Origin of the sequence: Isoptericola aurantiacus (genome assembly GCF_044769875.1) — a bacterium.
Lineage (GTDB): Bacteria > Actinomycetota > Actinomycetes > Actinomycetales > Cellulomonadaceae > Isoptericola > Isoptericola aurantiacus.
The window spans coordinates 226395-282959 of sequence record NZ_JBJBAE010000004.1; the positions used below are offsets into that span (position 1 = coordinate 226395).

Sequence of the window (56565 nt, forward strand, 5' to 3'; positions counted from 1 at the left end):
GGGGCTGCGCCGGTCTGCACGGCCGGCGTCGGTTCGAACCGGACCCACCCGAGCCCCTCGAAGTACAGCTCCGGCCAGGCGTGCGAGTCCTGACCCGTGACACGCCAGATCGGCGAACCGTCGGAGGCCTCGACGGTGTCACCCGGCAGGAATCCGACGCCCAGGCGCGACGGGATCCCCAGCGTGCGCGCCATGACCGCCATCGTCGTCGCGAACTGGACGCAGTACCCGGTGCGGTGCTGCAGGAAGTCCCACACCGGGTCCCCGGTCCCGCCGCGTGGCAGCTGGGTGGAGTAGGTGAAGGTCGACGGATCGCGCAGCCAGTCCTGCAGGGCCACGGCCTGGTCGTAGGCGGTCGGGGCGTCCGCGGCGACCTCCGCGGCGAGCGCGGCGACGTCGTCCGCGTGATCGGTGCCCGGCACGTCCAGGTAGGCGTCGACGGCGGTGCCCGGCCCCGCGGCCCGCAGCACCTCGACGTCGAGGGAGCGTTCGCGGACGCCGACGACGTACCGGTCGCCCTCGTCGGTGCGGTCGCCGACGACCTCGTCGCGCACGGCGTCGTACCCCCAGGTCCCCTCGACCTGCACCCGGCGCGGCTCGACGGGGACGGGAAGCTGGTCGTCCCGCAGCGAGCCGATGGTGAAGCTCACGTCCTGGCGGTCGCCGAGCGAGGTCCGGCCGGTGTCGTCCGGCCAGAGCAGGTCCTCCTCGGAGAAGGGCTCGCCCGAGCGTTCGTCGCCGCGCTGCCAGCGCCGTCCGTCGAACGCCGACGCCGTGTAGGTGCGCAGGGGGCCGACGTCCTCCTCGGGCCCGACGTAGGTCAGGACCACCTCGTCCGACCGTTCCGTGAGGCTGTTCAGCACGTCGAGGTCCTCGGCGAGCTGGATCGAGTCCCCGGACGTCGTGAACGCCTGGTACCAGGCTCCGGCGTAGCCGGGCAGCGCGCCGGACGCGGAGGCGACGAGCCCGGCGCCCAGGGCGACCACGACGGCGATCGACGTCGTGGCGAGCGTGCGGACCTGCTCGGCGCGGCGCACCGTCGGCGGGGGGCGTTCCGCCCCGGGTGCCCGGGGGGCGTCGGGCATCGTCAGCAGCAGCAGCAGTGCGGCGACCACGACCACGAACACGCCACGCGGCACCTCACCGACGAGCACCAGGGGCGGGGCCCACAGGGCGAGCAGCGGCAGGCCGACGGTCGCCGGCCAGCGCAGTCCGCCCGCCAGGGCGTCCGCGAGGAGCAGGACCGCCAGGGTCCCGCCGACGGCCAGGAGCGTGATGGGCAGCGTGCCGGGCACCGGTGCGACCTCGGACCGGATGATCTCCCCGGCGTCGCCCAGCCGTTCGACGACGCGTGCGACGTGGGCCGGCCCGACGAGCAGGGTGGGCTCGGAGGTCGGTGCGCCGTACCGGGAGAGCACGAACCAGGCCGCCGCCAGGCCGCCGGCGACCGTCGGCAGCGCGGAGCCACCGGTCGCGCCGTCGCCCCGCCGACGTCGGCGGGACTCGACGAGCCCGCGGGTCACGGCGGTCGCGACGGTCACCAGGGCGATCCCGGCCAGCCCGGTCCGCACCCAGGGTCCGGGGAGGACCAGCGCCGTCAGGGCGAGCATGGAGGCCCCGACGGCCACGGCGACGAGCGTGCTCGTGGCGACGAGCCGGGCGGTGGGACCGGCGTGCAGGGGGATCATGCGGCCCGCTCCGTCGCGGCCGACCAGGCGCGGTCGGGCGAGGTGCCCGGGAAGCAGGAGGCGACTCGCCAGCCGGCGGCCCGCAGGTCGTCGGCCGTCGAGTTCAGGCCGGGGCGCCTGCTCTCCTGGCGGGGGATCACGAGCAGCGCCGAGCAGTGCCCCTCGGTGCCGAGCGCGGCCACGGTCTCGCGGCTGGTCGGGCCCAGGGGGCCGAGCACCGCGATGGTGATCTCCGAGCGGTAGCGCACCGCCCGCAGCGTCCGCACGGTGGTGCTCAGCGCGGCGTCGGCCTCGGCCCCGCGCACACCGGTCAGGTCCACCGTGGCGTCCAGGACGGCCTCGCGCCGGGTGCGTGATCCCACGACCTGGTAGGTGCGCCCCGGGTCGGCGTCGGTGGCCACGAGCCGGGTCGGGTGCCCCGCGTCGAGGAACGAGGTCGCGACCGACGCCGCGAGCTCGACCGCCCACTCGCCGTCGTCGATCTCCCGCGCCGTCGGCTGCCGAGCGCCGAGGCGGTCCTCCGGACGGGGGGCGAGCAGGGAGCGGTCGAGCAGGACGGTGACCGGCCGCAGCCCGGCGCTCTCGTCGGCCCGCACCATGATGCGGTCCTGGCGTGCGGACCGGGGCCAGTGCACGCGGCGGGGGTCGTCGCCGGGGACGTACTCGCGCAGCACCGAGTCGTCCGGCGAGGACAGCCGGGCACCGGTGGCGGCGCGGTCGACGTCGCCGAGCACGGCGGCGCGGGCGTCGACGGCCGTCGTGCGAGGCCAGACCGCGACCCGGGTGGCCTCGCCGAGCGGCTGGGTGGTGCGCACCAACCCGAACACGTCGGTCCGCGTCGTGAGCACGGGGCCCAGCGGCCACCGGCCACGGCGGACGGGGGTGATCGAGTACCGCACCGCGATGTGGTCCGGGTGGGCGCGCACCCGCGCCCGGATCCCCGTCGATCCGGCGAGCTCGTGCGCGGCCTGCTCGGACAGCCGCAGGCGCCCGAGCCGTTCGTAGGCGGCCCCGGTGCGTGCTCGCGCGCGCACCTCGAGCCGGGTGGTGGCGGCCCGGCCGGCCACCACCGGGTTGGGGTCGATCCGGCGCACCACGTCGAGCGCGCCCCGACCGGAGTCGAGGCGCTGGACGCCGAGAAGGACCCAGGCGGCGGCCACGGCGAGCAGTGCGGCGGCACCGAGCCCGACGACGTCGGGCAGGTCGAGGACGACGCCGACGGCGGCCAGCGCCGCACCCGCGCCGACGAGTGCGCCGCCGCGGGTCGTCACCCGGACCCGGAGGAGCCGCTGCAGCGCGGCAGGGAGTCGCAGGCGGGCCATCCGGTTCAGCTGCCCTCCGCCGGCCGGGCCTCGACCCCGCGGCGTCGGACGCCGGCGGGCACCGTGGCCGCGGCCGGGACGGGGACCTGGCCGAGGATCTCCTCGACGACCTGCTCGCCACCGACGCCGGCGAGGCGGGACTCGGTGGACAGGATCAGCCGGTGGGCCAGCACGGGCACGGCCAGCGCCTGGACGTCGTCCGGGAGCACGTGCTGGCGGCCGGCCATGGCGGCGTGGCTCTTGGCGACCCGCAGCAGCTGGAGCGACGCGCGCGGGGAGGCCCCCAGGCGCAGACCGGTGTGGCCGCGGGTGCGGCCCACGAGGTCCAGCACGTACTGCTTGACGGCGGGGGCCGCGTGCACGGCTCGGGCCCACGCGGCGAACCGGACCATCTCCGCGCCGGTGGTGACGGGCACGAGGTGGGCCAGCGGGTCGGGCGACTCCTGGGCGTCGAGCATCCGCATCTCCGCGGCGTTGTCCGGGTAGCCGACCGAGAGACGGGCCGTGAACCGGTCCCGCTGGGCCTCCGGCAGGGGATACGTGCCCTCCATCTCCACGGGGTTCTGCGTGGCGACGACGAGGAACGGCTGCGGCAGGAGGTGCGTCGCGCCGTCCACGGTGACCTGTCCCTCCTCCATGCACTCCAGGAGGGCCGACTGCGTCTTCGGCGAGGCGCGGTTGATCTCGTCGCCGATGACGACGTTGTTGAAGACCGGCCCGGGGCGGAACTCGAACTCCCCGGTCGCCGACCGGTAGATGTTGACCCCGGTCAGGTCGCTCGGCAGCAGGTCGGGGGTGAACTGCACCCGGCCCGCCCGGCAGTCGATGGTCCGCGCGAGCGCCTTGGCGAGCGTGGTCTTGCCCACCCCGGGGACGTCCTCGACCAGCAGGTGGCCACCGGCCAGGAGGACCGCGACCGTGAGCCGGGCGATGTCGGGGCGTCCGGTGACCACCGACTCGAGGTTCTCCCGCACCCGGCGGGTGGCGGCCACCAGCTCCGCCAGCCCGGCCCGCAACGCCTCGCGGCCGCCGTCGTCCGTGCCGCTCACGGCCGCGCCGGCGTCGTTCATCGTGCTGGTGGCGTGGTCGGTCACGAAGGCCTCCGGGTCGCAGGACGGTACGCGCAGCAGCCTAGTCGTTCCGCCGCCTCCGAGTGACCGGGATCACGCGACTTCGCCCGGCCCCGGTCGGCAGCGAGGCGACGCCGGGGACGGGCGGTGTTCGAGGGCATGGATGGCCGGCGCGCGGCTCCGACGCGCTGCGCTCCACCGCGCTCCACCCGCAGCGCGGCGCCATGAACTGCGGTGACGCTGCTGACACCGGGCGAAGTGGAGCGCTCGGGGCGGTTTTCCCGCGCCCGGTGGAGGAAAGTGGAGTAGCGTGGAGGAAGCGGGAGCCCGAGGGGAGGTGCGGACCGTGGCAGGAGCTCTGGGGGACCAGTTCCCGGGTACCGGACTGCTGCTGGGCACGTACACCCCTCGGCTCGACGAGAAGGGCCGGCTGATCCTCCCGGCGAAGTTCCGCGCCCGGCTCGCCGCAGGGCTCGTCATGACCAGGGGGCAGGAGCGTTGTCTCTTCCTGCTGCCGATGGACGAGTTCTCCCGCATGTACGAGCAGGTCCGGCAGGCGCCGGTCACCAGCCGGCAGGCACGCGACTACCTGCGCGTGTTCCTGTCGGGTGCGTCCGACGAGGTGCCGGACAAGCAGGGTCGCGTGGTCATCCCGGCGGCGCTGCGCGAGTACGCCGGCCTCGACCGGGACGTCGCGGTGATCGGCGCGGGCACCCGCGTGGAGATCTGGGACGCCCGGGCGTGGGAGACCTACCTGGCCGAGCAGGAGTCCTCGTACTCCGACGTGGCCGAGGAGATCTTCCCCGACCTGCAGTTCTGAGGCACCACCACAACAGCATCGACGATCAGCACCACCTCGGGCCCCGTACGGCGAGGCCTCCTCCCGCGAGGTTCTGACGCACTTCCCCGGCGCCAGAACGAGCGGTGGGAGACCTGACCGGACGGGGCTCACCAGCCGCACCAGACCGCACGCACCGCACCCGGAAGGAGGAGCCATGAGCACCGACGACGACGCCGCCCGCCCCGCCGGCGACCGGCACGTGCCCGTGCTCCTGCAGCGGTGCGTCGACCTCCTGGCCCCGGCGCTGTCCGCACCGGGCTCGGTGCTGGTGGACTGCACGCTCGGGATGGGCGGGCACACCGAGGCGGTGCTCGAGCAGGTCCCGACGGCGCGGGTGCTCGGCATCGACCGCGACACCCAGGCGCTGGAGCTCGCCGGCCGGCGGCTGGCCCGCTTCGGCGACCGTTTCACCCCCGTGCACGCGGTCTACGACGAGATCGCCGACGTCGTCGACGAGCACGCCGGCGGTGCGGTCCAGGGCGTCCTCATGGACCTCGGGGTGTCCTCGCTCCAGCTGGACGAGGCCGAGCGCGGCTTCGCCTACGCCCAGGACGCGCCGCTCGACATGCGCATGGACCAGTCCCAGGGCATCACGGCGGCGGACGTGCTCAACACGTACGACGTGGGGGACCTGATCCGCATCCTGCGGGAGTACGGCGAGGAGCGGTTCGCGCCCCGGGTGGCGCGGGCGCTGGTGCGACGCCGGGAGGAACGCCCGTGGGAGCGCACGGGGGAGCTCGCGGAGCTCGTCCGCGCCTCGATCCCGGCGGCGACCCGCCGCACCGGCGGCAACCCGGCCAAGCGCACGTTCCAGGCGCTGCGGATCGAGGTCAACGGCGAGCTCGAGGTGCTCGAGCGGGCCGTCCCGGCGGCGATCGAGGTGCTCGCCGTGGACGGGCGCATCGTCGTGGAGTCCTACCACTCCCTGGAGGACCGGCTCGTCAAGCGGGCGATCGCCCGCGGCACGACGTCGAGCGCCCCGCCCGGCCTGCCGGTCGAGCCCGAGACCCACCGTCCCTACCTGGAGGCCCTGACGAGGGGGGCCGAGGACGCCGACGCCGCCGAGCTGGAGCGCAACCCGCGGTCGGCCTCGGTCCGTCTCCGCGCGGCCCGCCGGCTGCGGCCCACCCCCGACCACCTGGCCACCACCACGTCCCGCAAGGAGTCACGATGAGCGCGCTGCGAGCACCCGCCGCCGTCCCCCGTCGGGGTGCGCCCACGCCACGCCGGGCACCGCTGCGTGCCCTCGACGGTGGCGCGGGGCGCCGGTTCGACTCCGTCCGGGCACCGCTGCAGGCCACCTCGGGCGTCCCCTTCCTGATGCTGTGCGGGCTGTTGCTGGTCGGCGCGCTGCTGGCGGCGCTGCTCCTCAACACCTCGATGGCTCGCGGCTCCTACGAGATGGCCCGGCTGCAGCGGGAGGCGGGTCTGGTCGCGCAGGACGTCCAGGAGGTGCAGGCGAACCTGCGGTCCGCCGAGGCGACGCTGCCCGACCGTGCGGAGGACCTCGGGATGGTGCCCGCGCAGGAGATCACCCTGCTGTCCGTCGCCGACGGCGCCGTCGTGACGGGGCCCACGGACAGCCCGTGAGCACGACACGCCCGGGCCGGGAGCGCCGTCCGGGCGCCACCAGGGCGCAGGATCGCAGGGTGAGCAAGCAGCCCGGGTCCGCGCGGCGCCGCGGGCCGGCCCGTCCGTCCACGTCACGTGCGGTGACCCGTGGACGGGTGGCGCCGCCGGCCAAGCCCCCGAAGCAGGTCCGACGGCGCGAGCCGGGCGATCCCGTGCGCCGTCAGCGCTGGCTGATCGTGCTGGCCACCCTGCTGGTGGCGGTGTTCGTCGGCCGGCTGGTGTGGGTGCAGGTGATCCAGGGGCCCGCACTGGCCTCGACGGCCCAGCAGGCCCGGCTGGCCACCCAGGTCACGGTCGCGCACCGGGGCGACGTCCTGGACGCGTCCGGGACGGTGCTGGCCACGTCGGTGGACCGGTACACCGTGGTCGCCGACCAGCTCTCGATCCAGAACTTCCGGGGCAACTCGCGCAGCGACGCCGACGGCGAGCCGGTGCAGGACGGCGCCCTGGGCATCGCGCAGCTCCTGGCGCCCGTGCTGGGGGAGACGAAGGCCACGCTGGCCGCCCGCCTCAACGGCGAGGACCGTTACGTGCCGCTCGCCCGCGACGTCGTGCCGGAGGTCCAGCGTGCCGTGACGGCGCTCGGGCTGCAGGCCTACGTGCGCACCGACCTCACCTCCGAACGCACCTACCCGGCCGGCACCGTGGCCGGCCCGCTGCTCGGGTACGTGAACTCCGAGCAGGAGGGCATGGGCGGCATCGAGGCCGCGTACGACGACCTGCTGTCCGGCACGGACGGCACCCACACCTTCGAACGCGGCCGCGACGGGGTGCAGATCCCGGACTCGGAGGTCGAGTCCGTCCCGGCGGTGCCGGGCGAGGACATCCTGCTGACGGTGGACGCCGACGTGCAGTGGAAGGCCGAGGAGCTCCTGGACGACGCGGTGTCCGGCACCGGGGCCGCCTACGCGATGGCGATCGTCCAGGACGTGCGCACCGGGCAGGTCGTGGCCATGGCCGACTCCGGCGACGTCGACCCGAACGACCGCTCGACGGCCGCCGTCGCCGACGGCTCGCGGGCGGTCAGCGTGGTCTTCGAGCCGGGGTCGACGGGCAAGGTGATCTCGATGGCTGCCGCCCTCGAGGGCGGCTACTGGGAGCCCACCGACCAGTTCGAGGTCCCCGACACCTTCACCGTCGACGGCGAGACGTTCTCCGACTCGCACCCGCACCCGGTCGAGCGATGGACGCTGGCCGGCATCCTCGCCCAGTCGTCCAACACCGGCACGGTGATGATGGGCCAGGAGATCCCCTTCGCGGTGCGGTACGACTACCTGCGCAAGTTCGGGTTCGGCCAGCGCACGGGGCTCGGGTTCCCCGGCGAGAGCGCGGGTCTGCTGCCGGACGAGCACATCGACGAGGTCGAGAACCGGACGCCGAACACGATCCTGTTCGGCCAGGGCGTCGCCGTCAGCGCGATGCAGGCCACCCAGGTGTTCTCCACGGTGGCCAACGGTGGCGTGCGGATGCCGCCCACGCTCCTGGCCGGCACCCGCGGGGCCGACGGCGTGACGCACCCCACGGAGCCCGCGGAGGGCACGCGCGTGGTCTCGGACGAGACGGCGGACGCCCTGCTCTCCATGATGGAGTCGGCCGCGAGCGAGGAGGGCACGGGGTCGGCGTCGGCCGTGCCGGGCTACCGCGTGGCGGGCAAGACCGGGACGGCGCAGATGTTCGAGAACGGCGGGACCACGTACGTGGCGTCGTTCATCGGCGTGGCACCGGCCGACGACCCGCGCTACACGGTGTCCGTCTTCCTCAAGAGCCCGCGGTCGTCGATCTACGGCGGCGTCGTGGCCGCGCCGGTGTTCAGCGAGCTCATGGGATACACCCTGCGCAAGGAGGGTGTGGCGCCGTCCTCGGAGCCCGCCGACCCCTTCCCGCTGACCTGGTGACCGGACCGCACCAGGTAGGTTCTACCCGTGACATCCCCGAGCGAACGCATCCGTCCCGCGCGGCCCGCGCCACGGCGGCTGACCGACCTCGCCGCCGCCCTCGGGCTGGCCCCGACGGCCCCGCTGCCGGCCGACGCGACGGTGTCCGGCGTCGCCGGCGACAACCGGGCCGTGGCCGACGGCGACCTCTTCGTGGCGCTTCCGGGCGCCCGCCGCCACGGGGCGGACTTCGCGGCCGACGCCGTCGCCCGGGGCGCGCGCGCCGTGCTCACGGACGCCGACGGCGCGGCCCGGCTGACCGCGCTGGACGTGCCGTTGCTCACGGCGGACGACCCGCGCCGCGTGCTGGGCCCGGTCGCGGCGTGGGTCCACGGGTCCCCGGCCGAGGGGCTGCGGACCTTCGCGGTGACCGGCACCAACGGCAAGACCACCACGACCTACCAGGTGGACCACCTGCTGCGGGCTCTGGGCCACCGCGGCGGCCTCGTCGGGACCGTGGAGACCCGCGCGGGGGACCGGGTGCTGCCGAGCCGCCTGACCACGCCGGAGGCCGACGACCTGCAGGCGCTGCTCGCCATCATGCGCGAGGAGGGCGTGGACGCGCTGAGCATGGAGGTGTCCTCGCACGCGATCGCGATGCGGCGCGTGGACGGGGTGGTGTACGACGTGGCCGGGTTCACCAACCTCAGCCAGGACCACCTGGACTTCCACGGTGACCTGCCGACCTACTTCGCCGCCAAGGCCGAGCTGTTCACCCCGCAGCGTGCGCGCCGCGGGGTGGTCGTGGTGGACGACGCCTGGGGCGAGCAGCTCGCCCGGACCGCGGGCGTGCCGGTCGAGACGGTCCGCACGGCGCCGGGCACGTCCCCGGCGGGGGCGGCCGACTGGACGGTCACGGACGTGGCGGCCCACGGCACGGGCTCGGCCTTCACCCTGCGCCACACCGACGGTCGCTCGCTGCGGACCTCGACCTCCCTGCCCGGGGCGTTCAACGTCGCCAACGCGGCGCTCGCCCTCGTCATGGTGCTCGCCTCGGGCGTGCCCCTGGACGACGTCGTCCAGGCCCTGGAGCGCTGCGACGGGCTGTCGGCGCGGGTGCCCGGACGCATGGAGGTCGTCGACGCCGGGGGAGCGGACCACCCGCGGGTCGTCGTCGACTTCGCGCACAACACCGACGCGCTCGAGCTCGCCCTGGCGGCGCTGCGCCCGACGACGCCGGGTCGGCTCGTCGTGGTGTTCGGTGCCACCGGGGACCGCGACCCGGGCAAGCGCCCGGCGATGGGTGCCGCGGCCGTCGCGGGCGCCGACGTCGTGGTGCTGACCGACGACGACCCGCACGACGAGGACCCCGCGACGGTCCGTGCCGAGGTCCGCGCCGGGGTCGAGGCGGCCCGCGCCACGGCACGCGCCGAGGGACGCGACGTCGAGGTCGCCGAGGTCGCCCCGCGCGGGGACGCGGTCCGCCGCGCCGTGCTAGGCGCCGCTCCGGCCGACACCGTGCTGATCGCCGGGCGGGGACACGAGACCATCCAGGAGGTCCGTGGGGCGGACCTGGAGCTGGACGACCGCGTGGAGGCGCGCGCCGCGCTGCGCGCCCGCGCAGAGAGGACCGAGACCGCATGATCGAGCTCACCGCCGCCGAGGTCGCCGAGGCGACCGGCGGGACGTTGCAGGGTGTGGCGCCGGGGACGGCCGTGACCGGCGCCGTCGTCGTCGACTCCCGGCAGGTCGTGCCGGGCGCCCTCTTCGTGGCGCTGGCCGGAGAGCACGCCGACGGCCACGACTTCGCGGCGGGCGCGGTGCGGGACGGGGCCGCGCTCGTGCTGGCGGCCCGCCCGCTCGACGGCGTCCCGTGCGTCGTGGTGGACGACGTCCAGACGGCGCTGGGCGAGCTGGCCCGCGCCGTGCTGGCGCGCCTGCGCTCCCGTGCCGAGGTGCGGGTCGTCGCGGTGACCGGCTCGGTCGGCAAGACCACGACCAAGGATCTGCTCGGCCGGCTCCTGGCGCCCACCGTGGGCGAGGACGCCGTCGTGGTGCCCACGGGCTCGTTCAACAACGAGGTCGGGCTGCCGCTGACCGTGCTGCGCGCCACGGACGCCACCCGCCTGCTGGTGCTGGAGATGGGTGCGGACTCACCGGGGAACATCGCCGACCTGACACGCATCGCCCCGCCCGACGTCGGCATCGTGCTCGCCGTCGGCACCGCCCATCTGGGTGTCTTCGGGGACGTGGAGACCATCGCGCGCACCAAGGCCGAGATGGTCGCGGGCGTGCGGCCCGGCGGCGTCGTGGTGCTCAACGCCGACGACTCGCGGGTCGCCGCGATGGCGTCCGGCGCGGCGGCCGGCACCGAGGTGGTGACGTTCGGCACGATCTCCTCGGCCACGGTCCGCGCCGTGCAGGTCGCCGTCGACGGCGGCCGCGCCCGATTCACGCTCACCGCGGGCGGGGGCACGGCCGAGGTCGCGCTGCGTCTGGTCGGCGCCCACCACGTCACCAACGCCCTGGCGGCCGCGACGGCCGCGCTGCGTCTGGGCGTGCCGTTCGACGCCGTGGTGGAGCGGCTCAGCGCCGCCACGGCCTCGAGCCCGCACCGGATGGCGGTCACGGAGCGATCCGACGGCGTGACGGTCCTGGACGACTCCTACAACGCCAACCCCGACTCGATGCGGGCCGCGCTGCGGACCCTGGCGGTCATGGCGGGCCGCACCCGGCGGTCGGTCGCCGTCCTCGGGGAGATGCGCGAGCTCGGCGACGTCGCCCGGACCGAGCACGACGCCATCGGCCGGCTGGCCGTGCGGCTCAACGTCAAGCGGCTCGTCGTCGTCGGCGAGGGCGCCTACCACATCCACGAGGGCGCCCAGCAGGAAGGGTCCTGGGGCGACGAGTCGGTGTTCGTGCCGGACCTGGACACCGCCCGCGAGGTGCTCGCGGGCGAGCTGACCGACGGTGACGTCGTGCTGGTCAAGGCGTCCAACGGCTCGGGGCTGTGGCGCCTGGCCGACGAGCTGGTGGAGGCTGCCGGATGATCGCCGTCCTCGTCGCCGCCGGCGTCTCCCTGCTGGTGGCTCTGCTCGGCACACCGCTGTTCATCCGCTTCCTGGTGCGCCGCAACTACGGCCAGTTCGTCCGGCAGGACGGGCCGACGGCGCACTTCACCAAGCGCGGTACCCCCACGATGGGCGGGGTGGTCATCATCGGCGCCACCCTGCTGGGGGTCGCCGCCTCGATGGTCCTGGCGGGTCGGCCGCCCAGCGCGTCGGCGCTGCTGGCGCTCTACCTCATGACCGGGCTCGGCCTGGTGGGCTTCCTCGACGACTTCACCAAGATCCGCAAGCAGCGCTCCCTGGGGCTGACGGCGAAGGCCAAGATCGTCGGCCAGGGGTTCGTGGGGATCTCGTTCGCGGTGCTGGCCCTGCAGTTCCCGAACGCCAACTCCCGCACCCCCGCCTCGACGAAGATCTCGTTCCTGCGTGACACCAACCTCGACCTGGCGTTCGCCGGGGCCACGGTCGGCCTGATCCTGTTCGTGGTCTGGGCGAACTTCCTCATCACCGCGTGGTCGAACGCCGTGAACCTCACCGACGGGCTCGACGGCCTGGCCACCGGGTCCTCGCTCATCGTCTTCGGCGCCTACGTGCTGGTCGGCATCTGGCAGCTCAACCAGTCCTGCCAGCGGATCGCCGCCGCCGGCCCGGGCTGCTACGAGGTGCGTGACCCGCAGGACATCGCGATCGTCGCCGCGGCGATCATGGGCGCCTGCGTCGGCTTCCTGTGGTGGAACGCCAGCCCGGCGAAGATCTTCATGGGGGACACGGGCTCGCTCGCGCTCGGCGGAGCGCTGGCGGGTCTGTCCATCCTGTCGCGCACCGAGATCCTGGCCGCCGTGATCGGTGGGCTGTTCGTCATCATCGTGCTGTCGGACATCATCCAGATCGGCTCGTTCAAGCTCACCCGCAGACGGGTGTTCAAGATGGCGCCGCTGCACCACCACTTCGAGCTCTCCGGCTGGGGCGAGGTCACCATCGTCATCCGGTTCTGGCTCATCGCCGGGTTCTTCGCCGCGCTCGGCATGGGCATCTTCTACGCCGAGTGGGTCGTCAGTTGACCGAGCCCGTGCTCGACGGCGCCCGGGTCGTCGTCGCCGGTCTGGGCGTGACCGGCCGTGCTGTCGTGTCGGCGCTCGCGGGCCGGGCGGCCGCCGTCGTCACCGTCGACGCGCGGTCGGCCGATGCCGACGTCACCGGCACGGACGCCGCGGACCCTGCCGTCCTGGACCGGGTGGTGGCCGACGCCGACCTGCTGGTCGCCTCCCCGGGGTGGCCGCCGTCGTCGGCCCTGCTGGTCGCGGCCCGCGCCGCCGGCACCCCCGTGTGGAGCGAGGTCGAGCTCGCGTGGCGGCTGCGTGCCGGTGCGCCGTGGCTGGCGGTGACGGGGACGAACGGCAAGACGACCACGGTGCAGATGCTCGCCTCCATCCTGACGGCCGCCGGGCTGCGTACCGCGGCGGTGGGGAACGTCGGCACACCGGTGCTGGCCGCGGCCCAGGACCCGGACCTCGACGTGCTCGCCGTGGAGCTGTCCAGCTTCCAGCTCCACCACACCCGCACGATGGCCGTCGAGGCCGGTGCCGTGCTCAACGTGGCGGCCGACCACCTCGACTGGCACGGGTCGGCCGACGCCTACGCGCAGGCCAAGGGGCGCATCTACCGCGGGGCGCAGGTCGCGTGCGTCTACAACGTCGCCGACCCGACCACCGAGGCGCTCGTGCGGTCCGCCGACGTGGCCGAGGGCGCGCTCGCCGTCGGCTTCACGCTCGGCGCCCCGGGTCCGGGACAGGTGGGCCTCGTCGCGGACGTGCTGGTCGACCGCGCGTTCCACGCGCCGCCGGACGCCCCGGACCGCCACCGCAGCGCCGCGGAGCTGGCCACCCTGGACGACCTGGCGCACCTGGGTCCGGACGGTGCACCCGGCCACGTGGTCGCCGACGCCCTGGCCGCCGCCGCCCTCGCGCGGGCGCACGGGGTCGAGGCACGGGCGGTGCGGGACGGCCTGCGCGCCTTCCGTGCGGACGCCCACCGTGCCGCCGTCGTGCGCCGGCTCGACGGCGTGGCGTACGTCGACGACTCCAAGGCCACCAACGCCCACGCCGCCGCCGCCTCGCTGGCGTCCTGCGCGCCGGGGACGGCCGTGTGGGTCGCCGGGGGACTGGCCAAGGGGGCGTCGTTCGACGAGCTCGTCGCGAGTCGGGCCGACCGGCTGCGTGCCGCCGTCGTCATCGGGACCGACCCCGCCCCCTGGACCGACGCGCTGGCCCGACACGCGCCCGAGATCCCGGTCGTGGTGGTCGATCCCGGCGACACTGGCACCGTGATGCGCCGGGCGGTGGCGGCCGCGCGGGAGCTCGCCGGGAGCGGCGACACCGTGCTGCTGGCCCCGGCGGGCGCGTCCATGGACCAGTTCACGTCCTACGCGGCCCGGGGCGACGCCTTCGTCGCCGCCGTGGAGGACCTGCGATAGGAGCACCATGGCCGTCTCGACGGGCAGTCGGCGGGCCACCGGGCGAGCCGACCGGTCGGAACGGCCCTGGCTCGGTCAGTGGAACTCGACGGTGACGAGCTACTACCTGCTCGTGGGTGCCACCGGCCTGCTGCTGGTCATCGGGCTCGTCATGGTGCTCTCGAGCAGCACCGTGACGTCCATCGCCGCCGGCGAGTCGCCGTACGCCGAGGGCGTCACGCAGGCGCGGTTCGCCCTGATCGGGCTGCCGGTGATGCTGCTCGCCGCCCGCACCCCGGTGCACTGGTACAAGCGGATGGCCTGGCCCGTGCTGCTGCTCGCGGTCGGCCTGCTCGTCGCGGTGCTCCTGGTCGGCGAGGCGACCAACGGCAACCAGAACTGGCTCCCGCTGGGGCCGGTGCGGTTCCAGCCGTCGGAGCTCGCCAAGCTGGCGCTGGCCGTCTGGCTCGGCGCGGTGCTGGGCCGCAAGCAGCACCTGCTCGGGTCCGTCCCGCACGCGCTGGTGCCTGCCGTCCCCGGTGCGCTGGTGGTGCTGGGGCTGGTGATGGCCGGCAACGACCTCGGGACGGCGCTGATCATCGCCGCCCTCGTCGCGGGCGCCCTCTGGATCGCGGGCGCCCCGACGCGCCTGCTGCTGCCGATGGGGGTGCTCGGCGCCGTGCTCGTGGTCGTCTACGCCGTCCTCGGCAACTCCGACCGGATGGGCCGCATCCTGGCCACCTACGGCGGCTGCGCCGACCAGGCCAGCGAGTGCTACCAGTCGCTGCACGGGCTGTACGGGCTCGGCACGGGCGGGCTGTTCGGCGTCGGGCTCGGGGCGAGCCGCGAGAAGTGGCGCTACCTGCCCGAGGCGCACAACGACTTCATCTTCGCGATCATCGGCGAGGAGCTCGGCCTGCTCGGCACCCTGTGCGTGCTCGCCCTGTTCGCCGTGCTCGGGGTCGCGATGGCGCGGGTCGTGCGGCGGCACCCGGACCCGTTCGTCAAGATCGCCACCGCCGCCGTGGCGTGCTGGATCGTCGGCCAGGCCTTCGTCAACATCGGGGTCGTCGTCGGCCTGCTGCCCGTGATCGGCGTGCCGCTGCCGCTCGTGTCCGCCGGTGGGTCGGCGCTCGTGGCCACGATGGCGGCCCTGGGCATGGTGATCAGCTTCGCGCGGTCCGAACCGGGCGCGAGCGAGGCCCTCGCCACCCGGGGCGGGGTCGTGCGGCGGTCCCTGACCGTCCTCGGCCGGGGGCGTCGCGCGGCCCGGTAGGGTCCGGCGTGTGAACACCACCCCTGTGCACTCCGTCGTGCTCGCCGGCGGCGGGACCGCCGGCCACGTCAACCCCCTGCTGGCCGTCGCCGACGAGCTCCGGTCCCGGGAGCCCGAGGCGTCCTTCCTGGTCCTCGGCACCGCGTCCGGCCTGGAGGCGGACCTCGTGCCCGCACGCGGTTACCGGCTGCGCGAGATCCCTCGCGTCCCGCTGCCGCGTCGGCCCAGCACCGACCTGCTGCGGCTGCCGGGGCGGCTGACCGCCGCCGTGCGCGCCGCGGAGGCCGCGATCGACGAGATCGACGCCCGCGCGGTGGTCGGGTTCGGCGGCTACGTCTCCACACCGGCCTACCTCGCCGCCCGACGCCGGGGCGTGCCCGTGGTCATCCACGAGCAGAACGCCCGGCCCGGCCTGGCCAACCGCCTCGGGTCGCGCTGGGCGGCCGCGGTGGGCACCACCTTCCCCGGGACGTCGCTGCCGGACGCCGTCTGCGTGGGTCTCCCGCTGCGCAGCGAGATCGCCGACCTCGTGGCCGCACGCGCGGCGGACCCCGCGGGCGTGCGCGAGCGTGCGGCCGCGGCCCTCGGTCTGGACCCGCACCTGCCGACGGTGCTTGTCACCGGGGGCTCCTCGGGTGCGCTCAACGTCAACCGCGCCGTGGCCGGTGCCGCCGTCGAGCTGCTGGACGCCGGGCTGCAGGTCCTGCACCTGACCGGGCGTGGCAAGGCCGACGAGGTGCGCGGCGTCGTGGCCGGGCTGGCCGGCACCCACGACGTCGGCCGGTACCAGGTGCTGGAGTACCTGGCCGAGATGCACCAGGCGCTGGCCGCCTGCGACCTCGTGGTGGCCCGGTCGGGCGCCGGGACGGTCTGCGAGCTGGCCGCCCTCGGGCTGCCCGCGGTCTACGTGCCGCTGCCGATCGGCAACGGGGAGCAGCGGCTCAACGCGAGCGGCGTCGTCGAGGCCGGCGGGGGTCTGCTGGTCGACGACGCCGACCTCACCGCGGGCTGGGTGGCCCGCCAGGTGCCCGCCCTCGTCGCCGACGGTCCCCGGCTGGCGCAGATGGGTGCCGCGGCGGCGAGCGTCGGGGTGCGGGACGCGGCGGCCCGGGTCGCCGACCTCGTCGCGGACGCCGTGGGTGCGGCGGGAGCGCCCTCGTGACCGCCCTGGCGCCGGCCGACCTGGGCCGGGTGCACCTCGTCGGCGTCGGCGGTGCCGGGGTCTCCGTGGTCGCGCGGCTGCTCGCCGCCCGGGGCGTCGAGGTGCAGGGTTCGGACGCCGTGGCCTCCGCGGCGCTGCGGGCGTTGCAGGACGACGGCGTGCGGGTCTGGGTGGGCCACGACGCCGCGCACGTCGTGGCCGACGACGGCACCCCGGTCGTCGACACCGTGGTGGTCTCCTCGGCCGTGCGGGAGTCCAACCCGGAGCTGGCCGCCGCCCGGGCTGCGGGGGTGCGCGTGCTGCACCGGTCCGAGGCGCTGGCCGCCCTCATGCTCGGCCGCCGCGCCGTCGCCGTGGCGGGGGCCCACGGCAAGACGACGACGTCCGCGATGGTCGCCTGCGTGCTCGGCGCGGCGGGGACCGACCCGTCCTACGCGATCGGCGGCACGGTCCGGGTGCGCGACGGCGCCGGGGAGCGCAGCCTGCCCGGCGGGCACGCCGGGACCTCCGACGTGCTGGTCGCCGAGGCCGACGAGTCCGACGGGTCGTTCCTCAACTACGCCCCCACGGTGGCCGTCGTGACGAACGTCGAGGCGGACCACCTCGACCACTACGGCTCCCAGGAGGCGTTCGAGCAGGCGTTCGTCGACTTCGCCGGGCAGATCCGACCCGGGGGGTGGCTCGTGGCGTGCGCCGACGACCCCGGCTCGGCCCGGCTGGCCGCGCGGCACCGGGCCGCCGGGGGGCAGGCGGTCACCTACGGCGTCGCCGCGGGGGCGGACGTCGTGGTGAGCGGCGTCGAGGTCGGGGCCGGCACCGTCCGGGGCGTCGTCGCGGGCGCTCCGCTCGGCGCCGGTGAGCACGCGCTGCGGCTGGACGTCCCCGGTGCCCACAACCTGCTCAACGCGACCGCCGCCGTCGTCACCGCGGTGCTGCTCGGCGTCCCGGCCGACGTCGCCGTCGCCGGGGCCGGGACCTTCGTCGGCACCGGACGCCGGTTCGAGCCCCGGGGGGAGGCGGCCGGGGTGCGGGTCTTCGACAGCTACGACCACCACCCGACGGAGGTGGAGGCCCTGCTCCACGCCGCCCGTCCGGTCGCCGGTCCGGGGCGCGTCCTGGTCCTGTTCCAGCCGCACCTGTACTCCCGCACGCGGGCGTTCGCCGACCGGTTCGCGGCCGCGCTGGCGCTCGCGGACGAGGCGGTCGTCACCGGGGTCTACCGTGCCCGTGAGGACCCGGACCCGACGGTGACGGCCGCCACCATCACCGACCTCGCCGGACCGACCGTCTCCGGCGGTGCGGTGCGTGCGGTGGAGGACCGGCTCGAGGCGGCGCACGCGGTGGCGGCGGCCGCCCGGCCCGGGGACGTGGTCATCACCGTCGGCGCGGGCGACGTCACGGAGCTGGCACCCGTCGTCCTGGCCGACCTCACCCGACGGGCCGGCGGTACCGGCGTGGCGAGCGCCGACGAGGGTCGCGGGGACGCGACGATGGGGTGATGCGCCCACCACCTCGTCCCCGTGCCCCGTCCCGGCCGTCCTCGGCGTCGGACGGCGGACGGTCGGCCCGCGGTGGTCGGTCCGCCGGGTCGAGCGCGACGTCGGCCCGGAGCGCGGCCTCGGCCCGCAGTGCGGGGTCGGCGCGTAGTGCGGGGTCGGCGCGTAGTGCGGGGTCCGCCCGGAGTGCCGGGTCGGCCCGCAGTGCGGCGTCGGCGCGCAGCGCCGCCTCACCGGGCGGTGCGGGCCGGGGGGGCGCCGCGACCGCCCGCAACCCGCAGGTCTCGACGGCGATGGCCGACCGGCTGGCCGAACGGTCCGCGATGCGTCGGCACCGGACCTGGCGCACGGCCCTGGTGGTCGTGCTGGTCCTCGCCCTGGCCGGTGGCGCCGGCTGGGTCGTGGGCTGGTCCGACCTGCTGGCGCTGGACGCCGCCGAGGTGTCGGTCTCGGGGGAGGGGACCACCGTGGACGCCGATGAGGTGCGCGAGGTGGTCGTCGCCGGTGCCGGGACACCGCTGGCCCGTGTGGACACCGGGGCGATGGCGGCCCGGATCGGTGCGCTGAACGGCGTCAAGGACGTCCGGGTGGTGCGGTCCTGGCCCCACGGGATCGACGTCGTGCTCACCGCCCGGGTGCCGGTCGCCGCGGTGCCCGACGGGGACGCCTACGTCGTGGTCGACGACGAGGGCGTCGTGGTCGGCTCACGGACGTCGCCGCCGCGCAAGCTGCCCGTGGTCTCCGTCCCGCTGGAGGACTCCTCCGCCGGTCCTCTCCGCGCGGCGCTCGCGGTCGTCGGGGTGCTCCCGCCCGGGCTCTCCCGGCAGGTCGAGACGGTGACGGCCCGGACGCAGGACGACGTCGAGACGGTGCTGCGCGACGGCGTGACCGTCCGGTGGGGCGGCGAGGAACGCCTGGACCTCAAGGTGGATGTCGTCCGGACCCTGCGTTCCGTGGCGGACGGGGCGACGGTGATCGACGTCTCCTCGCCCGAGCTGCCGGTGACCCGGTGACCCGGCGGCAGGGGTGGAGTCGGCCCGATCGCTCGCGACACGCCGGGCCACGTCCGGGCGGCGTCCCCGTGGGCGACCTACCGTCGGTCACAGCAGCAACCTGACATAACGCTAACCCTCAACTATAACCTGAGAGTCTCGGCTCGAAGGTTCGAGGCGTCAGGACCGGATCGACCCGAGAGGCAACGACGTGGCAACTCCGCAGAACTACCTGGCAGTGATCAAGGTGGTCGGCATCGGCGGTGGCGGCGTGAACGCCGTGAACCGCATGATCGAGGTCGGCCTCAAGGGCGTCGAGTTCATCGCCATCAACACCGACGCGCAGGCGCTGCTGATGTCGGACGCCGACGTCAAGCTCGACGTCGGCCGCGAGCTCACCCGCGGCCTGGGCGCCGGCGCCGACCCCGAGGTGGGCCGCAAGGCCGCCGAGGACCACGCCGAGGAGATCGAGGACGTCCTGCGGGGCGCCGACATGGTCTTCGTCACGGCGGGCGAGGGCGGTGGTACCGGGACCGGCGGTGCGCCCGTCGTGGCACGCATGGCCCGGGCGCTCGGTGCGCTGACCGTGGGCGTGGTCACGCGGCCGTTCACCTTCGAGGGGCGGCGCCGCTCGGTGCAGGCCGAGCAGGGGATCGAGGCGCTCCGCGAGGAGGTCGACACCCTCATCGTCATCCCCAACGACCGGCTGCTGTCGATGTCGGACCGCAACGTCTCGGCGATCGCCGCGTTCCACTCGGCGGACCAGGTGCTCCACTCCGGTGTGCAGGGCATCACCGACCTCATCACCACCCCCGGCCTGATCAACCTCGACTTCGCCGACGTCAAGTCCGTCATGCAGGGTGCGGGATCGGCGCTCATGGGGATCGGATCGGCCCGCGGCGAGGACAGGGCGGTGCAGGCGGCCGAGCTGGCGATCTCGTCGCCCCTGCTCGAGGCGTCCATCGACGGGGCGCACGGCGTGCTGCTGTCCATCCAGGGCGGCAGCGACCTCGGCCTGTTCGAGGTCCACGAGGCCGCGCGGCTCGTGCAGGAGGCGGCGCACCCGGAGGCGAACATCATCTTCGGCACGGTCATCGACGACGCGCTCGGCGACGAGGTGCGGGTGACCGTCATCGCGGCCGGGTTCGACGGCGGGCTGCCCAAGCAGCGTGAGGACTCCCGAGCGCTGGGGCAGGTCTCGGGCAAGTCCGTCACGCAGGGCGACGCCGCCCGGTCGTCCGGCGACGGCACCGTCCCGCGGCCGCCGTCGCCGCCGAGCACGGGTGCGCCGGGCGGCTCGCCCGCCACGGCTCCGGTGCCGGCCGCGGAGCCCGCCCACGCCCGCCCGCGGCCCATCCCGGCGGACCCCGACGACGTCCCGGCCAGCCTCGAACCGGTCGGCGCGCGCCAGTCGCGGCCGGCGTTCACGGTCGTGGAGGACGGCGCCGGAGAAGGCGTGACGGTCGAACGGCCCGTGGAGGTGCCGCGCGTGGTGAACCAGGCCCAGCCGCCGGAGGACCTCGACGTCCCCGACTTCCTCAAGTGACGTCGTCGACCCCCTGGGCGCAGGAGGCACTGTTGCCGGACGACCTCGGTGCCGGGCTGCTGCGCGTCGACCTCGGTGCCGGCGTCGTGGCGGGGTTCACCACGCGTCGGGGCGGCGTCTCGCCCGCGCCCTGGTCGTCCCTCGACCTGGCCACGTCGACGGGCGACGACCCGGCGCGCGTGCGGCGCAACCGTGACGTGCTGGCCGGGTGGGTCGGTGCCCCGGTCGCCTTCGCGACCCAGGTGCACGGTGCGACGGTCCTCGAGCTCGGCCCGCCCGAGCTGCAGGAGTGGGCCGGTGACCCGCCGGCCAGCGCGGGCGAGGCCGACGGGCTGGTCAGCACCGTGGACGGGCTCGGGCTCGGCGTGCTGGTGGCCGACTGCGTCCCGGTGCTCCTGGCCGACCCGGTCGCCCGCGTCGTCGGCGTGGCGCACGCCGGTCGCCGGGGCCTGGTCGCCGGGGTCGTCGACCGCGTCGTCGACACGATGCTCGCCCGCGGGGCGCGGGTCGGCGACCTGCGGGCCGCCGTCGGGCCCGCCGTCTGCGGGGCGTGCTACGAGGTCCCCGAGCAGATGCGGGACGAGGTCACCGCCGTCGTGCCGCAGACCTGGGCCACCACCGGTGCGGGCACGCCCGGTCTCGACCTGCCCGCCGGCGTCGTGGCGCGGCTCGCCGCCCGCGACGTGCCGGCCCAGCGGGTCGATCGCTGCACCGTGACCGACCCGGACCTGTACTCCCACCGGGAGGCGACGGCGGCGGGGGACGTGACCGGACGTCAGGCCGGCGTGGTCGTGCTCGCCTGAACGACACCTGCGGAGTGCGGACGACGTCGGCGTGTCGCGTCTCGCCTAGCGTGCGCGGGTCGCTACCGTCAAGTCACTGACGTACCGACGAACGGAGCAGGGCGATGGGCGGAGCGCTTCGCAAGACGATGCTGTACCTGGGACTGGCCGACGACCAGCGCCCGGACGGGGAGTACCTCGACGAGTACGACGAGGAGCTGGAGCCGGTGCGCGACGACGACTACCAGGCCGAGGTCACGCCGCTGCACCGTGACGGTGTGCCGGCCGGCGCGTTCGCCGCGGGCGACCTGCGGCGGATCACCACGATCCACCCGCGGTCCTACAACGACGCCCGCCTCATCGGCGAGGCGTTCCGCGGGGGCACCCCCGTGATCATGAACCTGTCCGACATGGACGACGCCGACGCCAAGCGGCTCGTCGACTTCTCCGCCGGCCTGATCTTCGGGCTGCACGGATCCATCGAGCGCGTCACCAACAAGGTGTTCCTGCTCTCGCCCGAGCACGTCGAGATCACGGGCGAGGAGCAGGTCGAGAAGCGGCCCGACCCGCGTACCGGGGCGTTCTACAACCAGAGCTGAGTCACACCCGACGCCCGGCCCCGGCCTCGCCCCCGGGGCCGGGCGTCGTGCGTCCGGTAAGTTGCAGGCGTGAGTGTGATCTTCAGCCTCGTCGGCTTCCTCCTGCTGCTGTTCCTGATCTGCCTGATCGTGCGTCTCGTCTTCGACTGGGTGCAGTTCTTCGCCCGGGACTGGCGGCCGAGCGGTGTGCTCCTGGTGGTCGCCGAGGCCGTCTACACCGTCACGGACCCCCCGCTACGTGCGCTGCGCCGCATCATCCCGCCGCTGACCCTGGGCAGCGTGCGCCTCGACCTCGCCTTCCTCGTGCTCTTCCTGGGCACCTCGATCCTCATGCAGGTGGTCAACGGCCTCGCGCTGCGGTTCTGACCTCGGCGTCGACCCCGGCGCGTCGTCGTGCGCCTGCGACCGGCCTGTGAAGACGTGGTGTGCGCGCCCGGCCCGGAGGGCTCGTCCGGCACGCGTCCGCTACCGTGGGCATCCACGGACGCTCCGGGTCCGTGCCCAGACCCGCGCTACGGCAACGAGGTGACACGATGGCACTGCTGACGGCAGAGGACATCCTCAGCAAGAAGTTCTCGGCGACGAAGTTCCGCGAGGGCTACGACGTCGAAGAGGTCGACGACTTCCTCGACGAGGTCGTCCGGACGCTGACGTCCGTCCAGGAGGAGAACGAGGATCTGCGGTCCAAGCTCGCCGCCGCCGAGCAGCGGGTGAGCGAGCTCAGCCGCAACGAGGCCGCGCAGCAGTCCGCCCCGGAGCCCGACGTCGCGGCCCAGGTGCAGGCGGCCGTCGCCGCCGCTCCGGCCCCCGCGGCCGGCGAGAAGCCCGCCGAGCCCGAGTCGGCCACCGGCATGCTGCAGCTCGCCCAGAAGCTCCACGACGACTACGTGCGCTCCGGCCAGGAGGAGGGCGACCGCCTGGTCTCCGAGGCGAAGGCGGAGGGCACCCGGATCGTGCGCGAGGCCGAGGAGACCAGCCACCGCACGCTCTCGCAGCTGGAGCAGGAGCGGTCGCTGCTGGAGCGCAAGATCGACGAGCTCCGGCTCTTCGAGCGCGACTACCGCACCCGGCTCAAGAGCTTCCTGCAGAACCTGCTCGGGGACCTGGACGCCCGGGGGTCGGCCCTGCCGCCCCAGCGCCAGAACGCCGGCGCGGGGCGCTCGCAGGACAACGTCTGAGCCGAACCCGGAGCGCCACCGACGCGGACCGGCCCCACCCAGCACGCCCCGTGCGGCGCGTGCTGTTGTGCGGGCCGGTCCGCGCACTTACGCTTCGGTGACTTCGACGAACGGAAGGTCACGATGGCCAAGCTCTCCACCCCTCAGCGCACGACGATCCGCGAGGCGTTCCCGAACCTCGCGCGGGACGTCAAGCAGTTCCCGGTGCGCGACGGCGAGGACCCCTGGACGCTCCAGGAGGTCTCCGAGCTCGCGCTGCTGCTCCTCGAGGACAAGGAGCGGTACTCCAGCGAGCTGGCCGCGGCGGACGCCGAGCTCAGCGACCTGCTGCGGAACTCGGGGGACGGGGCCGGGGACGACCAGGCGGACTACGGGTCGAGCGCGCTGGAGCGCGAGCAGGAGCTCACGCTCGTCAACAACCTGCGCGACCTCCTGGCGCAGACGACGCACGCCCTGGGTCGCATCGCCAAGGGCACCTACGCGACGTGCGAGGTGACGGGCGCGCCCATCGGCAAGGCCCGGCTGCAGGCCTTCCCCCGTGCCACCCTGTCCGTCGAGGCGAAGGCACGCGAGGAGCGCCGGTAGCCCCGTAGAATCGGGCGCGATGTCCACCACGCCCGCCGGGGCCGACCCGGTTCCCGAGACCCCCGACGAGCCCGAGGCCACGACCTCGACGCGCCGCACCGAGACCACCGGCACGCGACCCGCCGGCGGCCCGCCCGCCGACCCGACGTCCTCCGACCCGACGTCCACCGGCGGGGCGACCGCGGCCGCCGGCGAGACGTCCCCGGCCGTGACGGAGCGGCGCGGCCGGCTGGGACCGTGGGCCCTCGTCCTCGCCGCGCTCGTCCTCGCCGTGGACCAGCTGACCAAGTGGTGGGCGCTGTCCGCTCTCACCGAGGGTGAACGGGTCCCGCTGCTCGGCGACCTGCTGGGGCTGAGCCTCGTCTTCAACCCGGGGGCCGCCCTGTCGTTCATGGCCGACGGCTACACCTGGATCCTGACGATCGTCGTCGTGGCGGTGATCGTGGTGATCCTGCGGGCCGTGCGCCGGCTGGGATCGGTCGGCTGGGCCGTCGCGCTGGGCCTCCTGCTCGGCGGTGCGCTGGGCAACCTGGTCGACCGGCTGCTGCGGGAGCCGGGGTTCGCCCGCGGTGAGGTGGTCGACATGATCGCCTATGCCGACTTCTTCGTCGGCAACGTGGCCGACATCGCGATCGTCGTGGCGGCGGGCCTCATCGTCGTGCTCTCCTTCCGGGGCATCCGCATCGACGGCACCCGCGAGTCCGCCGAGGCCGCCTGATGGCCCTGCGTTCGCTGCCCGTCCCGGACGGGCTCGCCGGGGAGCGGGTCGACGTCGCCCTGGCGCGCATGCTCGGGTTCTCCCGGACGCAGGCCGCCGACCTCGCCGCCTCCGGCGCGGTCCGGGTCGACGGCGCACCGGTCGGCAAGTCGGACCGCCTCCTGCCCGAGGCCTGGCTGGAGGTCGAGGTCCCCGACGCGCCGAGCGCCGACGTCGAGGTCGTGGCGGAGCCGGTCGAGGGCATGACCATCGCCTACGAGGACGACGACGTCGTGGTGGTCGACAAGCCGGTCGGCGTCGCCGCCCACCCCTCGCCCGGCTGGACGGGGCCGACGGTCGTCGGCGCGCTGGCGGCGGCGGGCTACCGGATCTCCACGTCCGGGGCCGCCGAGCGGCAGGGGATCGTGCACCGGCTCGACGTCGGCACCTCGGGGCTGATGGCGGTGGCCAAGAGCGAGGCGGCCTACACGGGGCTGAAGCGGGCGTTCAAGGAACGCACGGTCGACAAGGTCTACCACGCGCTCGCGCAGGGCCATCCGGAGCCCACGACGGGCACCATCGACGCCCCCATCGGGCGCCACCCCCGGCACGACCACCGGTTCGCGGTCACGGCCGAGGGCAAGCCGTCGGTCACCCACTACGAGGTCCTCGAGATGCTCCCGGCGGCGTCGTTGCTCGAGGTGCACCTCGAGACCGGACGGACCCACCAGATCCGGGTCCACCTCTCGGCCCTGCGGCACCCGCTGGTCGGGGACCTGACGTACGGGGCCGACCCGGTCCTCGCGTCACGGACCGGGCTGGGGCGGCAGTGGCTGCACGCGATGCGGCTGGGCTTCACGCATCCCGTCACGGGCCGCGAGGTCGTCGTCTCCTCCGAGTACCCGCAGGACCTCTCGGCGGCGCTGGAGATCCTGCGCGACGCCTACTGATCGGGCGGTGAGACTCCCCACGGCGGGGGACGCCGGGAGGGTCGGTGGGTCGGCCTAGACTCGCTGCCATGCCGGACGCCGCTGCCCCCTCCACGAAGGATTCCACCACGAAGGACGACGACTTCGTCCACCTGCACGTCCACACCGAGTACTCGATGCTCGACGGCGCGGCGCGGATGGGGGACCTGTTCGCCGAGGTGCAGCGGCAGGGCCAGAAGGCCATCGCGATCACGGACCACGGCTACCTGTTCGGCGCCTTCGACTTCTGGAGCACGGCGCGCAAGTTCGACATCAAGCCGATCATCGGCGTCGAGGCGTACGTCACGCCGGGCACCAGCCGCCACGACCGCACCAAGGTCCGCTGGGGCGAGGAGCACCAGCGGCGCGACGACGTCTCCGCCGGCGGTGCCTACACCCACATGACCCTGTGGTCCCGGGACAACCGCGGCATGCACAACCTGTTCCGCGCGGCGTCCCTGGCCTCGCTCGACGGGCAGATGGGCAAGTGGCCGCGGATGGACCGTGAGCTCCTCGAGACCTACTCCGACGGGCTCATGGGCACCACGGGGTGCCCGTCCGGGGAGATCCAGACGCGCCTGCGCCTGGGGCAGTGGGACGAGGCCGTGCGCGCGGCGGGCGAGCTGCAGGACATCTTCGGCAAGGAGAACTACTTCGTCGAGCTGATGGACCACGGGATCGAGATCGAGTCCCGCACGTCCAAGGACCTGCTGCGGCTCGCCCAGGCGATCGACGCGCCGCTGGTCGCGACGAACGACCTGCACTACACCCGGCAGGCCGACTCCCACGCTCACGAGGTCCTGCTCGCGGTCAACTCGGGCTCCACGCTGGACGAGCCCACCTACGACCAGGGCGGCAGCCGTTTCGCCTTCTCGAGCGACACGTTCTACGTGCGCTCCGGGGCCGAGATGCGGCGGCTCTTCGCCGAGATGCCCGAGGCGTGCGACAACACGCTGCTCATCGCCGAGCGGTGCGACGTCTCGTTCGACACCGGCGCCAACTACATGCCCAACTTCCCGGTCCCGGCCGGCGAGGACGAGGTCTCCTGGTTCGTCAAAGAGGTCGAGACGGGGCTGCGCCGCCGCTACCCGTCCGGGATCCCCGACGCCGTGCGCAAGCAGGCCGAGCACGAGGTCGAGACCATCATCCAGATGGGCTTCCCCGGGTACTTCCTGGTGGTCGCCGACTTCATCAACTGGGCCAAGGAGCAGGGGATCCGGGTGGGCCCCGGCCGGGGCTCCGCGGCGGGCTCGATGGTCTCCTACGTCATGGGGATCACCGAGCTCGACCCGATCGAGCACGGCCTGATCTTCGAACGCTTCCTCAACCCCGAGCGCGTCACCATGCCGGACGTCGACGTCGACTTCGACGAGCGCCGCCGCTCCGAGGTCATCCGCTACGTCACGGAGAAGTACGGCGACGACCGGGTGGCGATGATCGTCACCTACGGCTCGATCAAGGCCAAGCAGGCGCTCAAGGACGCCTCACGGGTGCTCGGCTTCCCCTTCGCGATGGGCGAGAAGCTCAGCAAGGCCATGCCGCCGCCCGTCATGGGCAAGGACATCCCGCTGTCCGGGATCTTCGACCCGGAGCACGAGCGCTACTCCGAGGCCGCGGAGTTCCGCAGCGTGCACGACACCGACCCGGAGGCCCAGCGCGTCGTCGAGACGGCCCGCGGCATCGAGGGGCTCAAACGGCAGTGGGGCGTGCACGCCGCGGGCGTCATCATGTCGAGCGACCCGATCATCGACGTCATCCCGATCATGCGCCGTCCCCAGGACGGGGCCGTGATCACGCAGTTCGACTACCCGACGGCCGAGGGCCTCGGCCTGATCAAGATGGACTTCCTCGGGCTGCGCAACCTGACCATCCTGGACGACGCGCTCGAGAACATCACGATGAACGGCAAGGACGCTGTCGAGATCGAGCACGTCCCGCTCGACGACGACGCCACGTACGCGCTGCTGGCCCGCGGCGAGACGTTGGGCGTCTTCCAGCTCGACGGCGGCCCCATGCGTTCGCTGCTGCGGCAGATGCGTCCCGACAAGTTCGACGACCTGTCGGCCGTCATCGCGCTGTACCGGCCGGGCCCGATGGGCATGAACTCGCACGTGAACTACGCGCTGCGCAAGAACGGCATGCAGAAGATCGAGCCGATCCATCCCGAGCTCGCCGAGCCCCTCGCGGAGGTCCTCGACGAGACCTACGGACTGATCGTCTACCAGGAGCAGGTGCAGCGCGCCGCGCAGGTGCTCGCCGGCTACTCGTTGGGCCAGGCCGACCTCCTGCGCCGCGCCATGGGCAAGAAGAAGCCCGAGGTGCTGGCCAAGGAGTTCGTGAGCTTCGAGGCCGGGTGCCAGGAGCGGGGCTACTCGGCGGGCGCGATCAAGGCGGTGTGGGACACCCTGGTGCCGTTCGCCGGGTACGCGTTCAACAAGGCGCACTCGGCCGGGTACGGCCTGGTCGCCTACTGGACCGCGTACCTCAAGGCGAAGTACCCCACCGAGTACATGGCGGGCCTGCTGCAGTCGGTGCGGGACGACAAGGACAAGATGGCGCTCTACCTCGGTGAGTGCCGCCGGATGCGCATCACGGTGCTCCCGCCGGACGTCAACGAGTCCGCCGCGAAGTTCACGGCCGTGGGAGACGACATCCGCTTCGGCCTGACGGCGATCCGCAACGTCGGGGCGAACGTCGTCACGGCGATCATCGCGGCGCGCGAGGAGCACGGCGACTTCACCTCGTTCACGGACTTCCTCGACAAGGTCCCGGCGGTGGTGTGCAACAAGCGCACGATCGAGTCGCTGATCAAGGCCGGCGCCTTCGACTCCCTCGGGCACCCGCGCCGCGCGCTCCTGGTCGTGCACGAGCAGGCGGTGGACTCGGTCATCTCGGTCAAGCGCAAGGAGGCCGAGGGTCAGTTCGACCTGTTCGCCGACCTCGGTGGCGGGGACGACGACGTCGTCACCTTCGCCGTCGACGTCCCGGACCTGCCGGACTGGGACAAGAAGCAGCTGCTGGCCTTCGAGCGCGAGATGCTCGGCCTGTACGTCTCGGACCACCCGCTGTCCGGGATGGAGCACGTCCTCGCCCGGGCGGCCGACACCTCGATCGCCACGCTGGTGGCCGACGAGCACCGCGCCGACGGTTCCTCGGTGACGGTGGCCGGCCTGCTGACCTCCGTCCAGCGCAAGATGAGCAAGAACGGCAACCCGTGGGCCGCGGTCACGATCGAGGACCTGGAGGGCTCGGTCGAGGTGATGTTCTTCGGCGAGACCTACCTGGCCTACTCCACGGTGCTCGCCGAGGACCAGGTGGTGACGCTCAAGGGGCGGGTGCGCCGTCGCGACGAGCAGATGCAGCTCCAGGCGCAGGAGGTCTCCCTGCCGGACACCTCCGCCGTCGCCGACTCGCCGGTGCACGTCACCGTGCCGCACACGCGGTGCGTCGAGCCCGTCATGATGCGGCTGCGCGAGGTGCTGACCTCCCATCCCGGACCGGCCGAGGTGCACGTCCACGTCGCCGAGCCGGGGAAGACGACGGTGGTCCGGGCCGCCGACAGGCTGCGGGTGGAGAAGTCACCCGCGCTGTTCGGCGACCTCAAGGCGCTGCTCGGCCCGAGCTGTCTGTCATGAGCGTCCCTGGCCCCGGGCCGGCCGACGGCGGGGGCGGCGTCGAGAGCGGTCCGTCGTCGACCTGGGACGACGGTTCCGCCGACCACCGGTTCCGGGTGGTGCCGGCCGCGTACGTGTTCCTGCGCCGCGAGGGGCAGGTGCTGCTCGGGCTGCGCCGGGGGACCGGGTACCGCGACGGGTACTGGGCCGCGGGCGCCGCCGGCCACGTGGAGCCGGGCGAGTCGGTGCTCGACGCCGCGGTGCGCGAGGCGCGCGAGGAGCTCGGCATCACGATCGACAGGTCGGACCTGGAGCCGCTGACGACGATGCACCGCGGTGAGCCCGGGGGACCGGCCCTGGAGCAGCGGATCGACGTCTTCTTCACGGCGTCACGGTGGTCCGGCACGCCGACGGTCCGGGAGCCGGACAAGTCGGCCGACCTGCGGTGGTTCCCGCTGGTGGCGCTGCCCGACCCGGTGGTGCCGCACGAGCTCCTCGTCCTGCGCGCGCTGCACGACGCCGGCCGGCACGGGGCCGAGGTGCCGACGGTCATGACGGTCGGGTTCTGAGCGCCCGTAGGCTGGCGCCGTGATGCGACTCAACCCCGAGCAGCTCGTGTTCGTCACCGAGCGCCACCTGGCCACTCTGACGACCCTGCGCGCGGACGGGACCCCGCACGTGGTGCCGGTCGCGTTCACCTGGGACGCCGACCGGGGGATCGCCCGGATCACCGCGAGGCGCACGTCGACGAAGGTCCGCAACGCGCGCCGTCGGGGCCCCGACGGCGAACCGTCACGCGCCGCGCTGTGCCAGGTCGACGGCGGTCGGTGGCTGACGCTGGAGGGTGCGATCGAGGTGTCCGAGGACGCCGAGGACGTCGCCGAGGCCGTCCGGCGCTACGCGCGCCGCTACCGGCAGGTCGAGCACGACCCGAACCGCCTGGTGCTGCACCTGCACGTCGACCGCACGATGGCCTCGGCCTACATGTCGTCCTGAGCTATCCGGCGTCGTGGACCACGACGGCGGTCTCGTCGCCCTCGGGCCCGGCGACGGTCACGCGGGCACCGGCGCGCAGCTGGCGTCCCCGCCGGGTCTCGACCTCGCCGTCGACGCGCACGTCGCCGTCGGCCACCAGGTCACGGGCGTGGTTGCCGGACTCGGCGAGGCCGGCCAGCTTGAGGAACTGTCCGAGCCGGATGACGTCGTCGCGGATGGGGACCTCGATCGGGGTGTCCATCGGCCCATTGTCCCCGCGACCAGGGTCCGGGACGAACTGCCGGGCCTCCGCCGTGCCGACCTAGACTGACGGGATGATCCGACGCATCGACCTGCGAGGGCAGGTCCTGTCCCGTACCGAGCTGCTGGGCGTGCTGCCGCGTCCCGAGGTGGGCGTCGAGCAGGCCGTCGACGTCGTCACCCCGGTCATCGCCGCTGTGCGGTCCCGCGGGGCCGCAGCGCTGCGGGACCTGGCCGAACGGTTCGACGGGGTGCGCCCCGAACGGCTCCGTGTCCCGGTCACCGCTCTCGACTCGGCGCTCGCGGACCTCGACCCGCAGGTGCGCGCCGGGCTGGAGGAGTCCATCAGGCGGGTGCGAGCCGTGCACGCCGACCAGGTGCCCGGCGAGCACACCACCGTGCTGGCCGACGGCGCCGAGGTGCGCCAGCGGTGGATCCCGGTGCGGAGGGTGGGCCTCTACGCCCCGGGCGGCCTGGCCGTGTACCCCTCCTCGGTGATCATGAACGTGATCGCCGCCCAGGAGGCGGGTGTGCCGGCGCTCGCCGTGGCCTCGCCGCCGCAGAAGGACGCCGGCGGTCTGCCGCACCCGACGATCCTGGCGGCGTGCGCGCTGCTCGGCGTGGACGAGGTCTACGCCGTCGGCGGCGCCCAGGCGGTGGCGATGTTCGCCTACGGCGCCGCCGGCTCCGAGCCGGTCGACGGCGAGGTCCTGTGCGAGCCGGTCGACGTCGTCACCGGGCCGGGCAACGTCTACGTGGCCGCGGCGAAGCGGCTGGTCCGCGGCGTCGTCGGGATCGACGCGGAGGCGGGCCCGACGGAGATCGCGGTGCTCGCGGACGGCACGGCCGACGCCGACCACGTGGCGCTCGACCTGATCAGCCAGGCCGAGCACGACCCGATGGCCGCGTCCGTACTGGTCACCCCCTCGGTCGAGCTGGCCGGTGCGGTCGAGGCGAAGCTCGCGGACATGGCGGGCGCGACCAAGCACTCGACGCGGGTCACGACGGCGCTCGGCGGCCCGCAGTCCGCCGTGGTCCTGGTGGACGACCTGGACCAAGGGCTGGCCGTCGTGAACGCCTACGGTGCCGAGCACCTGGAGATCCAGACCGCCGGCGCGGCGGCGCTGGCCGAGCGCGTCACCTCGGCGGGGGCGATCTTCGTCGGGGCCCACTCGCCGGTGTCCCTGGGGGACTATCTGGCGGGGTCGAACCACGTGCTGCCCACGGGTGGCACGTCGCGGTTCACCAGCGGTCTGGGTGTGCACGCGTTCCTGCGGTCGGTGCAGGTGATCGAGTACTCGCGCGAGGCGCTCGCCGAGGTCGCCGACCGGATCGTCGCCGTCGCGAACGACGAGGACCTGCCGGCCCACGGCGAGGCGGTGCGCGGTCGGTTCTGAGGTGCGGCTGCCGCTGACGACACCGCGGTGCGTGCTGCGCACGGGCCGCCCCGAGGACGGTCCGGTCCTGCGGGAGTGGTTGCGTCCGCACCACGACTGGCACCGCTGGGACGGGCCCTACTTCGCGCGACCCACCGCGCCGGAGGCGGAGTCGTTCGCGGCCCGCGTGGCGGCGCAGGGAGCCGACGACGGCGCCGGGCTCCCGCCGCACCGGGCGGTCGTCGCCGATCCGGGCACCGACCGGCTGCTCGGCACGGTGAGCTGGTACTGGGAGTCGGAGGCGACGCAGTGGGCGCGCCTCGGCATCGTGCTCTACGACCCGGCCGTCCGTGGCAGGGGAGCAGGACGTGCGGCGCTGTCCGCGTGGACCTCGCTGCTCTTCGCCCGCAGCGACTGGGTACGGCTGGACCTGGCGACTTGGTCCGGCAACGCGCCGATGGTCGCTCTGGCCCGGTCTCTGGGGTTCGTCGAGGAGGCCCGGTTCCGGCGGGCCCGGGTGGTGGACGGGGTGCGCCACGACGCGCTGGTCTACGGCGTCCTGCGCGAGGAGTGGGCGGCCGAGAAGGAATAGTGTGCCAAGCGCGACGCTGTCCGGCGGCGGACGTGTCGGAGCACCGTGGCAGCATGGCCCCATGCCCGCGACGTCCCCGCCACCTCGGCTCGACCCGCTCGTCGTGGGCGGGATCGTCGGGGCGACGACGTTCCGACGTGCGCAGGGCTACCAGCGATCGGGGATGGTCGCCTCCTGGCGGTGGGACGCCGAGGCGCTGGTCCTGACCGCGCGCGTCACGGGGAGCGGCCCGCGGCCGTACGCGTGCCGCATCTGGTTCACGGTCGACGACTCCGGGCGCTTCGCCTTCGAGGACTCGTCCTGCTCGTGCCCGGTGGCGATCGACTGCAAGCACGTCGCGGCCACGCTGCTGCACGTCGGCCCGCACGGTGCGGAGGGTCCGGGGGCGGGCGGCGGGGTCGACTCCGGGTGGCGAGGCCGCCTCGCTGCCGTGACGGGCACGACCGGCCCGACGGCGGCGCCGGCGTCGGGCGGCGTGCTTCCCGTCGCGCTGCGCTTCCGCCTCGACGGGGCGTTCGGCGGCGAGACGCCGGGCCTGTCCGTCCGGCCGGTGGTGCCGGCACGCAACGGGGGCTGGAAGACGGCTCCGGAAGCGAGCTGGGACGCCCTGACGCGCGGTCTGTACGCCTTCGCCGGGGTTCGCGCCACGCCCGCACCGGAGGTGCGGCGCTGGTTCGCCGAGCTCGGTGCGCTCCTGAGCGACGGCCTCGTCCGCACCCGCGACGCGTGGCGCGACCTCTCCGCCGGGGGTCGCGGGCTCTGGCCGCTCCTGGCCGAGGCGTCCGACCTGCAGATCCCGCTCGTCGGGCACGGCGCGCGCGACGAGGTCCACCTGGCGCGCGCCGCCGCGGCGCGCCTCGAGGTCGGGACCGGCGACGGCGGTGTGCGGCTGATGCCGGTCGTCACGTTCGACGACGTCGACGCCGGTACCCAGGACCAGGTCGGTACGGTCGGGGACACGGGGTTGTACGCCGTCGGGTCGGCCGGGGGGCGCACCGTGCTGCGCCTGGGCCCTGCCTCGCGGCGGCTCGGGGACGGTGTGCGCGAGCTCCTCGCGCTCGGGGCCACCGACGTCCCGGACGCCGAGGTCGACGAGCTCTACACCGAGCACCTGCCTGCCCTGCGCCGGATCGCCCGCGTCGTCTCGGACGGGAGCGTCGAGCTGCCTCAGAACCCGCGACCGGTGCTGGTCGGCACCACGCGGTTCGCCTCCCCCGAGCACGCCGAGCTCTCCTGGGAGTGGCGGTACCCGCGCGGTGACGGCGCGTCGCGCACGGTGCCGCTGGACGGCGCCGCCGTCGACCCGTCCCGGGACGTCGAGGTCGAGGCCGAGATCCGGGACAAGGCGGCCGCGGCGATCCGTGGCGTCCCGGGCTTCGAACGCCTCGAGCTCGCGGAACGGCACACGTTCACGGGCCTCGACGCCCTCGACCTGGCTCACGAGGTGCTGCCCGCGCTCGCCGGCACGGAGGTCGTGCTCGCCGGTGACCCCGTCCCGGACTACCACCACCTCGAGGCCCCGGCGCGCGTGGTGGTCGACGGTGCGCCGTCCGGGGACTCCGACTGGCTCGACCTCGGCGTGACGGTCACCGTCGGCGGCAAGGACATCCCGTTCGCCAAGCTCTTCACCGCGCTGGCGAACGGGCGCAAGCGTCTGCTGCTGGTCGACGGCTCCTGGATGCGGTTGAACCAGCCGGTCCTGGGACGCCTGCGCGCGCTCATCGAGGAGGCGGGAGCGCTGGCCGACAAGCCCGGCACGCTTCGGATCAGCCGCTACGACGCCGACCTGTGGAGTGATCTGGAGGACGTCGCGGACGACGTGCAGGTGCCCGATCGGTGGCGCCGCGCCATGGCCGAGCTGCGGAACCTGGCCACGGGGGCGACGACCCCGGAACCGTTGGTGGCCCCGTCGGGCCTGCGGGCCCGGCTGCGGCCGTACCAGCACCAGGCGTTCGAGTGGCTGACCTTCCTGTGGCGGCACGGGCTCGGCGGGATCCTCGCCGACGACATGGGGCTGGGCAAGACGGTCGAGACGCTCGCGTTCGTGGCACACGCGCGCGCCGCGTCGTCGCCGGACGGCGGCCGTCATCCCTTCGTCGTGGTGGCCCCGGCCTCCGTGGTCGGCAACTGGGTGGACGAGGCGGCGCGCTTCACCCCCGACCTGCGCGTGGTCGCGCTGCCCGCCACGACCAGGAAGCTCGGCCGCGAGCTGGCCGAGATCGTCGCCGGCGCCGACGTCGTCGTGGTCTCCTACGCCGTGTTCCGCCTCGACTTCGCGGCGTTCGACGCCCTGGAGTGGACCGGCCTGATCCTCGACGAGGCGCAGTTCGCCAAGAACCCCCGCACCCGGGCCAACCAGACCGCGCGACGGCTCGACGCCCCGTTCAAGCTGGCGATCACCGGGACGCCGATGGAGAACAACCTCACCGAGCTCTGGGCGATGCTGGCGGTCGTGGCACCCGGCCTCTACCCGTCGCTGCACCGCTTCCGTGCCGAGACCGTCCGGCCGGTCGACGCCGCGGCCCACGACGACGACCCGCACGTGGTCGCGGCGGGCAACCGTGCGCTGGCTCGGCTCAAGCGACGCATCCGCACCCTCATGCTGCGCCGCACCAAGGAGCAGGTCGCCCCGGAGCTGCCCGAACGGCAGGAACAGGTGCTGCGCGTCCCGCTCGCCCCGGACCACCGCAAGGTCTACGACACCCACCTGCAGCGGGAGCGGCAGCGGCTGCTCGGGCTGCTGACCGACTTCGAGGCCAACAAGGCCGCCATCTTCCGGTCGCTGACGACGCTGCGGCGCCTCGCCCTGGACGCGTCGCTGGTCGACGACGCCTACGCCGGCGTGACGTCGGCCAAGCTGGACGTCGTGCTCGACCAGCTCACCGAGGTCGCCGCCGAGGGACACCGCACCCTCGTGTTCTCCCAGTTCACCTCGTTCCTGCGCCGGGTCGAGCAGCGGTGCGCCGCCGCGGGCCTGCCCACCGCCTACCTGGACGGCAGCACCCGCGACCGGGCCGGCGTGATCCGCGGCTTCAAGCAGGGTGAGGCCCCGGTCTTCCTCATCAGCCTCAAGGCGGGTGGCGTGGGTCTCAACCTCACCGAGGCCGACTACGTCTACCTGCTCGACCCCTGGTGGAACCCCGCGGCGGAGTCCCAGGCCATCGACCGCACCCACCGGATCGGCCAGACGCGCAACGTCGTGGTCACCCGTCTGGTGGCCGCCGACACCATCGAGGAGAAGGTCATGGCGCTCGCGCGCCGCAAGGCGGCCCTGTTCGACGCGGTGCTGGACGACGACGCCGGGGCCTTCGCGGGCGCGCTCGTCGCCGAGGACGTCCGTGGGCTCCTCGACGGTTAGCGCACCCCGAGCACGAAGGGATGGACGGCGGCCGCGCCGGCCTGGCGCAGCAGCCGGGCGGCGACGGTGAGCGTCCACCCGGACTCGGTCCAGTCGTCCACCAGCAGGACGGTGCGCCCCGGCAGTCCGGCCAGGGCCGCCTCGCCGAGCTCCAGGCGCAGCCGCCGGGCCACCCCCGCGAGCCGCATGGCCGAATTGACGTCGTGGCGGCCGGGCTCGTCGGCTCCGGGCACCGGTCCCACGGCGCCGATCAGCGGCACCCCGAGGTAGGAGGCCAACCCGTTCGCCAGATGGAAGGTGAGCTGCGGGCGGGCCACCGACCGCACGGCGACCACGCCCTCGACGAGCAGGGGCCGTCCCGCGGCGTCCGCCTCGGCGACGTCGACCGCCTCCGCGTCGGTCGCGCCCGGGCCGTGGATCGCGTCCCAGTCGTCGAGCACCCGGGCGGCCGCGCTGCGCAGGGCGGGCGGGGTCTCGCCGTCGGGGGCTCCCGGACCGAACAGCTCGCGCACGGGCCCGGACCAGCCGAGCCCGTCGAAGCGGGCCACGGCTCGGCCCGGCTCGGCCCGCTCGGCCTCGGGGATCTTGCCCTTGACGTCCACCCCGAGGGTGGCGAGCCCCGACGGCCACATCTTGCGCGGCTCGACCTCGACCCCCGGCCGGTCCATCTCCTCGCGTGCCGACGCCACGGTCGCGGCGTCGGGCGGCGGGGGTAGTGCGACGCCGCCGCACCGGTCGCAGCGACCGCACGTCCACCCGTCGGGCAGCGCCGGGTCGTCGAGCTGGGCGCGCAGGTACCGCATGCGGCAGCCGTCGGTGGCGATGTAGTCCAGCATCGCGCGCTGCTCGACGTGGCGGGTCTCGGCGACCCGCTGGTACCGCGCGGCGTCGTAGACCCACTCGGCCCCGGTGGCGACCCAGCCGCCCTTGACCCGGCGGACCGCGCCGTCGACGTCGAGGACCTTGAGCATCGACTCGAGGCGGGACCGCTTCAGGTCGACGTACGTCTCCAGCGCCGCCGTGGACATCGTCTCCCCGGTCTCGGCCAGCGCCGCGAGCGTGGCCCGCACCTGGGGCTCGGCGGGGAAGGCCTGCGAGCCGAACCAGTCCCAGATGGCCCGGTCCTCGTGGCCCGGGAGCAGGACGACCACGGCGTCGTCGACGCCGCGGCCGGCGCGACCGACCTGCTGGTAGTAGGCGATGGGCGACGACGGCGCGCCGAGATGCATGACGAACGCCAGGTCGGGCTTGTCGAACCCCATGCCGAGCGCCGACGTCGCGACCAGGGCCTTGACCCTGTTCTCCTTGAGGTCCTCCTCGAGCTGGGCACGCTGGGTGGGGTCGGTGCGGCCGGTGTAGGCGGCCACGGCGAGCCCGGCACCGCGCAGCTGGGCGGCGACCTCCTCGGCTGCCGAGACCGTCAGGCAGTACACGATCCCGGAGCCGTCGATCTCCTGCAGGGCCTCCACGAGCCAGGCCACGCGCGTGGGCTGGTCCCCGAGCTCCAGCACGGCCAGGTGCAGGGACTCGCGGTCCAGGGCTCCGCGCAGCACGAGCACGCCGTCGGCGGCGAGCACCCGGTCGTCGGTGGTGGCGCCCTCGCCGTGCACGGCCATCTGCTCGGCGACGTCGCCGGTCACGCGTTCGTTGGCCGTCGCGGTCGTCGCCAGCACGGGGATGCCCGGTGGGAGGTCGGCCAGCAGGGTACGGATGCGGCGGTAGTCGGGGCGGAAGTCGTGGCCCCAGTCGGAGATGCAGTGCGCCTCGTCGACGACGACGAGGCCGGCGTCGGCGGCCAGCCGCGGCAGCACCTCGTCGCGGAACGCCGGGTTGTTGAGCCGCTCGGGGGAGCACAGCAGTACGTCCACCTCGCCGGCGGCGATCTGGGCGTGGATCTGCTCCCACTCCGTCACGTTGGACGAGTTGATCGTCACGGCGTGGATCCCGGCGCGGGCGGCCGCCGCGACCTGGTCGCGCATGAGGGCCAGCAACGGCGAGACGATGACGGTGGGTCCGGCGCCGCGGGCGCGCAGGAGGCTCGTCGCGACGAAGTAGACGGCCGACTTGCCCCAGCCGGTGCGCTGCACCACGAGCGCGCGGCGGTGGAACGCCACCAACGCCTCGATGGCGCTCCACTGGTCCTCGCGCAGCTCGGCGTCCTCGCGCCCGACGAGGGCACGCAGCGCCTCGGTGGCCTGCTCGCGCAGGGTGCCACCACCCTCGCCCGCCGTGTCCATCAGCCCGCGCAGCATCGCCAGCTTCGCGCGGCGCGCCGCCTCCGCGCGCTCCGTCCCGCCGGTCCCGCCCGGGCCCGCCGTCGTCGCCGGTGCGGCCGCCGGGCGGGCCTCCGCGGCGTCGTGCGGCGCACCGGCCTCCTCCGGAGGCGGAGGGACGTCGTCGTCCGGAGGGACGTCGTCGTCGGTCCAGGCGGGCACGAGGTCGGCGTACGGGTCGTCCGAGGAGGTCACCCTGCGATCGTAGGGGGAGCGGGGGACACCGCGGGAGGACGGTCCACAGGGCTCAGCGCGCCTGCTCGCGCAGGAGCGCCCAGGTCGAGGCGACGACGGCGACCACCTCCGAGACCGCGGCGACGATCTCGTCCGGGCCGAACATCAGGTGCCCCGACACCTCGAAGAACCCGATCGTCCCGGAGGCGACGAACGCCAGGAGGGTGGCGGCCCCGAAGGCGATCCCGCCCACCAGGGGCAGCCAGTGCCGCCAGGTGACGAGCAGCACGCCCAGCACCGCACCCCCGACGGCGTTGAGCAGGAAGAGCGCGCCGGTCACCTCGAGGTCCCGGTAGCCGTCGGCCCACAGCACCAGGTGCACGACGGCGGAGACCAGCACCCCCAGCGCGGCGACGACGCGCAACGACCAGGACGTGCGGGAGGACGGTCTGCCGCGCGTCGCTGGCACCGATCCGGTGGGGGCGTCCATGATGGACATGCTGCCACCGCCCGTGACCCGCGTCACCCCCGAGGAGCTCTCCGATGAACGCACCCACCGGTCCCGTCACCTGTTCCCGTCGTCAGATTCTGCGCGGTGCGGGACTCGCCACCGGCGTGGTGGTCGGCGGCGGGGTGCTCGTCGCGTGCTCCGACCCGGTCGATCCCTCCGGTGCGGTCGACGACGTGACCACCTCGGGCGCCGGGGAGACCGTCGTCGCGCTCGCGGACGTGCCCGTCGGTGGGGCGGTCAGCGCCGAGGTGGCCGGCACGCCGGTCCTGGTGACCCAGCCCACCGAGGGGGAGGTGCACGTCTTCAGCGCGATCTGCACCCACCAGGGGTGCACGGTCGCACCGGCGGGTGACCTGCTCGAGTGCCCGTGCCACCAGTCGGTGTTCTCCCTGACGGACGCGTCGGTCCAGGCGGGCCCGGCGCCGGAACCCCTGGGCGAGATCGCCGTCGAGGTGGTCGACGGCGACGTCGTCGTCGCCTGAGGCGGTGCCGACGGCCGCCGCACCACCGTCGGGGCGCTCGTAGACTGGTGCGGTGACCACCCCCGACGCTCCGGCGCTGCCGCTGCGCCCCGAGCTCGCCGACGAGGTGCCCTACGGCGCCCCCCAGCTCGACGTGCCCGTGCTGCTCAACGTCAACGAGAACCCGTACGCCCCGTCACCGGACGTCGTCGCGACGATCGCCGAGCGGGTCGCGACCGCCGCGGGCACGCTGAACCGCTACCCCGACCGCGACTTCCCGGCCCTCCGCGCCGACCTGGCCGACTACCTGTCGGTCGAGTCGGGCGTGCGACTGGCCGCCGAGCAGATCTGGGCCGCCAACGGCTCGAACGAGGTCATGCTGCACCTGCTGCAGGCCTTCGGCGGGCCGGGCAGGACGGCGGTCTCGTTCGCGCCGACCTACTCGATGTACCCCGAGTACGCCCGTGACACGCACACGCGGTGGGTGACGGGACGGCGGGCGCAGGACTTCACGGTCGACCCGGAGTCGGCCGTCGCGCTGATCGAGGCCGAACGGCCGTCGGTGATCCTGCTCGCCAGCCCGAACAACCCCACCGGCACGGCCCTGCCGCAGGCCACGATCCGGGCGGTGCTGGACGCCGTGGCCCGGGTGCCCGCCGTCGTCGTCGTCGACGAGGCCTACGCCGAGTTCCGCCGGGCCGGGACGCCGTCGGCGCTCGAGCTGCTCGACCGGTACCCCCTGCTGGCCGTGACCCGCACGATGTCCAAGGCGTTCGCCGCGGCCGGCCTGCGCCTCGGCTATCTCGCGGCATCCACCGCCCTGGTCGACGCGCTGCGCGTCGTGCGCCTGCCGTACCACCTGTCCGCCGTCACCCAGGCGACGGCCCGTGCTGCCCTGGAGCATCGGGACTCGCTGCTCGCCCAGGTGGCGGACCTGCGTGCGGAGCGCGACGGGCTCGTGGCATGGTTGCAGCGGCAGCACGTCTCGGGCCGACCGTTCCAGGTGGCCGAGACCGACGCGAACTTCGTGCTCTTCGGCACGTTCCCGGACCGGCACGCCGTCTGGCGGGGACTGCTGGAGCGCGGGGTCCTGATCCGGGAGACCGGACCCGACGGCTGGCTGCGGGTCTCGGTGGGAACGCCTGAGGAGACCCGCGCGTTCAAGGACGCGTTGCTCGACGTGATCGACCAGGAGGAGCAGTGATGGCGGATCGCACCGCGCGCGTGGAGCGCACGACCAGCGAGTCGAGCGTGGTCGTCGAGGTCGACCTCGACGGCACCGGACGCACCGACGTCTCCACGACCGTGCCGTTCTACGACCACATGCTCACCGCGCTGGGCAAGCACTCCCTGATCGACCTCACGGTGCGCGCCACCGGCGACACCGAGATCGACGCCCACCACACCGTGGAGGACACCGCGATCGTCCTCGGTCAGGCCCTGAAGCAGGCGCTCGGCGACAAGCGGGGCATCTCGCGGTTCGGCGACGCCCTCGTGCCGCTGGACGAGGCGCTCGCCCAGGCGGTCGTCGACGTCTCCGGCCGTCCCTACCTGGTGCACACCGGCGAGCCCGCCGGTCAGGAGTACCACCTCATCGGCGGGCACTTCACCGGCTCCCTGACCCGGCACGTGCTGGAGTCGATCGCGCACCACGCCGACATCTGCCTGCACGTGCGCGTGCTGGCGGGGCGCGATCCCCACCACGTCGTCGAGGCCCAGTTCAAGGCTCTCGCCCGCGCTCTGCGGGCCGCCATCGCCCCCGACCCGCGCGTCGAGGGTGTCCCGTCCACGAAGGGTGCGCTGTAACCGCATGACCGCCGCATCGCCCGAGCAGCCCGAGCAGCACGACCCGACCGTCCGGGACGACGAACCGGGCCTGCCGGAGATCCCCGACGGGTTCGAGATCCCGGACGACCTGTCCGGGCTGGACGGGTCCTCCGACCCCGAGATCGCCGTGCTGATCACCCAGGTCGCCGACGCCGAGCCCCTGGCCGCCGCCTGTGCGCTGGCCGACCTCGACGTCGACGCGGTACCGACCCCCGTGGGGGCGCTCGCCGTGCTGCGGGACCGCAGCGGTGACGCACCCGGCCAGGCAGCAGCCACCGTCTCCCGGCTCGTCCAGGGTGTGCCCCTGATCCTCGTCACACGGCAGGGTGAACAGCTCACCTGCCGCCGGTTCGCCGACGGCGTGGAGGACGGCGAGCTTCCCGCCGGGCTCGTGCTGGGCGGGGCGCCCGACGCGCTGGAGGACCTGCTGACCGGCCACCTGGCGGTCACCGACCTGCCCGGCGTCGTGCCGTCGTCGGGCATCGGCCGACTCAAGGCCGTGCGCATGCTCTCGTCGATCTCCCGTCGGTCGCGGAAGAAGAAGTGATGAGCGAGGTTCCCGAGCTGCTGCCCGAGGGCGGCGCCGCGGCCGAGCTCAACCCCCGTCCCGCTGCTCGCGCCGGCGCCGGAGGGCGGCCGCGGGTCGTGGTGCTCGACTACGGCTTCGGCAACGTCCGCTCGGCGGTGCGTGCGCTGGAGCGGGTGGGTGCCGACGTCGAGCTGACCGCCGACCGGCGCACCGCGGAGCACGCCGACGGCCTGGTGGTCCCCGGCGTGGGGGCCTTCGCCGCCTGCATGGCCGGGCTGCGTGAGGTGCGCGGCGACCAGATCGTGGACCGCCGGCTGGCCGGCGGCCGCCCGGTGCTCGGCATCTGCGTGGGCATGCAGATCATGTTCGACGCCGGGGTGGAGCACGGCGTGCGCGCCGACGGGCTGGGCGAGTGGCGCGGCGTCGTCGACCGGCTCGAGGCGCCGGTCGTCCCGCACATGGGCTGGTCGGGCGTGGAGGCCGCGGACGGCTCGACGCTGTTCGCCGGGATCGCCGACGAGCGCTTCTACTTCGTGCACTCGTACGCCGCCCAGGCGTTCACCCAGGGCCACGACGACGCCGCCGACCCGCGCTACACCCCACCGCGCGTCACCTGGGCGTCGCACGGTCCGGCCGGTGCCGCGGCGCGGTTCGTCGCCGCCGTCGAGGACGGCCCGCTGTCTGCCACGCAGTTCCACCCCGAGAAGTCCGGCGACGCCGGCGCCACCCTGCTCGAGAACTGGGTGCGGTCCCTGTGAGGGCGACCGCCCACCCGCACGTCCACCACGTCTGGAGAGACCCCGCATGACCGAACGCCTCGTGCTGCTGCCCGCCGTCGACGTCGCCGACGGTCAGGCCGTCCGCCTCGTCCAGGGCGAGGCCGGCTCCGAGACCTCCTACGGGGACCCGCTCGCCGCCGCCCTGGACTGGCAGTCCGGCGGTGCGGAGTGGATCCACCTGGTCGACCTCGACGCGGCGTTCGGCCGCGGCTCCAACGCCGACCTGCTCGCCCGGGTCGTGTCCGAGGTCGACGTGCAGGTCGAGCTCTCCGGCGGGATCCGCGACGACGCGTCGCTCGAACGTGCCCTGGGCACGGGGGCGCGCCGGGTCAACATCGGGACGGCCGCGCTGGAGGACCCGGAGTGGACCGCACGCGTGATCGCCGAGCACGGCGACCAGGTGGCCGTGGGCCTGGACGTCCGTGGCACCACGCTGGCCGCACGGGGCTGGACGAAGGAGGGTGGGGACCTGTGGGAGGTGCTCGCCCGCCTGGACGAGGCCGGCTGTTCCCGCTACGTGGTCACCGACGTGACCAAGGACGGCACCCTGCGCGGACCCAACGTCGAGCTGCTGCGCGAGGTCGCCTCCCGCACGCCGGCCCACGTGGTGGCGTCCGGGGGGATCTCGTCGCTCGACGACCTGCGGGCCCTGCGCGCGCTCACCGGTGACGGTGTCGACGCGGCCGTCGTCGGCAAGGCGCTCTACGCCGGGGCGTTCACGCTCCCCGAGGCGCTCGACGTGGCGGGGCGCCCATGAGGTCCATCCAGCCCACCAGCAGGTTCGCCGGTGACGACGGCACCGCCGACGCAGAGCTCGTCCGGCTCGTCGCCGGTCTGAGCACCGGGACGAGTTCGCTGCGCGAGGTCGTGGCGCGGCTGTCGCAGACCAGGGTGCTCGTGCCGGTGCTCGCCGAGGCCGAGGCGACCTCCACCGTCGCTCGTGACGGCGTCGAGCACCAGGTCGACTCCGAGGCGTCCTCGGGTGTCGTCGCCCTCGAGTCCCCGGACGGGCGGCGCGCGTTGCCGGTCTTCTCCTCGGTCGAGGCGATGCGCGCCTGGCGGACCGACGCCCGCCCCGTCCCGGTGGAGGCGCGCCGGGCAGCGTTGTCCGCCGTGGACGAGCGGTGGTCGCTGCTGGTCCTGGACCCGGCCGGGCCGGCCACCGTGCTGGTGCCCCGACCGGCCGTCTGGGCGCTGGCCCAGGGCGTCGAGTGGGTTCCCGCGCTCGTCCCGGGCCCGGACGGCCCGACGGTCGACGCCGACGTGGCCCGGGCGGTCGCGGATGCCGCCGCGCCCGTGCAGCACGTGGTGCGGGCCCATGCCGAGCCGGGCCGCAAGGCCGAGGTGGCCGTCGTCCTGGCCCTGGACCCCGGCCTGGATCGCGCCGGACTGGACACGGTCCTGGGTCAGGTCAACGCTCGCCTCGCCGCGGCGAAGGTGGTTGCGGACCGCGTCGACTCGCTCGAGCTGCGGATCGCCGCGGCGCGCTGAGGGCGGCTGACCGCCCGGCTCTCGCGGCCGGACTCAGCACGGCGGGACGTCGGTGAACGCCGCCTCGTCGGCGAGGAGGTCCTCCAGGGTCGACCGCGGGACGAGCAGCGACCGGCCGTCACCCGTCTTGGCGTAGACGACGCCGATGACCTCGCCGGCGTCGTTGAGCGCTGCCGATCCCGACGACCCCGGCTCGACCGCGGCGTCGGTGACCAGCACCTCACCCAGGTTCTCGTTGAGCGGGTCGGTCGTGGTGCCGATGACGGTGCCCGCGGTGGCCGTGAGCTCGCCGCCTTCCGGGTAGCCGACCACCGTGACGTCGTCTCCCCGTTGCGGGTCCTCCTCCGCGAGGGCGGGGTAGGACGGCAGCTCGTCCTCGGTGCGGACCAGCGCCAGGTCGGCGAGCGCGGCGGTCCCGGCGGCCGAGACGTCGAGGTCGCGGCCGTCATAGGTGCTGACCTGCAACGACTGCGAGTCGACGACCACGTGCCGGTTGGTGACCAGGGTGTGGGAGCCCACCGCGAACCCGGAACCGGTGGACAGCCCGGCGCACCCCACGTTGCGGATGCGGACCGCCATGCGTTGCACGGCGTCGAACCCGTCGGGGGAGAGCCGTTCCTCGCCGGCGGACGCGAGGGTCGGTGCCGCGGCGCTCGGCACGATGTCGGTGGGGACCGGAGGCGGCATCGGCGGCAGCGTCTCCGATACCACCGAGCAGCCCGTCAACGCGCCGGCGACGACGAGCCCGAGCGCGCCGGCCAGGGCGCGCCTCACTGCGCGAGCTCCCGCTGGAGCTGCTCGTTCGCCTCGTTCGCCTCGTCGCACAGGTCCTGGACGTCGGTCGCGAACCGGTCGAGGTCCTGCGGGTCGTAGGCGTCCCGGTCGCCGAGGTAGCCGATGAGCTGGAACTGCGCCTGGGTGCACTGGCCGAGCGCCGTGGCCACGACGCCGGCCGCCTCGCTGACCCGGCGCTGGTAGTCGAGGTACTGCTGGCTGGCCACGTTCTCGTCCCCGAGCTGTGCCTTCTCGTCGGCGAGCTCGGTGATGCGGCCGGTGGCGGTCTCGAGCTGCTCGCGCGCGGCGACCAGCTCGGCGTTGACCCCGTCGAGCTCGGACTGCAGCGCGGCGACCTCGTCGGCGTAGCGGTGCGCCTCGTCCTCCCAGTCGGCGGAGTGCTCCTGCCACGCGTCCGTGGTCTGCCAGAGATAGCCGGCGGTCGCGGTCACGGCGACGAGCAGCACGGCCAGCACGACAGCGGCCACCGTCGCGCCGCGGCCGCGGCGTCGTGCGCGTCGGCGGGGCGGGGCGTCGCTCGGTGCGTCCGGGGGTGGTGGCGCGCCGGGGCGGATCGACGCCGGCGAGGGCGCGGCGGGGCCGGCCGACGTCGTCGTCGGCGGCTCCCAGGACGGGCCGTCGTGGCTCATGTCAGACGACGGAACCCGTGTACTTCTCGCCGGGACCCTCGCCCGGTGCGTCGGGCACCACGGAGGCCTCGCGGAAGGCGAGCTGCAACGAGCGCAGCCCGTCGCGCAGTGAGCGGGCGTGCTGGTTGCCGATGTCCGGGGCCGACGCCGTCACGAGGGCCGCGAGCGCCGTGATGAGCTTGCGGGCCTCGTCCAGGTCCTGCTGGTCGGCGGCCTCGGGGCCCTCGGCCAGGCCGCACTTGACCGCGGCGGCACTCATGAGGTGGACGGCCGCGGTGGTGATCACCTCGACGGCGGCCACGTCGGCGATGTCTCGCGTCGCCGTCGCGGCGTCGATCGGGCCGTCGGACGGTGCGGTGGGAAGGCTCATGGGACCATCTTGGCATCTTCGCCGACCGACGGACGCCGAGGCCGGGCCCACGCGTGGTGGGCCCGGCCTCGGCGGGTCCGCGGCGCCGTCGGCCGGTACCGCGTGCCTCGGTGGCGCTCGCTCAGGCGGCCACCTCGGAGCGGAGCTTGGCGCCCAGCTCGGCGTCGACGTTCGTCCAGTACTGGAAGAACCGCTCGCGGATCTCGTCGATCGTGATGGCCTTGCCCTGGCCGGTCAGCGTCGCCAGGAAGCGCGCCTTGGCGGCGTCGTCGAAGACGTCGCGGTACAGGGTGCCCGCCTGGCCGAAGTCGTCGTCCTCGGAGTGCAGGGTGTAGGCCGACCGCAGCAGCTCGCCGTCGTTCTCCCAGCTCCCCTCGGAGGCGCGGGTCGGGTCGGCCGCCGGGCCGCCGAACGAGTTCGGGGTGTAGACGGGGTGCTCGGGGCCGTTGAAGTGGTAGGCCATCGGACCCTGGTGCATGTAGTTGCTGACCGGGGCGGCGTGGGCCTGGTTGACGGGCAACTGGTTGAAGTTGGCGCCGATGCGGTGGCGGTGGGCGTCGTTGTAGGCGAAGACGCGGGCCATGAGCATCTTGTCGGGGGAGATGTCCGTGCCCGGCACCTGGTTGCCGGGGGAGAACGCCGCCTGCTCGATCTCGGCGAAGAAGTTGCGCGGGTTGCGGTTCAGCGTGAACGTGCCGACCTTGATCAGCGGGTAGTCGCTGTGGGGCCAGACCTTGGTCATGTCGAACGGGTTGAACCGGTACGTCTTGGCGTCCTCGTACGGCATGACCTGGACCTTGACGTCCCAGGAGGGGTGCTCGCCGCGCTCGATGGCCTCGTACAGGTCGCGACGGTAGTGGTCGGCGTCCTCGCCGGCGATGCGCTCGGCGTCCTCGTTGCTGATGTTCTCGACGCCCTGCTTCGAGATGAAGTGGTACTGCACCCAGAACCGCTCGCCGGCGGCGTTGATCCACTGGTAGGTGTGCGAGCCGTAGCCGTTGAGGTGGCGCCAGGACTTCGACAGGCCGCGGTCGCCCATGAGGTAGGTGACCTGGTGGGCGGACTCGGGGGAGAGGGTCCAGAAGTCCCACTGCATGTCGGCGTCGCGCAGGCCGGAGGCCCCGAGGCGCTTCTGGGAGTGGATGAAGTCGGGGAACTTCATGGCGTCGCGCAGGAAGAACACGGGGGTGTTGTTGCCGACGATGTCGAGGTTGCCCTCGGTCGTGTAGAAGCGCAGCGCGAACCCGCGCACGTCGCGCCAGGTGTCGGGGGAGCCCTGCTCGCCGGCCACGGAGGAGAACCGCAGGACGGTCTCGGCCTTGGCGCCCGGCTGGAAGACGGCCGCGCTGGTGTACTGCGAGACGTCCTCGGTGACCTCGAACTCGCCGAAGGCGCCACCGCCCTTGGCGTGCGGGTTGCGCTCCGGGACGCGCTCGCGGTTGAACGAGGCGAGCTTCTCGACGAGGTAGCGGTCGTGCAGGACGGTCGGGCCGTCGGAGCCGACGGTCAGGGAGTACTGGTCGCTGGAGACCGGGGTACCGGTCTGAGTCGTCGTGAACGGGGTCGTCATCGTGACGTCCTTTCTCGGGGGGTTGACAGGCGGGTGGTGGCGCAGTCGGGGCACTCGCCCCAGAAGGTGACCTCGGCCAGGTCCACGGAGAACCCGTGGGTGTCGCCGGGGAGCAGGCACGGGGCGGCGCCGACGGCGCAGTCGATGTCGGCCACGGTGCCGCAGCCCCGGCACACCACGTGGTGGTGGTTGTCGCCGACCCGTCGCTCGTAGCGTGCCGGATGCCCGGCGGGCTCCATCCGGCGCAGGAGGCCGGCGCCGGTCAGCGTGTGCAGGGAGTCGTAGACGGCCTGGACGGAGGCCGAGCCCAGCTCGGCGCGCACCGCCCGGACGACGTCGTCGGCGGTCGAGTGCTGACGGACGTCCAGCGCCCGCAGCACGGCCAGCCGGAGCCCGGTGACCCGCAGGCCGCCGGCGCGCAGGAGCTGCTCGTCGCTCGCGGCAGCAGGGGCGGTGGTCATGGACCCAGCCTAGAGTGTTCTCTGGAACGATTCCAGTTTGGGTCGCCGGCCGGACGTGACCGACGCGACACCTGTTCCGGCATCCCGGGGCGTCCGAGGTCTGGCGGGCGACCGGGGGCGTCGTGCTAAAGTTGTCGCCGGACCGACCCGGCAGATTTCGATGCCGGGTGCAGCAAGCGGAGAACATCCCACCCGAGCTCCGACGGACGCCACCGCGTGTGCGTGTCGACAGGGGCCGGGTCCGGTCGGACGGCTCACGCCGTCCTGCCCCGGTTCGGCGGAGTCACGGCTCTGTCGACGCCGGTCATGATGGCCTCCACCTGTCGCCCAGGTCGGGGGCCTTTCCCGTTCCTGGCAGTCCTACACGACGAGTTCTAGGAGCACCAACATCAGCGAGCCTCGCATCAACGACCGGATCCGCGTCCCCGAGGTCCGGCTCATCGGCCCGGGCGGGGAACAGGTCGGCGTGGTCGCCACGGGAGTCGCCCTGAAGCTTGCCCAGGACGCCGACCTCGACCTGGTCGAGGTCGCCCCGGACGCCCGTCCGCCCGTCGCCAAGCTCATGGACTTCGGCAAGTTCAAGTACGAGTCGGACATGAAGGCGCGCGAGGCGCGCCGCAAGCAGGCGAACACCCTGCTCAAGGAGATCCGGTTCCGCCTCAAGATCGACCCGCACGACTACGCCACCAAGAAGGGCCACGTCGAGCGATTCCTGTCGGCCGGCGACAAGGTCAAGGTCATGATCATGTTCCGCGGTCGCGAGCAGTCCCGCCCCGAGATGGGCGTGCGGCTGCTGCAGCGCCTCGCGGACGACGTCGCGGACCTCGGCTTCGTGGAGTCCATGCCCAAGCAGGACGGGCGCAACATGACCATGGTCCTCGGGCCGGTCAAGAAGAAGGCTGACGCCAAGAACGAGCAGCGCAAGCGCTCGGCCGAGGTCAACGCCCAGCGCAAGACGAAGTCCGAGGTCAAGGCGGAGGCTCGTGCCCGCGCCGGTGCCGACGAGGCACCGGAGCAGCCCGAGGCGCCGGAGCAGTCCGCCACCCCGGAGCAGTCCGAGGCGCCGGCACCGGCGGAGCCGCAGCAGTCGGCGGAGCCGACGCCGGCACCCCGGCCGCGTCCCCGGCCCGCGCCGCGCGTCGGCTGAGGACCGCACAGACCACCTGACACCGGGCCGGCGCACCGGCCACGGTCAGCATCACGTCCCCGCCCTCGGGCGGGAGACCGACACGAGGAGAGACGGCAGTCATGCCGAAGAACAAGACGCACTCCGGCGCCAAGAAGCGCTTCCGGGTCACCGGCAAGGGCAAGCTCATGCGTGAGCAGACCAACGCTCGCCACTACCTCGAGCACAAGTCGAGCCGTCGTACGCGTCGGCTGGCCGTGGACCAGGACGTCGCCCCGGCCGACGTCAAGCGAATCAAGAAGATGCTCGGTAAGTGAGTCCTTCCGGCGGTCGATCCCGCCGGGGCCCACTTCCGACCCGAACTGCAAGGAGCATCACGTGGCACGCGTGAAGCGGGCGGTCAACGCCCACAAGAAGCGCCGTACGACCCTCGAGCGCGCCAGCGGTTACCGCGGCCAGCGCTCGCGCCTGTACCGCAAGGCCAAGGAGCAGGTCACCCACTCCTTCGTCTACTCCTACCGCGACCGGAAGGCCAAGAAGGGCGACTTCCGCAAGCTGTGGATCCAGCGCATCAACGCTGCGTCCCGCGCGCAGGGGCTGACCTACAACCGCTTCGTCCAGGGCCTCAAGGCCGCGGGCGTCGAGGTGGACCGTCGCATGCTCGCCGAGCTCGCGGTCAACGACACCGTCGCGTTCAACGCGCTGGTCCAGGTCGCGAAGGACGCCCTCCCGCAGGACGTCAACGCGCCGAAGGCCGCCTGAGCCACCGCTCAGCACCCCCGGACGCCCGGACAGCCCGCCTGCCGATGCCCCGCATCCCCGACGTGACGCTCGCCAACCCGCGAGCGGAGCGCGTCAAGCAGGTCAGGGCGCTGTCCGGGCGTCCTGCGCGTTCCCGGCACGGGCAGTACCTCGTGGAGGGGCCCCAGGGCGTGCGCGAGGCCGTGCGCCACGCCGCGGACCGCGTCCGTGACGTCTACCTCACCGAGGCTGCCGCCCGGCGGTACGTCGAGATCCTCGTCGGCGCCCGCGACGCCGGTGTGCGCACGCACGTCGGCACGCCCGAGGTGCTGGCAGCGATGAGCCCCGACGCCCAGGGCGTGCTCGCCGTCGTGCGGTCCGCCGCGTCCCGGCTCGACGCCACGCTCGCGGACCTCGCCGAGGGCCGCCGTCGTCCTCTGCTGGTGGCGGTGCTCGCCGCCGTCCGCGATCCGGGGAACGCCGGCACCGTGATCCGCGCGGCCGACGCCGCCGGGGCCGACCTCGTGGTGCTCTCCGGCGAGAGCGTCGACGTGCACAACCCGAAGGTCGTGCGCTCCACGGCGGGCTCGCTGTTCCACCTGCCCGTGGTGACCGACGTCGCGCTGACCGAGGCCCTCGACGCCGTCCGTGCCGCGGGCTGCACGGTGCTCGCCGCGGACGGTGCGGGCGACCGCGACCTGGACGACCTCCTGGACGTCGCGGGTCCCGCCGGCTCGACCAGACCCGCGGGCACCCCCGATCTGGCGGACTCCACCGCGTGGGTCTTCGGTAACGAGGCCTGGGGGCTGCCGGAGGCCGACCGCGCGCTCGCCGACGCCGTCGTGCGGGTGCCGATCCGGGGCCGTGCCGAGTCGCTCAACCTCGCCACGGCCGCCACCGTGTGCCTGTACGCCTCGGGGCGCGCGCAGCGCTGACCGCGGCGTCCCCCGACCGGACCGCCGTCGTCGTCGCTAGCATCGCCGGGTGCGACTGTTCACCGCGGTGTACCCGTCCCCGCAGGCCCTGCACCACCTCGACCTCGCGCTCACGGGCGTGGGCGGCCCGGCGGTCGACGATCCCGGTGCCGGTCTGCGCTGGGTCCCGGCCGGGCAGCGGCACGTGACGCTGAGCTTCCACGGCGAGGTGCCCGACGGCGCGGTGGAGGGCTATGTCGAGTCGCTCCGGCGCGAGGTGGGCGGCCTGGCGCCGTTCGACCTGTCCCTGGCCGGCAGCGGCTCGTTCGGAGGCCGCACCCTGTGGGTGGGGCTCGGCGGCGCCGTGGAGCGCCTGCGCTCCCTCGCGGCCGCCGTGGATGCCGCAGCGCAGGAGACCGGCCTCGGTGGTGCCGACCGGGCGGGCGGCCGCGCACACCTGACCGTCGCGCGTGCGTCGTCGTCGGCGGCGCGGGCCGAGCGGGGCCGGGCACGACGCTCCCGACGTCGCGACCCGGGTGCCCCGCCGGTCCCGTCGCGACTGGAGGACTGGGCACGCGCCCTGGCGGTGTACCGCGGGCCGGTCTGGACCGTGGGGGCCGTGCGGGTCGTCGCCTCGGAGCTCGGCGCCGGGAGGTCCGGAGGTCCGGCGCACTCCGAGGTCGCCGCCGTACCGCTCGACGGGCACATAGACTGACCCCCGCCGCCACGCACCTGATCAGGAAGGCCCGCATGTCTGCGCCCGAACCCCTGCCCGACCCGCTGGACACCGCCGCCCTCGACGCCGCCGTCGACGCCGCGCTGAGCCAGATCGCGGACGCGTCCGACCTCGAGGACCTCAGGGCGGTGCGGGTGCGGCACACCGGTGACCGCAGCCCGCTGGCGCTGGCCAACCGCGCCATCGGTGCCCTGCCCGGCCCGGACAAGGCGGCGGCCGGCAAGAACGTCGGACCGCGCCGGGGCCGCATCAACCAGGCGCTGGCGGCCCGGCAGGTCGAGCTGGAGACCGAGCGGGACGCCCGCGTGCTCGTCGAGGAGACCGTCGACGTCACGCTGCCGACGAACCGCGCCGCCCGCGGTGCCCGGCACCCGATCGAGCTGATCCAGGAGCGCGTGGCCGATTTCTTCGTCGGGCTCGGCTGGGAGATCGCCGACGGTCCCGAGGTCGAGGCCGAGTGGTTCAACTTCGACGCCCTGAACTTCGGGCCGGACCACCCGGCGCGCCAGATGCAGGACACCTTCTACGTCGACGGCGGCAAGAACCTCGTCCTGCGCACGCACACGTCACCGGTGCAGGCCCACTCGCTGCTCGAGCGGGGCGCCCCGCTCTACATCGCATGCCCGGGCAAGGTGTTCCGGACCGACGCCCTCGACGCCACCCACACGCCGGTCTTCCACCAGGTCGAGGGCCTCGCCGTCGACAGGGGCCTGACGATGGCGAACCTCGTCGGCACCCTGGACGCGTTCGCCCGGGCCATGTTCGGCCCGGAGGCGCGCACGCGCCTGCGCCCGAGCTTCTTCCCGTTCACCGAGCCGAGCGCCGAGATGGACCTGTGGTTCCCGCAGAAGAAGGGCGGCGCGGGCTGGATCGAGTGGGGCGGCTGCGGCATGGTCCACCCGAACGTGCTGCGCGCCGCCGGCGTGGACCCCGACGAGTACTCCGGGTTCGCGTTCGGCATGGGCATCGAGCGCACGCTCATGCTGCGCCACTCGATCGCTGACATGCACGACATGGTGGAGGGCGACGTGCGCTTCTCCACGCAGTTCGGGACGGAGATCTGATGCCCCGCATCGTTGCTGACTGGCTGGCCGACCACGTCGAGCTGCCCGCGGACCTCACCACTTCCCAGCTCGCCGCGGACCTGGTCCGTGTCGGGCTGGAGGAGGAGGAGATCCACCCCGCGGCCGTCACCGGCCCGCTCGTGGTGGGCCGGGTCCTGGCGATGGCGCCGGAGCCGCAGAAGAACGGCAAGACGATCAACTGGTGCCTGGTCGACGTCGGCCCGGAGCACAACGCGACGCAGATCAAGGGCGTCGACGACGCGGACGTCCCCGCCGGTGGTGCACGGGGCATCGTCTGCGGCGCGCACAACTTCGCGGTCGGTGACCTCGTCGTGGTCTCCCTGCCCGGCACGGTGCTGCCCGGCGGCTTCGCCATCGCGTCGCGCAAGACGTACGGGCACGTCTCCGACGGCATGATCTGCTCCACCAAGGAGCTGGGGCTCGGCGAGGACCACGCCGGCATCCTCGTGCTCACGGAGGCCGGCTTCGACGCCGCGGACCTCACGCCCGGTCAGGACGCGGTCGCGCTGCTGGGCCTCGGTGACGAGGTGCTCGAGATCAACGTCACCCCGGACCGCGGGTACGCGTTCAGCTACCGCGGGGTGGCGCGTGAGTACGCGCACTCCACCGGTGCCACCTTCACCGACCGCGGTCTGCCCGACGCGCTGCCCACGCCGCCCCCCGCGCCGACCGCGGACGGGTTCGCCGTCGAGGTGGACGACGCCGCGCCGCTCGACGGGCGGATCGGCTGCGACCGGTTCGTGACGCGGGTCGTGCGCGGCATCGACCCCGCGGCACCGACGCCGTCGTGGATGAAGCGCCGCCTCGAGGGATCGGGCATGCGGTCGATCTCGCTGGCCGTGGACGTCACCAACTACGTGATGCTGGACCTCGGCCAACCCCTGCACGCCTACGACCTCGACCAGGTGGCCGCACCGGTCGTGGTGCGCCGCGCCGCGCCCGGGGAGCGCCTGACCACGCTGGACGACGTCGAGCGACCCTTGGACACCGAGGACCTGCTCATCACCGACTCGCCCGACGGCGAGCGCGGCTCCCGGGTGCTCGGCCTGGCCGGGGTCATGGGCGGTGCCTCCTCCGAGGTCTCGCCGACCACGGACGCCGTCCTGATCGAGGCCGCACACTTCGACCAGGTCTCCGTGGCTCGCACCGCCCGCCGCCACAAGCTGCCCTCGGAGGCGGCCAAGCGGTTCGAGCGGGGCGTGGACCCGCGCCTGCCGGCCGTCGCGGCCCAGCGGGTCGTGGACCTGCTCGTCGAGCTCGCCGGCGGCACGGCCGACGCCGCCGTGAGCGACCTGGACACCACGGCCGACCCCACACCGATCCTGTTCGACGTCGCCCTGCCCTCACGCACCTCCGGTGTCGCGTACACCCGCGAGCAGGTGGTCGGTGTCCTGGCCCGGATCGGCTGTGCCGTGGACGGCGACGGCGGCACGGTCACCGTGACCCCGCCGACGTGGCGTCCCGACCTGACCGAGCCGGCCACCCTGGTCGAGGAGGTTGTGCGCATCCTGGGCTACGACCAGATCCCCTCGGTGCTGCCCGCGGCACCCGGGGGCCGCGGTCTGACCGGTGAGCAGCGCACCCGGCGCTCGGTCGCCCGGGCGCTCGCGGACGCCGGCCTCGTCGAGGTCCTGTCCTACCCGTTCATCGGCACGCAGGACCTGGACGCCCTGGCCCTGCCCGACGACGACCCGCGGCGCGTGGCGCTGCGGCTGGCGAACCCGCTGGCCGACGACAGGCCGCTGCTGCGCACCCACCTCCTCGTCACGCTCCTGGAGACCGCCCGGCGGAACGTCTCGCGCGGCATCGAGGACGTGGCCGTCTTCGAGATCGGTCTGGTGACCCGGCCGGCGGCCGACGCCCCGGCGGCACCCTCGCTGCCGGTGGGTGCCCGCCCGGTCCAGGACGAGCTGGACGCCCTGGCGGCGGCCACCCCGGACCAGCCGCGCCGCGTGGCCGGGGTGCTGGCCGGTCGTCGGCTGCCCGCCGGCTGGTGGGGCGCGGGCCGTCCCGTGGACTGGGCCGACGCGCTGGAGATCGCCCGCCTGGTGGCCGACGTCGCCGGTGCCGACGTCACCGTGACCATCGACCCGGACCACCTGCCGTGGCACCCCGGTCGGTGTGCACGGCTCGAGGTCGTGGACGGTGACGGGAGCACCCGCACGGCCGGCCACGCCGGCGAGCTGCACCCGAAGGTGCTCGAGGCCCTCGGTCTGCCGCCGCGCACGGCCGCGTTCGAGCTCGACCTGTCGGTGCTGGTCGACGCCGCGGGCGACGAACCGCTCGCGGCGGTGCCGGTCTCTGCGTTCCCGGCCGCCAAGGAGGACTTCGCGTTCGTCGTGGACGCCGAGGTGCCTGCGGCCGACGTCGAGGCGGCCGTCGTGGCCGGCGCGGGACCGCTCCTGGACGCGGTGACGCTGTTCGACGTCTACACCGGGGAGCAGGTCGGCACGGGCAGGAAGTCCCTCGCCTACTCGCTCAGGTTGCGCGCCGAGGACCGCACCCTGACCGCCGACGACGTGCGTGCGGTCAGGGACGGCGTCGTGGCGGCGGCCGCCGAACGGGTGGGGGCGGTCCTGCGTGGTTGATCAGGACGTGCCCGCCGCACGGACCGCGCTGGTCACGGGAGCGACCCGCGGCATCGGCCGGGCGGTCGCGCTCGGCCTGGCCGCGGCCGGGATCGACGTGGCGCTGCTGGCCCGCGACGCCGACCGTCTCGCGCAGGTCGCCGACGAGGTCCGCGCCGCCGGTCGCACGGCCGTCGTCCTGCCGTGCGACGTGACGGACCCCGGTGCGGTCGCCGCGGCGGTGCGGCAGGCCGAGGACGAGCTCGGCTCCGTGGACCTGCTGGTGAACAACGCGGGACGGATCGACGCCGAGGTGCCCGCCTGGGAGGCGGACGTCGACGAGTGGTGGCAGGTGATGGAGACCAATGTGCGGGGACCGTTCCTGCTGGTGCGCGCGGCGGTCCCCGGCATGCTCGCCCGCGGCGGCGGACGCGTGGTCGACCTGAACAGCGGTTCGGGCTCGCACGACATGACCTACTCCAGCGCCTACAACCTGTCCAAGACCGCACTGATGCGCCTGGGGCACCACCTGCACGCCACCGGGTACGGGCAGGGGCTGCGCACGCTCGAGCTGGCGCCCGGCGTCGTCTCCACGGACATGACGGCCTCGATGGACGTCCACGCCGGGCGCACGGAGTGGACCCCGGTCGACCGGACGGTCGACGTCACGGTCGCGTTCGCCCGCGGCGAGCTCGACGCGTGCTCGGGCTGGTTCGTGCGGGTCTCGGACGACACCCCGGACTCGTTGCGGGCGACGGCGGACCGTGCGACGTCGGCGGCGCCGCGGCACCTGCGGGTCCTGCCCGCGGGTGACGACGACGCGCTGCGGCAGGCGCTCACCGGCCGCTGAGACCGACGGCGGCGGGCGTCCGTCCGCCGCCGTCGGGGTGCTGCTCAGCCCTGGGCGTCGCGCCAGGCGACCCACTGCGCGGCCGTCGACAGGTCGTAGTCGGGGCCGTTGACGCCGATGGTCAGGAGGGTTGCTCCCGCCGCGACCAGGCCGGGACCGGTCGCCTCCGGCGGCCCCTGGACCCCGACGGACCGCTCGACCAGGGTGGCGGTGTCGCGCCCGACGGCCTCGCCGTGCTCGTCGAGGATCGCGGACTTGCGGCGCAGCGTGTCGACGTCGCCGAAGGAGTGCCAGACGTCGGCGTGCTCGGCGACGATCCGCAACGTCTTCTTCTCCCCGCCGCCACCGATGAGGATCGGGATGTCGCGGGTGGGCGCGGGGTTGCCGACGGCGAGCCGGCGCCGGATGCGGGGCATCGCCTCGGACAGCTCCGCGATGCGCGAGCCGGCGGTGCCGAACTCGTAGCCGAACTGGTCGTAGTCCTTCTCGAACCATCCCGCGCCGAGGCCGAGGACGAGCCGGCCGCCGGAGATGTGGTCGACGGTGCGGGCCATGTCGGCCAGCAGGTCGGGGTTGCGGTAGCCGTTGCCGGTGACCAGGGCGCCGATCTCGACGCGCTCGGTCTGCTCGGCCCAGGCGCCGAGCATCGTCCAGCACTCGAAGTGCTTGCCGTCCGGATCGCCGGACAACGGGTAGAAGTGGTCCCAGTTGAAGACGACGTCGACGCCGAGGTCCTCGGCGCGCAGCACGGCGTCGCGGATCTGGCCGTAGTCGGCGTGCTGGGGCTGGAGCTGGACGGCGACGCGCAGCGGCCGGTCCGTGAGGGGGTTGTCCATGCCCCCACGCTACGACGTGCGGGTGGCCACCACGAAGACACGCCGGAAGGGCAGCGGGGTCCCGAAGGACGCTGTCGGGTAGGCCTCGCGCAGCGCTGCGCCGTACTCGGCGTCGAACTGGGCGCGGACGGCGGTGCCGTGCGCGGCGTCGTGCGCGTCCAGGGCGTGCAGCACGGGCTGGGCGCCGGTGGCGGAGATCCAGCGGAGCACGGGGTGGCGTCCGTCGTCCGTGTCCGACAGGACGTGCATGTAGGTCGTCTCCCAGGCGTCGACCTCCCACCCGGGTGCGGCGAGATCGTCCAGGTAGTCGGCAGGATCGCCCACCGCCCGTCGTGCGACGGGCCCGACGACGGCCGCGTACGGCGCGCGTGCCGCCACCTCGCGCAGGAGCCGGTGGCTGGGGGCGTCGTGGTTGCCCGGCACGGAGAACGCGAAC

54 protein-coding genes (2 of these 54 running past the window's edge) are annotated in these 56565 nt (G+C 74.1%); 41 read left to right on the forward strand and 13 right to left on the reverse strand.

The annotated features are described in order from the left end of the window. The 3 genes in view from ACIQLL_RS13405 to ACIQLL_RS13415 are tightly spaced (at most 5 nt apart) and all read right to left on the reverse strand, a layout consistent with a single transcriptional unit that may run on beyond the window. On the reverse strand, positions 1 to 1688 hold the 5' portion of the coding sequence (locus ACIQLL_RS13405) for a transglutaminase family protein (RefSeq protein ID WP_402467964.1). 538 nt of this gene lie to the left of the window's left edge; only the first 1688 of its 2226 coding nucleotides appear in the window; it begins with the start codon at positions 1686 to 1688; its stop codon lies beyond the left edge, outside the window. Then, positions 1685 to 3010 (reverse strand): DUF58 domain-containing protein, encoded by a 1326-nt coding sequence (locus tag ACIQLL_RS13410; RefSeq protein WP_402467965.1) that lies wholly within the window; start codon positions 3008 to 3010, stop codon positions 1685 to 1687. The genes ACIQLL_RS13405 and ACIQLL_RS13410 overlap by 4 nt, the downstream gene beginning before the upstream one ends. A gap of 5 nt (positions 3011 to 3015) precedes the next feature. After that, a complete protein-coding gene (locus ACIQLL_RS13415) occupies positions 3016 to 4080 on the reverse strand; it encodes an AAA family ATPase (RefSeq protein WP_402468143.1) in 1065 nt (354 codons plus the stop codon). Positions 4081 to 4465: 385 nt separating this feature from the next. Here ACIQLL_RS13415 and mraZ point away from each other — a divergent pair, with 385 nt between their 5' ends. From mraZ to ACIQLL_RS13530, 23 genes are all read left to right on the forward strand, one after another. Continuing rightward, a complete protein-coding gene (gene mraZ / locus ACIQLL_RS13420) occupies positions 4466 to 4900 on the forward strand; it encodes a division/cell wall cluster transcriptional repressor MraZ (RefSeq protein ID WP_402468146.1) in 435 nt (144 codons plus the stop codon). Positions 4901 to 5075: 175 nt separating this feature from the next. Next, a complete protein-coding gene (gene rsmH / locus ACIQLL_RS13425) occupies positions 5076 to 6095 on the forward strand; it encodes a 16S rRNA (cytosine(1402)-N(4))-methyltransferase RsmH (protein WP_402467968.1) in 1020 nt (339 codons plus the stop codon). Then, on the forward strand, positions 6092 to 6511 hold the full coding sequence (locus tag ACIQLL_RS13430) for a hypothetical protein (RefSeq protein WP_402467970.1): 420 nt from the start codon (positions 6092 to 6094) through the stop codon (positions 6509 to 6511). Before rsmH ends, ACIQLL_RS13430 begins: the two co-directional genes overlap by 4 nt. Positions 6512 to 6570: 59 nt before the next feature. Next, the gene (locus tag ACIQLL_RS13435) at positions 6571 to 8448 is read left to right on the forward strand and encodes a peptidoglycan D,D-transpeptidase FtsI family protein (protein WP_402467973.1); all 1878 of its coding nucleotides are present in this window, start codon (positions 6571 to 6573) and stop codon (positions 8446 to 8448) included. 27 nt (positions 8449 to 8475) lie between these two features. Then, the gene (locus ACIQLL_RS13440) at positions 8476 to 10071 is read left to right on the forward strand and encodes a UDP-N-acetylmuramoyl-L-alanyl-D-glutamate--2,6-diaminopimelate ligase (RefSeq protein ID WP_402467976.1); all 1596 of its coding nucleotides are present in this window, start codon (positions 8476 to 8478) and stop codon (positions 10069 to 10071) included. After that, a complete protein-coding gene (locus ACIQLL_RS13445) occupies positions 10068 to 11477 on the forward strand; it encodes a UDP-N-acetylmuramoyl-tripeptide--D-alanyl-D-alanine ligase (RefSeq protein WP_402467979.1) in 1410 nt (469 codons plus the stop codon). Before ACIQLL_RS13440 ends, ACIQLL_RS13445 begins: the two co-directional genes overlap by 4 nt. Then, complete coding sequence (mraY, locus tag ACIQLL_RS13450) at positions 11474 to 12556, forward strand: phospho-N-acetylmuramoyl-pentapeptide-transferase (RefSeq protein ID WP_402467982.1); 1083 nt, start codon at positions 11474 to 11476, stop codon at positions 12554 to 12556. The genes ACIQLL_RS13445 and mraY overlap by 4 nt, the downstream gene beginning before the upstream one ends. Then, on the forward strand, positions 12553 to 13968 hold the full coding sequence (gene murD, locus ACIQLL_RS13455) for a UDP-N-acetylmuramoyl-L-alanine--D-glutamate ligase (protein ID WP_402467984.1): 1416 nt from the start codon (positions 12553 to 12555) through the stop codon (positions 13966 to 13968). The genes mraY and murD overlap by 4 nt, the downstream gene beginning before the upstream one ends. 7 nt (positions 13969 to 13975) lie before the next feature. Continuing rightward, on the forward strand, positions 13976 to 15223 hold the full coding sequence (gene ftsW / locus ACIQLL_RS13460; RefSeq protein ID WP_402467987.1) for a putative lipid II flippase FtsW: 1248 nt from the start codon (positions 13976 to 13978) through the stop codon (positions 15221 to 15223). 10 nt (positions 15224 to 15233) lie between these two features. After that, entirely contained in the window at positions 15234 to 16385 is a 1152-nt protein-coding gene (murG, locus tag ACIQLL_RS13465; RefSeq protein WP_402467990.1) for an undecaprenyldiphospho-muramoylpentapeptide beta-N-acetylglucosaminyltransferase, read from the forward strand. Continuing rightward, positions 16382 to 17884: a UDP-N-acetylmuramate--L-alanine ligase gene (gene murC, locus ACIQLL_RS13470; RefSeq protein ID WP_402467993.1), complete on the forward strand. Its 1503-nt coding sequence runs from the start codon at positions 16382 to 16384 to the stop codon at positions 17882 to 17884. Before murG ends, murC begins: the two co-directional genes overlap by 4 nt. A 290-nt stretch (positions 17885 to 18174) precedes the next feature. Next, entirely contained in the window at positions 18175 to 18894 is a 720-nt protein-coding gene (locus ACIQLL_RS13475; protein WP_402467995.1) for a cell division protein FtsQ/DivIB, read from the forward strand. 190 nt (positions 18895 to 19084) lie between these two features. After that, positions 19085 to 20419 (forward strand): cell division protein FtsZ, encoded by a 1335-nt coding sequence (ftsZ, locus tag ACIQLL_RS13480; protein WP_402467998.1) that lies wholly within the window; start codon positions 19085 to 19087, stop codon positions 20417 to 20419. Then, positions 20416 to 21222 carry a polyphenol oxidase family protein gene (locus ACIQLL_RS13485; RefSeq protein WP_402468001.1) on the forward strand — a complete coding sequence of 269 codons (807 nt, stop codon included), beginning with the start codon at positions 20416 to 20418 and terminating at the stop codon, positions 21220 to 21222. Before ftsZ ends, ACIQLL_RS13485 begins: the two co-directional genes overlap by 4 nt. Positions 21223 to 21326: 104 nt before the next feature. Further along, positions 21327 to 21800: a cell division protein SepF gene (locus ACIQLL_RS13490; protein ID WP_402468004.1), complete on the forward strand. Its 474-nt coding sequence runs from the start codon at positions 21327 to 21329 to the stop codon at positions 21798 to 21800. A 69-nt stretch (positions 21801 to 21869) separates the two neighbouring features. Further along, entirely contained in the window at positions 21870 to 22166 is a 297-nt protein-coding gene (locus ACIQLL_RS13495) for a YggT family protein (protein ID WP_402468006.1), read from the forward strand. A gap of 167 nt (positions 22167 to 22333) precedes the next feature. Further along, entirely contained in the window at positions 22334 to 22978 is a 645-nt protein-coding gene (locus ACIQLL_RS13500) for a DivIVA domain-containing protein (RefSeq protein ID WP_402468008.1), read from the forward strand. 123 nt (positions 22979 to 23101) lie between these two features. Next, complete coding sequence (locus ACIQLL_RS13505) at positions 23102 to 23563, forward strand: TraR/DksA family transcriptional regulator (protein WP_402468011.1); 462 nt, start codon at positions 23102 to 23104, stop codon at positions 23561 to 23563. 19 nt (positions 23564 to 23582) lie between these two features. Next, positions 23583 to 24281: a signal peptidase II gene (gene lspA / locus ACIQLL_RS13510; RefSeq protein WP_402468013.1), complete on the forward strand. Its 699-nt coding sequence runs from the start codon at positions 23583 to 23585 to the stop codon at positions 24279 to 24281. Beyond that, positions 24281 to 25210 carry an RluA family pseudouridine synthase gene (locus tag ACIQLL_RS13515; protein WP_402468015.1) on the forward strand — a complete coding sequence of 310 codons (930 nt, stop codon included), beginning with the start codon at positions 24281 to 24283 and terminating at the stop codon, positions 25208 to 25210. The genes lspA and ACIQLL_RS13515 overlap by 1 nt, the downstream gene beginning before the upstream one ends. Before the next feature lie 68 nt (positions 25211 to 25278). After that, positions 25279 to 28863: a DNA polymerase III subunit alpha gene (dnaE, locus tag ACIQLL_RS13520; RefSeq protein ID WP_402468018.1), complete on the forward strand. Its 3585-nt coding sequence runs from the start codon at positions 25279 to 25281 to the stop codon at positions 28861 to 28863. Beyond that, the gene (locus ACIQLL_RS13525) at positions 28860 to 29411 is read left to right on the forward strand and encodes an NUDIX hydrolase (RefSeq protein WP_402468021.1); all 552 of its coding nucleotides are present in this window, start codon (positions 28860 to 28862) and stop codon (positions 29409 to 29411) included. Before dnaE ends, ACIQLL_RS13525 begins: the two co-directional genes overlap by 4 nt. 22 nt (positions 29412 to 29433) lie before the next feature. Further along, positions 29434 to 29838, forward strand: a complete 405-nt coding sequence (locus ACIQLL_RS13530; protein WP_402468148.1) for a pyridoxamine 5'-phosphate oxidase family protein — start codon at positions 29434 to 29436, stop codon at positions 29836 to 29838. 1 nt (position 29839) lies between these two features. Here ACIQLL_RS13530 and ACIQLL_RS13535 read toward each other — a convergent pair whose 3' ends face one another. Further along, on the reverse strand, positions 29840 to 30079 hold the full coding sequence (locus ACIQLL_RS13535) for an RNA-binding S4 domain-containing protein (protein WP_402468023.1): 240 nt from the start codon (positions 30077 to 30079) through the stop codon (positions 29840 to 29842). 73 nt (positions 30080 to 30152) lie between these two features. Here ACIQLL_RS13535 and hisD point away from each other — a divergent pair, with 73 nt between their 5' ends. From hisD to ACIQLL_RS13550, 3 genes are all read left to right on the forward strand, one after another. Then, positions 30153 to 31475 (forward strand): histidinol dehydrogenase, encoded by a 1323-nt coding sequence (hisD, locus tag ACIQLL_RS13540; protein WP_402468025.1) that lies wholly within the window; start codon positions 30153 to 30155, stop codon positions 31473 to 31475. Between the two features lies 1 nt (position 31476). Further along, entirely contained in the window at positions 31477 to 32046 is a 570-nt protein-coding gene (locus tag ACIQLL_RS13545) for a GNAT family N-acetyltransferase (protein WP_402468027.1), read from the forward strand. Positions 32047 to 32107: 61 nt separating this feature from the next. After that, positions 32108 to 35404: a DEAD/DEAH box helicase gene (locus ACIQLL_RS13550; protein ID WP_402468029.1), complete on the forward strand. Its 3297-nt coding sequence runs from the start codon at positions 32108 to 32110 to the stop codon at positions 35402 to 35404. Here the strand turns inward: ACIQLL_RS13550 and ACIQLL_RS13555 are convergent. Together ACIQLL_RS13555 and ACIQLL_RS13560 are read right to left on the reverse strand one after the other, a co-directional pair. Next, a complete protein-coding gene (locus ACIQLL_RS13555) occupies positions 35401 to 37656 on the reverse strand; it encodes a RecQ family ATP-dependent DNA helicase (RefSeq protein WP_402468151.1) in 2256 nt (751 codons plus the stop codon). The two genes, ACIQLL_RS13550 and ACIQLL_RS13555, sit on opposite strands and share 4 nt — an antisense overlap. 268 nt (positions 37657 to 37924) lie before the next feature. Next, the gene (locus ACIQLL_RS13560; protein ID WP_402468031.1) at positions 37925 to 38341 is read right to left on the reverse strand and encodes a hypothetical protein; all 417 of its coding nucleotides are present in this window, start codon (positions 38339 to 38341) and stop codon (positions 37925 to 37927) included. 53 nt (positions 38342 to 38394) lie between these two features. Here ACIQLL_RS13560 and ACIQLL_RS13565 point away from each other — a divergent pair, with 53 nt between their 5' ends. Genes ACIQLL_RS13565 through ACIQLL_RS13595 form a run of 7 tightly spaced genes read left to right on the forward strand, consistent with a single transcriptional unit; the run spans position 38395 to position 43449 of the window. Beyond that, positions 38395 to 38844 (forward strand): QcrA and Rieske domain-containing protein, encoded by a 450-nt coding sequence (locus ACIQLL_RS13565; protein ID WP_402468032.1) that lies wholly within the window; start codon positions 38395 to 38397, stop codon positions 38842 to 38844. 52 nt (positions 38845 to 38896) lie between these two features. Continuing rightward, the gene (locus ACIQLL_RS13570) at positions 38897 to 40027 is read left to right on the forward strand and encodes a histidinol-phosphate transaminase (RefSeq protein WP_402468035.1); all 1131 of its coding nucleotides are present in this window, start codon (positions 38897 to 38899) and stop codon (positions 40025 to 40027) included. After that, on the forward strand, positions 40027 to 40629 hold the full coding sequence (gene hisB, locus ACIQLL_RS13575; protein WP_402468038.1) for an imidazoleglycerol-phosphate dehydratase HisB: 603 nt from the start codon (positions 40027 to 40029) through the stop codon (positions 40627 to 40629). Before ACIQLL_RS13570 ends, hisB begins: the two co-directional genes overlap by 1 nt. A 4-nt stretch (positions 40630 to 40633) precedes the next feature. Continuing rightward, positions 40634 to 41197, forward strand: coding sequence for a hypothetical protein (locus tag ACIQLL_RS13580; RefSeq protein ID WP_402468041.1), 564 nt, complete (start codon positions 40634 to 40636; stop codon positions 41195 to 41197). After that, the gene (hisH, locus tag ACIQLL_RS13585; RefSeq protein WP_402468044.1) at positions 41197 to 41937 is read left to right on the forward strand and encodes an imidazole glycerol phosphate synthase subunit HisH; all 741 of its coding nucleotides are present in this window, start codon (positions 41197 to 41199) and stop codon (positions 41935 to 41937) included. The genes ACIQLL_RS13580 and hisH overlap by 1 nt, the downstream gene beginning before the upstream one ends. A gap of 46 nt (positions 41938 to 41983) precedes the next feature. After that, positions 41984 to 42715 (forward strand): bifunctional 1-(5-phosphoribosyl)-5-((5-phosphoribosylamino)methylideneamino)imidazole-4-carboxamide isomerase/phosphoribosylanthranilate isomerase PriA, encoded by a 732-nt coding sequence (priA, locus tag ACIQLL_RS13590; RefSeq protein WP_402468046.1) that lies wholly within the window; start codon positions 41984 to 41986, stop codon positions 42713 to 42715. Further along, positions 42712 to 43449 (forward strand): SseB family protein, encoded by a 738-nt coding sequence (locus ACIQLL_RS13595; protein ID WP_402468049.1) that lies wholly within the window; start codon positions 42712 to 42714, stop codon positions 43447 to 43449. The genes priA and ACIQLL_RS13595 overlap by 4 nt, the downstream gene beginning before the upstream one ends. Before the next feature lie 33 nt (positions 43450 to 43482). Here the strand turns inward: ACIQLL_RS13595 and ACIQLL_RS13600 are convergent, their stop codons facing one another. The 5 genes from ACIQLL_RS13600 to ACIQLL_RS13620 form a co-directional block, all read right to left on the reverse strand. Next, positions 43483 to 44136, reverse strand: coding sequence for a S1C family serine protease (locus ACIQLL_RS13600; RefSeq protein ID WP_402468052.1), 654 nt, complete (start codon positions 44134 to 44136; stop codon positions 43483 to 43485). 83 nt (positions 44137 to 44219) lie between these two features. Then, positions 44220 to 44873: a hypothetical protein gene (locus ACIQLL_RS13605; RefSeq protein WP_402468055.1), complete on the reverse strand. Its 654-nt coding sequence runs from the start codon at positions 44871 to 44873 to the stop codon at positions 44220 to 44222. Position 44874: 1 nt separating this feature from the next. Next, on the reverse strand, positions 44875 to 45243 hold the full coding sequence (locus tag ACIQLL_RS13610) for a DUF1844 domain-containing protein (protein WP_402468057.1): 369 nt from the start codon (positions 45241 to 45243) through the stop codon (positions 44875 to 44877). A gap of 121 nt (positions 45244 to 45364) precedes the next feature. Beyond that, entirely contained in the window at positions 45365 to 46813 is a 1449-nt protein-coding gene (locus ACIQLL_RS13615; RefSeq protein ID WP_402468060.1) for a catalase, read from the reverse strand. Continuing rightward, positions 46810 to 47274, reverse strand: coding sequence for a Fur family transcriptional regulator (locus tag ACIQLL_RS13620; RefSeq protein ID WP_402468062.1), 465 nt, complete (start codon positions 47272 to 47274; stop codon positions 46810 to 46812). The genes ACIQLL_RS13615 and ACIQLL_RS13620 overlap by 4 nt, the downstream gene beginning before the upstream one ends. Positions 47275 to 47689: 415 nt before the next feature. Here ACIQLL_RS13620 and infC point away from each other — a divergent pair, with 415 nt between their 5' ends. The 8 genes from infC to ACIQLL_RS13660 all read left to right on the forward strand — a co-directional run bounded on the left by infC (position 47690) and on the right by ACIQLL_RS13660 (position 55293). Next, entirely contained in the window at positions 47690 to 48421 is a 732-nt protein-coding gene (infC, locus tag ACIQLL_RS13625; protein ID WP_402468154.1) for a translation initiation factor IF-3, read from the forward strand. A 101-nt stretch (positions 48422 to 48522) separates the two neighbouring features. After that, positions 48523 to 48717: a 50S ribosomal protein L35 gene (rpmI, locus tag ACIQLL_RS13630; RefSeq protein ID WP_402468065.1), complete on the forward strand. Its 195-nt coding sequence runs from the start codon at positions 48523 to 48525 to the stop codon at positions 48715 to 48717. A gap of 61 nt (positions 48718 to 48778) precedes the next feature. Further along, a complete protein-coding gene (gene rplT, locus ACIQLL_RS13635; protein WP_402468068.1) occupies positions 48779 to 49162 on the forward strand; it encodes a 50S ribosomal protein L20 in 384 nt (127 codons plus the stop codon). Positions 49163 to 49206: 44 nt separating this feature from the next. Then, complete coding sequence (locus tag ACIQLL_RS13640; RefSeq protein ID WP_402468070.1) at positions 49207 to 50076, forward strand: TrmH family RNA methyltransferase; 870 nt, start codon at positions 49207 to 49209, stop codon at positions 50074 to 50076. Between the two features lie 49 nt (positions 50077 to 50125). Next, entirely contained in the window at positions 50126 to 50770 is a 645-nt protein-coding gene (locus ACIQLL_RS13645; RefSeq protein WP_402468072.1) for a 2'-5' RNA ligase family protein, read from the forward strand. Between the two features lie 35 nt (positions 50771 to 50805). Beyond that, positions 50806 to 51855 carry a phenylalanine--tRNA ligase subunit alpha gene (pheS, locus tag ACIQLL_RS13650; RefSeq protein ID WP_402468075.1) on the forward strand — a complete coding sequence of 350 codons (1050 nt, stop codon included), beginning with the start codon at positions 50806 to 50808 and terminating at the stop codon, positions 51853 to 51855. Then, positions 51855 to 54464: a phenylalanine--tRNA ligase subunit beta gene (pheT, locus tag ACIQLL_RS13655; protein WP_402468077.1), complete on the forward strand. Its 2610-nt coding sequence runs from the start codon at positions 51855 to 51857 to the stop codon at positions 54462 to 54464. Before pheS ends, pheT begins: the two co-directional genes overlap by 1 nt. Positions 54465 to 54471: 7 nt before the next feature. After that, positions 54472 to 55293, forward strand: coding sequence for an SDR family NAD(P)-dependent oxidoreductase (locus ACIQLL_RS13660; protein ID WP_402468080.1), 822 nt, complete (start codon positions 54472 to 54474; stop codon positions 55291 to 55293). Between the two features lie 44 nt (positions 55294 to 55337). Here ACIQLL_RS13660 and ACIQLL_RS13665 read toward each other — a convergent pair whose 3' ends face one another. Together ACIQLL_RS13665 and ACIQLL_RS13670 are read right to left on the reverse strand one after the other, a co-directional pair. Beyond that, positions 55338 to 56129, reverse strand: a complete 792-nt coding sequence (locus ACIQLL_RS13665) for an LLM class F420-dependent oxidoreductase (protein WP_402468083.1) — start codon at positions 56127 to 56129, stop codon at positions 55338 to 55340. A gap of 9 nt (positions 56130 to 56138) precedes the next feature. After that, a protein-coding gene (locus tag ACIQLL_RS13670; protein ID WP_402468086.1) for a methyltransferase domain-containing protein crosses the window boundary here: on the reverse strand, positions 56139 to 56565 show its 3' portion. Its footprint extends 386 nt past the window's final position; 427 of the gene's 813 nt are visible here — the last part of the coding sequence; the start codon falls outside the window, past its right edge — the gene reads right to left on this strand; the stop codon is at positions 56139 to 56141.

Bases quoted from the DNA above. Each gene is read 5' to 3' on its own strand.
- ACIQLL_RS13580 (WP_402468041.1), top strand. From the start codon at position 40,634: ATGACCGCCGCATCGCCCGAGCAGCCCGAGCAGCACGACCCGACCGTC.
- ftsW (WP_402467987.1), top strand. From the start codon at position 13,976: ATGGCCGTCTCGACGGGCAGTCGGCGGGCCACCGGGCGAGCCGACCGG.
- ACIQLL_RS13475 (WP_402467995.1), top strand. From the start codon at position 18,175: ATGGCCGACCGGCTGGCCGAACGGTCCGCGATGCGTCGGCACCGGACC.
- ACIQLL_RS13445 (WP_402467979.1), top strand. From the start codon at position 10,068: ATGATCGAGCTCACCGCCGCCGAGGTCGCCGAGGCGACCGGCGGGACG.
- ACIQLL_RS13430 (WP_402467970.1), top strand. From the start codon at position 6,092: ATGAGCGCGCTGCGAGCACCCGCCGCCGTCCCCCGTCGGGGTGCGCCC.
- ACIQLL_RS13565 (WP_402468032.1), top strand. From the start codon at position 38,395: ATGAACGCACCCACCGGTCCCGTCACCTGTTCCCGTCGTCAGATTCTG.
- ACIQLL_RS13415 (WP_402468143.1), bottom strand. From the start codon at position 4,080: ATGAACGACGCCGGCGCGGCCGTGAGCGGCACGGACGACGGCGGCCGC.
- ACIQLL_RS13550 (WP_402468029.1), top strand. From the start codon at position 32,108: ATGCCCGCGACGTCCCCGCCACCTCGGCTCGACCCGCTCGTCGTGGGC.
- ACIQLL_RS13535 (WP_402468023.1), bottom strand. From the start codon at position 30,079: ATGGACACCCCGATCGAGGTCCCCATCCGCGACGACGTCATCCGGCTC.
- hisB (WP_402468038.1), top strand. From the start codon at position 40,027: ATGGCGGATCGCACCGCGCGCGTGGAGCGCACGACCAGCGAGTCGAGC.
- priA (WP_402468046.1), top strand. From the start codon at position 41,984: ATGACCGAACGCCTCGTGCTGCTGCCCGCCGTCGACGTCGCCGACGGT.
- ACIQLL_RS13615 (WP_402468060.1), bottom strand. From the start codon at position 46,813: ATGACGACCCCGTTCACGACGACTCAGACCGGTACCCCGGTCTCCAGC.
- ACIQLL_RS13555 (WP_402468151.1), bottom strand. From the start codon at position 37,656: ATGCTGCGCGGGCTGATGGACACGGCGGGCGAGGGTGGTGGCACCCTG.
- ACIQLL_RS13595 (WP_402468049.1), top strand. From the start codon at position 42,712: ATGAGGTCCATCCAGCCCACCAGCAGGTTCGCCGGTGACGACGGCACC.
- hisH (WP_402468044.1), top strand. From the start codon at position 41,197: ATGAGCGAGGTTCCCGAGCTGCTGCCCGAGGGCGGCGCCGCGGCCGAG.
- ACIQLL_RS13500 (WP_402468008.1), top strand. From the start codon at position 22,334: ATGGCACTGCTGACGGCAGAGGACATCCTCAGCAAGAAGTTCTCGGCG.
- lspA (WP_402468013.1), top strand. From the start codon at position 23,583: ATGTCCACCACGCCCGCCGGGGCCGACCCGGTTCCCGAGACCCCCGAC.
- ACIQLL_RS13640 (WP_402468070.1), top strand. From the start codon at position 49,207: ATGCCCCGCATCCCCGACGTGACGCTCGCCAACCCGCGAGCGGAGCGC.
- dnaE (WP_402468018.1), top strand. From the start codon at position 25,279: ATGCCGGACGCCGCTGCCCCCTCCACGAAGGATTCCACCACGAAGGAC.
- mraY (WP_402467982.1), top strand. From the start codon at position 11,474: ATGATCGCCGTCCTCGTCGCCGCCGGCGTCTCCCTGCTGGTGGCTCTG.
- rsmH (WP_402467968.1), top strand. From the start codon at position 5,076: ATGAGCACCGACGACGACGCCGCCCGCCCCGCCGGCGACCGGCACGTG.
- ACIQLL_RS13410 (WP_402467965.1), bottom strand. From the start codon at position 3,010: ATGGCCCGCCTGCGACTCCCTGCCGCGCTGCAGCGGCTCCTCCGGGTC.
- rpmI (WP_402468065.1), top strand. From the start codon at position 48,523: ATGCCGAAGAACAAGACGCACTCCGGCGCCAAGAAGCGCTTCCGGGTC.
- pheT (WP_402468077.1), top strand. From the start codon at position 51,855: ATGCCCCGCATCGTTGCTGACTGGCTGGCCGACCACGTCGAGCTGCCC.
- ACIQLL_RS13600 (WP_402468052.1), bottom strand. From the start codon at position 44,136: ATGCCGCCTCCGGTCCCCACCGACATCGTGCCGAGCGCCGCGGCACCG.
- ACIQLL_RS13610 (WP_402468057.1), bottom strand. From the start codon at position 45,243: ATGAGCCTTCCCACCGCACCGTCCGACGGCCCGATCGACGCCGCGACG.
- ACIQLL_RS13490 (WP_402468004.1), top strand. From the start codon at position 21,327: ATGGGCGGAGCGCTTCGCAAGACGATGCTGTACCTGGGACTGGCCGAC.
- ACIQLL_RS13505 (WP_402468011.1), top strand. From the start codon at position 23,102: ATGGCCAAGCTCTCCACCCCTCAGCGCACGACGATCCGCGAGGCGTTC.
- ACIQLL_RS13530 (WP_402468148.1), top strand. From the start codon at position 29,434: ATGCGACTCAACCCCGAGCAGCTCGTGTTCGTCACCGAGCGCCACCTG.
- ACIQLL_RS13620 (WP_402468062.1), bottom strand. From the start codon at position 47,274: ATGACCACCGCCCCTGCTGCCGCGAGCGACGAGCAGCTCCTGCGCGCC.
- ACIQLL_RS13560 (WP_402468031.1), bottom strand. From the start codon at position 38,341: ATGGACGCCCCCACCGGATCGGTGCCAGCGACGCGCGGCAGACCGTCC.
- ACIQLL_RS13605 (WP_402468055.1), bottom strand. From the start codon at position 44,873: ATGAGCCACGACGGCCCGTCCTGGGAGCCGCCGACGACGACGTCGGCC.
- hisD (WP_402468025.1), top strand. From the start codon at position 30,153: ATGATCCGACGCATCGACCTGCGAGGGCAGGTCCTGTCCCGTACCGAG.
- ACIQLL_RS13515 (WP_402468015.1), top strand. From the start codon at position 24,281: ATGGCCCTGCGTTCGCTGCCCGTCCCGGACGGGCTCGCCGGGGAGCGG.
- ACIQLL_RS13665 (WP_402468083.1), bottom strand. From the start codon at position 56,129: ATGGACAACCCCCTCACGGACCGGCCGCTGCGCGTCGCCGTCCAGCTC.
- pheS (WP_402468075.1), top strand. From the start codon at position 50,806: ATGTCTGCGCCCGAACCCCTGCCCGACCCGCTGGACACCGCCGCCCTC.
- ACIQLL_RS13525 (WP_402468021.1), top strand. From the start codon at position 28,860: ATGAGCGTCCCTGGCCCCGGGCCGGCCGACGGCGGGGGCGGCGTCGAG.